Annotated in this window: 53 protein-coding genes and 1 tRNA gene; 29 read left to right on the top strand and 25 right to left on the bottom strand. The window is 54.8% G+C overall.

Annotated elements, in window-relative coordinates; translation table 11 throughout:
* Window positions 1-206 precede the first annotated feature (206 nt).
* The 8 genes from AC6T8Q_RS18990 to AC6T8Q_RS18955 all read left to right on the top strand — a co-directional run bounded on the left by AC6T8Q_RS18990 (window position 207) and on the right by AC6T8Q_RS18955 (window position 9201).
* Window positions 207-1769: a serine hydrolase gene (locus AC6T8Q_RS18990; protein ID WP_500680576.1), complete on the top strand. Its 1563-nt coding sequence runs from the start codon at window positions 207-209 to the stop codon at window positions 1767-1769.
* 214 nt (window positions 1770-1983) lie between these two features.
* On the top strand, window positions 1984-2505 hold the full coding sequence (locus tag AC6T8Q_RS18985; RefSeq protein ID WP_500680575.1) for a hypothetical protein: 522 nt from the start codon (window positions 1984-1986) through the stop codon (window positions 2503-2505).
* 30 nt (window positions 2506-2535) lie between these two features.
* The gene (locus AC6T8Q_RS18980) at window positions 2536-2982 is read left to right on the top strand and encodes an SRPBCC family protein (protein WP_500680574.1); all 447 of its coding nucleotides are present in this window, start codon (window positions 2536-2538) and stop codon (window positions 2980-2982) included.
* A 214-nt stretch (window positions 2983-3196) separates the two neighbouring features.
* The gene (locus AC6T8Q_RS18975) at window positions 3197-4399 is read left to right on the top strand and encodes a DNA polymerase Y family protein (RefSeq protein ID WP_500680573.1); all 1203 of its coding nucleotides are present in this window, start codon (window positions 3197-3199) and stop codon (window positions 4397-4399) included.
* Between the two features lie 79 nt (window positions 4400-4478).
* Window positions 4479-4718 (top strand): hypothetical protein, encoded by a 240-nt coding sequence (locus AC6T8Q_RS18970; protein WP_500680572.1) that lies wholly within the window; start codon window positions 4479-4481, stop codon window positions 4716-4718.
* Window positions 4715-6508, top strand: coding sequence for a hypothetical protein (locus AC6T8Q_RS18965; protein WP_500680571.1), 1794 nt, complete (start codon window positions 4715-4717; stop codon window positions 6506-6508). Before AC6T8Q_RS18970 ends, AC6T8Q_RS18965 begins: the two co-directional genes overlap by 4 nt.
* A gap of 126 nt (window positions 6509-6634) precedes the next feature.
* A complete protein-coding gene (gene corA, locus AC6T8Q_RS18960; RefSeq protein ID WP_500680570.1) occupies window positions 6635-7795 on the top strand; it encodes a magnesium/cobalt transporter CorA in 1161 nt (386 codons plus the stop codon).
* A 77-nt stretch (window positions 7796-7872) separates the two neighbouring features.
* Complete coding sequence (locus tag AC6T8Q_RS18955; RefSeq protein WP_500680569.1) at window positions 7873-9201, top strand: dihydroorotase; 1329 nt, start codon at window positions 7873-7875, stop codon at window positions 9199-9201.
* A gap of 3 nt (window positions 9202-9204) precedes the next feature.
* On the opposite strand, the gene AC6T8Q_RS18950 is transcribed toward AC6T8Q_RS18955, so the two are convergent.
* Entirely contained in the window at window positions 9205-10695 is a 1491-nt protein-coding gene (locus AC6T8Q_RS18950; RefSeq protein WP_500680568.1) for a hypothetical protein, read from the bottom strand.
* A 6-nt stretch (window positions 10696-10701) separates the two neighbouring features.
* Between AC6T8Q_RS18950 and AC6T8Q_RS18945 the strand changes: the two genes are divergently transcribed.
* The 4 genes from AC6T8Q_RS18945 to AC6T8Q_RS18930 all read left to right on the top strand — a co-directional run bounded on the left by AC6T8Q_RS18945 (window position 10702) and on the right by AC6T8Q_RS18930 (window position 13876).
* The gene (locus AC6T8Q_RS18945; RefSeq protein WP_500680567.1) at window positions 10702-11535 is read left to right on the top strand and encodes an SDR family NAD(P)-dependent oxidoreductase; all 834 of its coding nucleotides are present in this window, start codon (window positions 10702-10704) and stop codon (window positions 11533-11535) included.
* A 59-nt stretch (window positions 11536-11594) separates the two neighbouring features.
* Window positions 11595-12170, top strand: a complete 576-nt coding sequence (locus AC6T8Q_RS18940; protein WP_500680566.1) for a MiaE family protein — start codon at window positions 11595-11597, stop codon at window positions 12168-12170.
* Between the two features lie 97 nt (window positions 12171-12267).
* Window positions 12268-13335: a 3-isopropylmalate dehydrogenase gene (locus tag AC6T8Q_RS18935; protein WP_500680565.1), complete on the top strand. Its 1068-nt coding sequence runs from the start codon at window positions 12268-12270 to the stop codon at window positions 13333-13335.
* Between the two features lie 166 nt (window positions 13336-13501).
* On the top strand, window positions 13502-13876 hold the full coding sequence (locus tag AC6T8Q_RS18930) for a hypothetical protein (RefSeq protein WP_496919297.1): 375 nt from the start codon (window positions 13502-13504) through the stop codon (window positions 13874-13876).
* A 1-nt stretch (window position 13877) separates the two neighbouring features.
* Here the strand turns inward: AC6T8Q_RS18930 and AC6T8Q_RS18925 are convergent, their stop codons facing one another.
* Entirely contained in the window at window positions 13878-14660 is a 783-nt protein-coding gene (locus tag AC6T8Q_RS18925) for an SGNH/GDSL hydrolase family protein (RefSeq protein WP_500680564.1), read from the bottom strand.
* A gap of 145 nt (window positions 14661-14805) precedes the next feature.
* Between AC6T8Q_RS18925 and AC6T8Q_RS18920 the strand changes: the two genes are divergently transcribed.
* Entirely contained in the window at window positions 14806-15372 is a 567-nt protein-coding gene (locus AC6T8Q_RS18920) for a GNAT family N-acetyltransferase (protein WP_500680563.1), read from the top strand.
* 12 nt (window positions 15373-15384) lie between these two features.
* Here the strand turns inward: AC6T8Q_RS18920 and AC6T8Q_RS18915 are convergent, their stop codons facing one another.
* Window positions 15385-15945, bottom strand: a complete 561-nt coding sequence (locus AC6T8Q_RS18915) for an RNA polymerase sigma factor (protein WP_500680562.1) — start codon at window positions 15943-15945, stop codon at window positions 15385-15387.
* A gap of 490 nt (window positions 15946-16435) precedes the next feature.
* Between AC6T8Q_RS18915 and AC6T8Q_RS18910 the strand changes: the two genes are divergently transcribed.
* Complete coding sequence (locus AC6T8Q_RS18910) at window positions 16436-16714, top strand: ferredoxin family protein (RefSeq protein ID WP_496919293.1); 279 nt, start codon at window positions 16436-16438, stop codon at window positions 16712-16714.
* A 191-nt stretch (window positions 16715-16905) separates the two neighbouring features.
* Window positions 16906-17148, top strand: coding sequence for a GlsB/YeaQ/YmgE family stress response membrane protein (locus tag AC6T8Q_RS18905; protein WP_500680561.1), 243 nt, complete (start codon window positions 16906-16908; stop codon window positions 17146-17148).
* A 161-nt stretch (window positions 17149-17309) separates the two neighbouring features.
* On the opposite strand, the gene AC6T8Q_RS18900 is transcribed toward AC6T8Q_RS18905, so the two are convergent.
* The gene (locus tag AC6T8Q_RS18900) at window positions 17310-17942 is read right to left on the bottom strand and encodes an HNH endonuclease (RefSeq protein WP_496919290.1); all 633 of its coding nucleotides are present in this window, start codon (window positions 17940-17942) and stop codon (window positions 17310-17312) included.
* Window positions 17943-18582: 640 nt separating this feature from the next.
* On the opposite strand from AC6T8Q_RS18900, the gene AC6T8Q_RS18895 reads away from it, so the two are divergent.
* Both AC6T8Q_RS18895 and AC6T8Q_RS18890 read left to right on the top strand, forming a co-directional pair.
* On the top strand, window positions 18583-18888 hold the full coding sequence (locus tag AC6T8Q_RS18895; RefSeq protein WP_500680560.1) for a hypothetical protein: 306 nt from the start codon (window positions 18583-18585) through the stop codon (window positions 18886-18888).
* 46 nt (window positions 18889-18934) lie between these two features.
* Window positions 18935-19474, top strand: coding sequence for a thermonuclease family protein (locus AC6T8Q_RS18890; RefSeq protein ID WP_500680559.1), 540 nt, complete (start codon window positions 18935-18937; stop codon window positions 19472-19474).
* A 49-nt stretch (window positions 19475-19523) separates the two neighbouring features.
* Here AC6T8Q_RS18890 and AC6T8Q_RS18885 read toward each other — a convergent pair whose 3' ends face one another.
* From AC6T8Q_RS18885 to AC6T8Q_RS18875, 3 genes are all read right to left on the bottom strand, one after another.
* On the bottom strand, window positions 19524-20675 hold the full coding sequence (locus tag AC6T8Q_RS18885) for a hypothetical protein (protein WP_500680558.1): 1152 nt from the start codon (window positions 20673-20675) through the stop codon (window positions 19524-19526).
* Window positions 20672-21205, bottom strand: coding sequence for a hypothetical protein (locus AC6T8Q_RS18880; RefSeq protein ID WP_500680557.1), 534 nt, complete (start codon window positions 21203-21205; stop codon window positions 20672-20674). Before AC6T8Q_RS18880 ends, AC6T8Q_RS18885 begins: the two co-directional genes overlap by 4 nt.
* Window positions 21206-21296: 91 nt before the next feature.
* On the bottom strand, window positions 21297-21533 hold the full coding sequence (locus tag AC6T8Q_RS18875; RefSeq protein WP_500680556.1) for a hypothetical protein: 237 nt from the start codon (window positions 21531-21533) through the stop codon (window positions 21297-21299).
* A gap of 326 nt (window positions 21534-21859) precedes the next feature.
* On the opposite strand from AC6T8Q_RS18875, the gene AC6T8Q_RS18870 reads away from it, so the two are divergent.
* Window positions 21860-23413: a 2-isopropylmalate synthase gene (locus AC6T8Q_RS18870; RefSeq protein ID WP_500680555.1), complete on the top strand. Its 1554-nt coding sequence runs from the start codon at window positions 21860-21862 to the stop codon at window positions 23411-23413.
* A gap of 77 nt (window positions 23414-23490) precedes the next feature.
* Here the strand turns inward: AC6T8Q_RS18870 and AC6T8Q_RS18865 are convergent, their stop codons facing one another.
* The gene (locus AC6T8Q_RS18865) at window positions 23491-23997 is read right to left on the bottom strand and encodes a DUF420 domain-containing protein (RefSeq protein WP_500680554.1); all 507 of its coding nucleotides are present in this window, start codon (window positions 23995-23997) and stop codon (window positions 23491-23493) included.
* Window positions 23998-24141: 144 nt separating this feature from the next.
* Between AC6T8Q_RS18865 and AC6T8Q_RS18860 the strand changes: the two genes are divergently transcribed.
* Window positions 24142-24226: transfer RNA gene (locus AC6T8Q_RS18860), tRNA-Leu, on the top strand.
* On the opposite strand, the gene AC6T8Q_RS18855 is transcribed toward AC6T8Q_RS18860, so the two are convergent.
* The 3 genes from AC6T8Q_RS18855 to AC6T8Q_RS18845 all read right to left on the bottom strand — a co-directional run bounded on the left by AC6T8Q_RS18855 (window position 24224) and on the right by AC6T8Q_RS18845 (window position 25465).
* Window positions 24224-24394 (bottom strand): hypothetical protein, encoded by a 171-nt coding sequence (locus AC6T8Q_RS18855; RefSeq protein WP_500680553.1) that lies wholly within the window; start codon window positions 24392-24394, stop codon window positions 24224-24226. The genes AC6T8Q_RS18860 and AC6T8Q_RS18855 overlap by 3 nt on opposite strands.
* An 18-nt stretch (window positions 24395-24412) precedes the next feature.
* A complete protein-coding gene (locus AC6T8Q_RS18850; protein WP_500680552.1) occupies window positions 24413-24550 on the bottom strand; it encodes a hypothetical protein in 138 nt (45 codons plus the stop codon).
* 93 nt (window positions 24551-24643) lie between these two features.
* Entirely contained in the window at window positions 24644-25465 is an 822-nt protein-coding gene (locus AC6T8Q_RS18845; RefSeq protein ID WP_500680551.1) for a hypothetical protein, read from the bottom strand.
* A 437-nt stretch (window positions 25466-25902) separates the two neighbouring features.
* Here AC6T8Q_RS18845 and AC6T8Q_RS18840 point away from each other — a divergent pair, with 437 nt between their 5' ends.
* Window positions 25903-26460, top strand: a complete 558-nt coding sequence (locus AC6T8Q_RS18840) for a hypothetical protein (protein WP_500680550.1) — start codon at window positions 25903-25905, stop codon at window positions 26458-26460.
* A gap of 461 nt (window positions 26461-26921) precedes the next feature.
* Window positions 26922-27545, top strand: a complete 624-nt coding sequence (locus AC6T8Q_RS18835) for a PEP-CTERM sorting domain-containing protein (RefSeq protein ID WP_500680549.1) — start codon at window positions 26922-26924, stop codon at window positions 27543-27545.
* Window positions 27546-27850: 305 nt separating this feature from the next.
* On the opposite strand, the gene AC6T8Q_RS18830 is transcribed toward AC6T8Q_RS18835, so the two are convergent.
* From AC6T8Q_RS18830 to AC6T8Q_RS18820, 3 genes are all read right to left on the bottom strand, one after another.
* On the bottom strand, window positions 27851-28156 hold the full coding sequence (locus AC6T8Q_RS18830) for a hypothetical protein (protein WP_500680548.1): 306 nt from the start codon (window positions 28154-28156) through the stop codon (window positions 27851-27853).
* Window positions 28157-28325: 169 nt separating this feature from the next.
* The gene (locus AC6T8Q_RS18825; protein ID WP_500680547.1) at window positions 28326-29930 is read right to left on the bottom strand and encodes a sugar porter family MFS transporter; all 1605 of its coding nucleotides are present in this window, start codon (window positions 29928-29930) and stop codon (window positions 28326-28328) included.
* Between the two features lie 53 nt (window positions 29931-29983).
* A complete protein-coding gene (locus AC6T8Q_RS18820) occupies window positions 29984-31561 on the bottom strand; it encodes a glycoside hydrolase family 32 protein (protein ID WP_500680546.1) in 1578 nt (525 codons plus the stop codon).
* A gap of 451 nt (window positions 31562-32012) precedes the next feature.
* On the opposite strand from AC6T8Q_RS18820, the gene AC6T8Q_RS18815 reads away from it, so the two are divergent.
* The 3 genes from AC6T8Q_RS18815 (at window position 32013) to AC6T8Q_RS18805 (ending at window position 37415) form a co-directional block, all read left to right on the top strand.
* Window positions 32013-35087 (top strand): DUF1553 domain-containing protein, encoded by a 3075-nt coding sequence (locus tag AC6T8Q_RS18815; RefSeq protein ID WP_500680545.1) that lies wholly within the window; start codon window positions 32013-32015, stop codon window positions 35085-35087.
* A gap of 11 nt (window positions 35088-35098) precedes the next feature.
* The gene (locus AC6T8Q_RS18810) at window positions 35099-36535 is read left to right on the top strand and encodes a DUF1501 domain-containing protein (RefSeq protein ID WP_500680544.1); all 1437 of its coding nucleotides are present in this window, start codon (window positions 35099-35101) and stop codon (window positions 36533-36535) included.
* Window positions 36536-36671: 136 nt separating this feature from the next.
* The gene (locus AC6T8Q_RS18805) at window positions 36672-37415 is read left to right on the top strand and encodes a rhomboid family intramembrane serine protease (protein WP_500680543.1); all 744 of its coding nucleotides are present in this window, start codon (window positions 36672-36674) and stop codon (window positions 37413-37415) included.
* A gap of 29 nt (window positions 37416-37444) precedes the next feature.
* Here the strand turns inward: AC6T8Q_RS18805 and AC6T8Q_RS18800 are convergent, their stop codons facing one another.
* Complete coding sequence (locus tag AC6T8Q_RS18800) at window positions 37445-39358, bottom strand: acyl-CoA dehydrogenase family protein (protein WP_500680542.1); 1914 nt, start codon at window positions 39356-39358, stop codon at window positions 37445-37447.
* A 121-nt stretch (window positions 39359-39479) separates the two neighbouring features.
* Here AC6T8Q_RS18800 and AC6T8Q_RS18795 point away from each other — a divergent pair, with 121 nt between their 5' ends.
* Window positions 39480-40649, top strand: coding sequence for an aminopeptidase (locus tag AC6T8Q_RS18795; RefSeq protein ID WP_500680541.1), 1170 nt, complete (start codon window positions 39480-39482; stop codon window positions 40647-40649).
* Between the two features lie 116 nt (window positions 40650-40765).
* Entirely contained in the window at window positions 40766-40975 is a 210-nt protein-coding gene (locus AC6T8Q_RS18790) for a DUF2934 domain-containing protein (protein WP_500680540.1), read from the top strand.
* Between the two features lie 4 nt (window positions 40976-40979).
* On the opposite strand, the gene AC6T8Q_RS18785 is transcribed toward AC6T8Q_RS18790, so the two are convergent.
* From AC6T8Q_RS18785 to pheA, 8 genes are all read right to left on the bottom strand, one after another.
* The gene (locus AC6T8Q_RS18785; protein WP_500680539.1) at window positions 40980-41606 is read right to left on the bottom strand and encodes a phosphopantothenoylcysteine decarboxylase domain-containing protein; all 627 of its coding nucleotides are present in this window, start codon (window positions 41604-41606) and stop codon (window positions 40980-40982) included.
* Between the two features lie 51 nt (window positions 41607-41657).
* Window positions 41658-42203 (bottom strand): flavoprotein, encoded by a 546-nt coding sequence (locus AC6T8Q_RS18780; protein ID WP_500680538.1) that lies wholly within the window; start codon window positions 42201-42203, stop codon window positions 41658-41660.
* Between the two features lie 24 nt (window positions 42204-42227).
* Window positions 42228-42491 carry a DNA-directed RNA polymerase subunit omega gene (locus AC6T8Q_RS18775; protein ID WP_496919346.1) on the bottom strand — a complete coding sequence of 88 codons (264 nt, stop codon included), beginning with the start codon at window positions 42489-42491 and terminating at the stop codon, window positions 42228-42230.
* Window positions 42484-43071, bottom strand: coding sequence for a guanylate kinase (gene gmk / locus AC6T8Q_RS18770; protein WP_500680537.1), 588 nt, complete (start codon window positions 43069-43071; stop codon window positions 42484-42486). The genes AC6T8Q_RS18775 and gmk overlap by 8 nt, the downstream gene beginning before the upstream one ends.
* Complete coding sequence (locus tag AC6T8Q_RS18765; RefSeq protein ID WP_500680536.1) at window positions 43068-43955, bottom strand: YicC/YloC family endoribonuclease; 888 nt, start codon at window positions 43953-43955, stop codon at window positions 43068-43070. The genes gmk and AC6T8Q_RS18765 overlap by 4 nt, the downstream gene beginning before the upstream one ends.
* A gap of 29 nt (window positions 43956-43984) precedes the next feature.
* Entirely contained in the window at window positions 43985-44512 is a 528-nt protein-coding gene (gene secG / locus AC6T8Q_RS18760; RefSeq protein ID WP_500680535.1) for a preprotein translocase subunit SecG, read from the bottom strand.
* Between the two features lie 27 nt (window positions 44513-44539).
* A complete protein-coding gene (gene tpiA, locus AC6T8Q_RS18755) occupies window positions 44540-45310 on the bottom strand; it encodes a triose-phosphate isomerase (protein ID WP_500680534.1) in 771 nt (256 codons plus the stop codon).
* Between the two features lie 72 nt (window positions 45311-45382).
* On the bottom strand, window positions 45383-46495 hold the full coding sequence (gene pheA, locus AC6T8Q_RS18750; protein ID WP_500680533.1) for a prephenate dehydratase: 1113 nt from the start codon (window positions 46493-46495) through the stop codon (window positions 45383-45385).
* A 353-nt stretch (window positions 46496-46848) separates the two neighbouring features.
* Here pheA and dnaK point away from each other — a divergent pair, with 353 nt between their 5' ends.
* The 3 genes from dnaK (at window position 46849) to clpB (ending at window position 52210) form a co-directional block, all read left to right on the top strand.
* Window positions 46849-48756 carry a molecular chaperone DnaK gene (dnaK, locus tag AC6T8Q_RS18745; protein ID WP_496919352.1) on the top strand — a complete coding sequence of 636 codons (1908 nt, stop codon included), beginning with the start codon at window positions 46849-46851 and terminating at the stop codon, window positions 48754-48756.
* A 193-nt stretch (window positions 48757-48949) separates the two neighbouring features.
* Window positions 48950-49402: an IS200/IS605 family transposase gene (gene tnpA, locus AC6T8Q_RS18740; RefSeq protein ID WP_500680532.1), complete on the top strand. Its 453-nt coding sequence runs from the start codon at window positions 48950-48952 to the stop codon at window positions 49400-49402.
* A 132-nt stretch (window positions 49403-49534) separates the two neighbouring features.
* Window positions 49535-52210, top strand: a complete 2676-nt coding sequence (clpB, locus tag AC6T8Q_RS18735) for an ATP-dependent chaperone ClpB (RefSeq protein ID WP_500680531.1) — start codon at window positions 49535-49537, stop codon at window positions 52208-52210.
* A 150-nt stretch (window positions 52211-52360) separates the two neighbouring features.
* Here clpB and AC6T8Q_RS18730 read toward each other — a convergent pair whose 3' ends face one another.
* Together AC6T8Q_RS18730 and AC6T8Q_RS18725 are read right to left on the bottom strand one after the other, a co-directional pair.
* Window positions 52361-52552: a DUF6800 family protein gene (locus AC6T8Q_RS18730; RefSeq protein ID WP_496919356.1), complete on the bottom strand. Its 192-nt coding sequence runs from the start codon at window positions 52550-52552 to the stop codon at window positions 52361-52363.
* A 471-nt stretch (window positions 52553-53023) separates the two neighbouring features.
* The gene (locus tag AC6T8Q_RS18725) at window positions 53024-53203 is read right to left on the bottom strand and encodes a hypothetical protein (RefSeq protein ID WP_500680530.1); all 180 of its coding nucleotides are present in this window, start codon (window positions 53201-53203) and stop codon (window positions 53024-53026) included.
* Window positions 53204-53661: the final 458 nt, after the last annotated feature.

The following is a 53661-nucleotide window of genomic DNA, read 5'->3' as shown; positions in this document are numbered from 1 at the left end:
ACCAGACGCACCGCATCTCGCTTAAACTCATCGCTGTACGTCGGCCGCTGTTGCTTCGCTTGTATGTCCATCTATCGGACCTCCTTCGAGAACCATTATTCCGGCTCCCGCCACTGTCCGAAAGTCCTGGGCTATCGCACCCACTAAAAATTTTTCCCGCGAGTACCAAGTTCAAGACATGCGGCGACAAACTCTGGAACAGCAATATGAACTATTATTTTCGTCTCCTTGGCCGTGGCCCTGTCATAACCTTCCTGGCCACAATGTTCTTGTTACTCGCAGTTGGCGCAACATCGTCCCCGGCCGTTACTCGGGAAAAAGTGAAGGCCGCGCTGCCTGAGCTTGAAAAAGTTGTTGAACAAGTGCGCCAACAAACGGGCGTTCCGGGCATTGCCATCGCGGTGGTCCACGAGGACGAAGTCGTTTATCTCAAGGGCTTCGGCGTACGAAAGGTGGGCGAGTCGGACCCAATCGAAACAGATACGGTATTTCAGCTGGCCTCGGTCTCGAAGCCGATTGCCACGACGGTGATCGCCGCCTTGGTTGGCGAGGGAAAAATTGGTTGGGACGATGCCATAACCGACCACGATCCGGGTTTTCAGCTGTACGATCCTTGGGTCACGCGGGAACTCACCTTTCGCGACCTGCTGTGCCATCGCAGCGGCTTGCCGGACCACGCGGGCGATTTGCTGGAAGATTTGGGCTACGATCGGGCGGAAGTTCTTCATCGCTTGCGATATTTGAAATCTGGGGAATACTTCCGCTCACAATATGCGTACACGAATTTCGGCTTTACGGAGGCAGGCGTTGCCGCAGCGCGCACGGCCGACACGACCTGGGAAGAACTTTGTGAGGCCAAACTTTTCGGCCCGTTGGGCATGACTTCGACCAGTTCGCGCTATGCCGACTACGAATCCGCTCCCAACCGGGCGTTGCTGCACGTTCGCGTCGATGGGAAGTGGGCAGCAAAAAATGTTCGCGATCCCGACGCACAGTCGCCGGCCGGGGGCGTGAGTTCCACCATACACGACATGTCCCACTGGCTCCGTTTGCAACTTGCCGAGGGAAAGTTCGACGGCAAGCAAGTCATACCGTCCGCGGCACTCAACGAAACCCACCGACCCCAAATCGTCAGCCGTCCAGCAGCCAACCCGGCGACCGACCAGGCTGGCTTTTATGGTCTGGGTTGGAACGTCAGCTACAACGACAAGGGGCGAGTCTTCCTAGGGCATTCCGGGGGATTCGACTTGGGAGCGGCGACCGTCGTCAACATGTTCCCTGCTGAAGAGCTCGGCATCGTCGTTCTTACCAATGCCGCCCCGATGGGAGCAGCCGAAGCGATCGCGGCGAGCTATTTGGATTTGGCCATGGCGGGCAAAGTGCAAAGGGATTGGCTGAGCTTTTTCGGGGGACTGGTTGAAGAATCGGAAGAACCAACCACCCACGAAACGGCTCCTGCTGCCGATGATTCGCCCGCGCTGCCTACGGAGGCCTATGTCGGCAAGTACACCAATAGTTACTACGGTAATCTCGAAGTCGTTGAACAGGACAAGAAACTTGCACTGCTGATGGGACCGAAAAAAATGCGATTTCCCTTACAGCATGCAGACCGCGACGACTTTATCTATCAGCCGACCGGCGAAATGGCGACGGGTGAAAGCGCTGTGAGTTTCCAGATAGGACCAGATGGCCGGGCAAGTGCGGTGAATTTGGCATATCTCGATGCCAACGGCCAGGGAAGGTTTATCCGCGCAGCAACCGCGGAATGATTGGCGAGCCGTAAAAACGGCCAGCCGTATGCCTCAGCTTCCGTGAATCATTTTTGCCACGGAATTTCACGGATGAAACACGGAAAAACGTACTTCCGTATTTCATCCGTGGCTCAATTAGATTTCGTCCATCTTTATTTGTGGCAGTATTGACATACAATCCCAGGTTATTGGTTCTGTACGAGAGTGAATTGCTTTATTACTGGATTATGCCATGGGTGTCGAAGTTGTTATCCACGGCTTCATTAATTGTCCCTTCGATTTCGGACGACATGAAGAATCTCGTCGGGTGTTTGAACACAACATAGAAGTGATTCAATCACTCCCAAAAGAAGCACATAATGATGATGATGATTATCCATTTATCGTTCGCTCTATGTTTAACGTACATCCACCTAAAGGAATCGTTCCTTATTACGGTTCCAATCTGATTACTTTTGGTGGCGTTTACAAAAACATGTATCATTTTGAAAGCGATTGGATTTGCAGATTTGAACAGATTCTCACTCGACTCTGTTGGAAGGAATCATCGGTATTCAACGAATTCAGCTCGCTTCGCTGCGATTGGAAAGCAGAAAAAGCCTACGAACTCGCCTTTGCTGACCCACCTTCACCTCCATTGAAGTGGTCTTTGACTACCTTTCAACTTTCTAGTCGACTGATTCCATTCCAAGAGGCTGTCGACGCCATATATTCATCTCTAGCTCGGGATAGGCCTAAGCCTGTGGATAAATAGCCACCATCCTTTCCTTAAGGAATACTTCCCATGCCCAGCACCATCCACTTTCACCGTGTGCTCACCGCGCCACCGGAAAAAGTCTACAAAGCGTTTCTCGATCCCGATGCGATGGCCAAGTGGCTGCCGCCCAATGGGTTCACGGGGAAAGTCCACGAGATGAACGCGCAAGTGGCCGGCGGGTACCGGATGTCGTTCACCAACTTCACCACCGGCAAGAGCCATTCCTTTGGCGGGAGCTATCTGGAACTCAAACCTGGGGAGCTGCTCCGCTATGTCGATCGATTCGACGATCCCAACCTGCCCGGCGAAATGCAAGTCACCGTGACGTTCAAGCAAGTCTCGGTCGGCACGGAACTGAGCATCGAACAAGCGGGCATCCCCGACGTGATCCCACCCGAAGCCTGCTGCCTCGGCTGGCAAGAATCGCTGCTGGCACTGGCGAAGTTGGTCGAGCCGAACATACCGGATAAGTGAAAGAGCAAAACACGCTCTAAGTTAGTTAATGTTCCTCCTTCCAACGCAATCAACTTTTCATACTTTTCACAACCTCCGCCTGGGCACGGTGTTCATCTCTGCCGCGGATTTACGAGTCGGAGACTCGTGCCCCTCTGGAAAAATCTCTTGACTTGGCCTTTGCCTAATATTAGTGTACAGATGTATGCTAACTGTAAAATGGCTTTTTCTCGATATGAATTCATTTTTCGCTTCGGTCGAACAGCAAGTTCAGCCGACGCTGCGGGGAAAGCCTGTCGCTGTGGTGCCGGTGATGACCAACCGCACTTGCTGCATCGCCGCGAGTTATGAAGCTCGGGCGTATGGGATTCGCACGGGAACCAACGTCGGCGATGCGAAGAAAGCGTGCCCGCAGTTGCGTTTGGTGCTGGCCGATCACGAGCGGTATATCCGTGTGCATCACCAGATCATCGAGGCCGTGGAGACGGTGTTGCCGGTGGAAAAGGTTTGCTCGATCGACGAAATGGTGTGCCAGATTTCTCCACATCAGCGCGGGCTGGATGACGCGATCGCGCTCGCCGAGCGCGTGAAGGAAGCGATCTACAGTCAGGTCGGGCCGTTTTTGCGGTGCTCGGTGGGCTTGGCTCCGAATCGTTTTCTCGCGAAGGTAGCGAGCAACATGCAAAAGCCCGACGGGCTGGTATCGATCACGCACAATGAACTGCCTTACAAGCTGTATCGTTTGTCGCTCACGGATTTGCCCGGCATTGCGCGGGGGATGCTGGCGAGATTAAACAATCGGGGCGTTTATAATGTCCGCCAAATGTGCAGTTTGTCGCGCGAGAGCATGGCCGACGTTTGGCAAAGCGTGTTGGGGGATCAATGGTGGTGCTGGCTGCGTGGGCTCGATTATGAGGACGTGCCGACGCAGCGCCGCACGGTGGGCCATTCGCACGTGTTGGCCCCCGAGTTTCGCACGGACCTGGGAGCGCGGGGCGTGTTGGTGCGGCTGATTCATAAAGCCGCCAGCCGCATGCGGCGTTTGGGTTATTGGGCGCGGCGGATGAAATTGAGCCTGTCGTATCAATATGGTTGGCCGAAGTGGCAGGGGGTGGCCTATTTGAGCCGCTGCCAGGATACGCCCACGATGCTACGGGCGTTTGAAGAACTGTGGGCCGAGCGGCCGCCGGGGGGGATTCCGCTGAAGGTCGGTATCGTGCTGTGGGACTTCGCCAGCGATTTGAATACTCCGCTCCCCTTGTTTGCCGAAGAACGCCGAAATCTGCGGGCGACGCAGGCGATGGATGCGATCAACGAACAAGTGGGGCCCAATTCCGTGTACTTCGCGTCGATGCATGAAGCCCGCGATCAAGCCCCGATGCGGATCGCGTTCACGCACATTCCCGACATCACGGCCGAAAGCGAGGGACATCGCTGATCGATCAGCCTCGTTAATTCGGGTCGGCGCTAATTCCGGGTGACTGCCACGATTGGCGGCGTTCGGCTAAAATGCGGCGATGGAAATGCTCCCGCGAGGTTTTGAAGTGGTCGACGACGCGATGGCGGAAGTCTTACGCGCGAAGAGCCCGGCAGAACGCCTGGCTATTGCCCACGGCATGTGGTCCCACGCGAGCCAACTCTTGCAACGCGTTATCAAAGCCGAGCATCCTGACTGGACGCCCGAGCAAGTTCAAGCTCAAGTTGCGCAGAGGCTCTTAAATGGAGATGTTGACCTGACAACGGAATCTAACTTATGAAGAGACTTAGCGCAGGAATTCTGACGTACCTACTCCTGTGTAACTTTCCAGCAGCACTTGCCACGACTTGGCCAGGATTCGTTAGTAGCAACTACAACAACGAGCAGGTGCGCGAGATTCGCTTTTCCGAGCAGGCACGGGCTATTGTTGTCGCACCGGGAACCGGCGACTTTGATCCGAGCAAGCCGACGTTGTTGGTCATCTATGCCACCCCCAACGGCAATACGGCTGAGCAAACTTTGGGTTGCCAATTGGCCGAGGAGATGGATTGGCACTTTGATATTCAGCATGCGGCTGCGCAATGGCGGAAATTTCGCGGGCTGGAAACGGATCGAAATGTCGTTTTGGCCTGCGTGCAAGCGAACAATTTAAGCTGGCCGACTTGGAAAGGCCAACGCACGCAGGGGCCACAATTGATCCGGCAAATCGTCGATTCGCTGGCCACGAATTTGCCCAGCGAGGACGTTCGCGTGGTTCTCACAGGACACAGCGGCGGGGGGAGTTTTCTGTTTGGCTATCTCGACGCGGTTGAGGAGATCCCGCCGCTTGTGGAACGTATCACGTTTCTGGATGCGAATTATGGTTACGACAATGCCCAGCACCATGGAGAGAAGATTCTCGCGTGGCTCGATGCGAATCCATCGCATCACTTTGTTGTTCTGGCCTATGACGATCGCAATATTGAACTCAACGGCAAGAAAGTGGTCGGCCCCACCGGCGGAACTTGGCGGGCCACGCATCGCATGCTCGACTTCGTGAAAGAAAAGACAAAAGTCGCGGAGGACAAACAAGGAGATTTCGCAAGATACACGGCGAAGGATGGGCGGTTGACCGCGCTCATTCATCCCAATCCCGACAATATCATTTTGCATACGCGGTTGGTGGGTGAGATGAACGGGCTGCTGGAAACGCTAACAATTGGCACGCCGCACCACGAAAAGTGGGGGAAGCTGGCCACGCCGCGGGCTTACGACGATTCGGTTCAGCCAGAACCCTATGCGACTGACAAATGGGTGGCGGCGGCCCCTGCCCTGCAACAACGGCGTACCGATGCTTGTGGGGGCACGGCGGTGATCAAGGATTTACTAGCAGCTGAGCCTGCTGTTCGTGAAGCCGAGATTACGAAAGAAATCCTGCAAGGGAACGTCCCCAACTTCTGGCGGCAATTTAAGAATGTTGAAGCGGAATTGGAAACCGCGGATGGTAAGACGCACAAGATTGTTTATCGCGTGTCGCCCGACTATGTGATAGTGGGGAGCGACGACGATTTTGTCCGGGTGCCGCTCACGCCGTACACGGCTCAGTTTCTGACCGACATGCTGGGCTGCGTGCTTCCCACGCGCAAGATGGTTGAAGATATTTACGAAGTCGCGGAGACAAAGCTTGCGCCTCAACCGCTGACCGAAGAGCGGGAATCGCTGGCCACGTTTTTAAAGCATCATCGACTGATTCAGGAGCAATGGCCAAATCGCCGCCCCACGGACTTGGTGATGGGAATCAAGAAGGATGTGGTGATCACGAATGAGATTTTGAAGCGGCCTGATCACGTGGCGATCTACGGTTGGCACCAACTCGACGGCAAACCGATTCAGCCGCTGACCACCGTACATATTCATTGGTATGTCGATTACAGCCACGGAATTCGTTTGGTCGACCAGTGGTGCACGGTCGATGGACAGCCGATGCGCGTTCAAGACGTGCTGCACGACAAGGAATTGTGCGGCCTTATGAGCGACGAAGGTCCGCTTGAATATCTGAGTTATCAGCAACCCCTTAAAACCGCAAAATGATTGAAAATCCAGTGCAATTCACGCGGAAATCTTCGCCGTGGTAAGTTGGTGTTTGTCGTGGGATTGCGGCAAGTTATCTTGCTTGTCTGGCAATTTCACCGGCAAATCTTAACCAACATAACGACCATGAGCGACACGTCCGACGATCACAGCACTAGCATGTTCATCAAGAGTTATGAGCACACCCTTTCGCCAGGGGCCCGGCCTGGCTCGATCAATATTCCGCCAGGGGCGTTGCCACCGACAATTCGCGTGACCTGCTATGGGCCGGCCAAACTGGAAGATCATCCCAATTGTAGTCTGGAATTGGCTCGCGAATTGCGCGGCAAGTATCCGGTGATGTGGGTTGATATCGTTGGTATGGGAGATGCGAGCCTGTTCGAGCAGGTCGGGCAATTGTTTGGCATCCACCGGTTGGCGCTGGAAGACGTAGTGGCCATTCCGCAGCGCTCGAAGGTTGAAAACTACTACGATCATCTCTTCGTGGTAGCTCAAGCACCCCGCCGTGGAAAAAAGCACACCTTCGAACAGGTGAGTTTCTTTCTCGGAAATGACTTTATCGTCAGCTGGCGGGAATGTCCGAGCGAATGTTTTGAAACGATTCGGCATCGGATGCAATTCACCGGCAGGGCGATGCGTGAATTGGGTCCCGATTATCTGTTGTATTCGCTGTTGGACGGGATGATCGATTCCTATTTTCCCACGCTTGAACGAATTGGCGAAGTTGTTGATCGCCTGGACGGAGAACTCGAGCAAGGACCGACGCGCCACATGATCGCCAGGTTGCACGGCATTCGACACGACGTGCGGCTGCTGCGGCGGATTGTCTGGCCGTTGCGCGAAGCGGTCGATGATTTGGCGACGCGGCACGAATGGCTAATCGGTAAGGAAACCACAGTGTATCTGCGTGACTGCCACGATCACACGATTCAAATTCTCGACACGCTGGATAATCATCGCGATGCGTGTAGCGATCTGCGCGATTTTTTCTCGTCGGAAATCAACAACCGCATGAACGAGATCATGAAGGTGCTGACGATCATCTCGACGATCTTCATTCCGCTCAGTTTTATCGCGGGGGTGTACGGCATGAATTTTGACACAGAGATTTCCCCGTGGAACATGCCGGAATTGGAATGGCGGTACGGCTATCCAGCGGTGATGTTGTTTATGCTGACGATTGCTGTCGGCTTATTGCTGTTCTTCCACTGGAAGGGTTGGCTCAGTTCATTCACGGCTCGCCGACAGACCGGCCACCAAAATCATCATTCGACAAACGGTCGCTGACGGCTCGACTTTGCAACTGGCTTGGGCAAAAATGCAGGGCCTAGTTCCCGCCTACTGATTTGCCGAGAAAGTTTGTCGTGAAAACGCTGATCAAAAACGCTCAAGTTGTGCTCCCCACCGGCATTGCCGCGGTCAGCGTGTTGATCGACGGCACGAAGATCGTGGCGATTGATCCGGCAATGCAAACTCAGGTGGAGAAAGTGGTCGATGCCACGGGATTGCACCTCATTCCGGGCGTCATCGACGATCAGGTTCATTTCCGCGAGCCGGGGTTAACGCATAAAGAAGACCTAGCGAGCGCGTCGCGGGCATGTGCCGCGGGGGGCGTGACGACATTTCTCGAAATGCCGAACACCGTGCCAACGACCACCACGCGGGAACGACTGGCCGAGAAGAAGGCACTCGGGGCGGAGAAGTCGCTTGTTAACTATGGCTTTTATATCGGCGCGACCCCGGACAATCTGGCAGAACTAACATTGGCCGAGGGAACTCCCGGGATCAAGATTTTTATTGGATCGAGCACGGGCAATTTGCTCGTCGATGCGCAAGAAGACCTAGAAAGAATCTTCGCGGAAACGAAGCTGCCCATCACAGCGCATTGCGAAGACGAGGCCACGGTGCAAGCCAATGCCGCGCGATTGGCGGGGATCACCGACGTTGCCGTACATTCGCAAATTCGTGACCATCAAGCGGCGGTCATTGCCACGCGGCGGGCAATTGATCTCGCCAAGCGGCACAATCATCGATTTCACGTGCTGCATGTTTCGACGGCGGAAGAAACGAAACTCCTGGGCGATCACGGCGGTTTGATTACGGCCGAGGCTTGCCCTCATCATTTGTTGCTGAATATTGATGATTACGCACGGTTGGGAACACTCGCGCAGATGAATCCCTCGTTGAAAACGGCCGCCGATAGTGCCGCCTTATGGGAGGCAATTAACACTGGGCTGATTCAAGTGATCGCGACGGATCACGCACCGCATACTCTCGAAGAAAAACGCAAGCCATATCCCCAATCCCCTTCGGGCATGCCAAACGTTGAGAATAATCTGGCGTTGATGCTCAACGAAGTGAATCAGGGCCGCTGCAAGTTGGAAACGATCGTGCATGCAATGTGCGATGCCCCCGCTCGGGTGTGGGATATCGTCAATAAAGGCCGCATCGTTGAGGGTTATGATGCCGATTTGGTGCTCATCGACATGAACCTTCGGCAAGAAGTTCGCAATGAGAACCAACTCACCAAGTGCGGCTGGAGCGCCTGGCATGGGCAGACGCTCACGGGGTGGGCTGTGCGAACGTGGGTGATGGGGCACGAAGTGTTTCGCGATGGGAAGCTCGACACGTCTCGGCTAGGACAAGCAGCCGAGTTCGATCATGCACGGGGTGGATATTGGGCCACGGCTTGAACGCTACTTGTCTTCGAATTCCTGGGGGCTTTTGAGAAACTCTTCCAATTTGATGCGCGAAGCCATGCGATAGCGCAGCCCGTGATAGATGGTTTCGTACTCGGCGAGACCAGCGACTTCGCGTTTTTCTTCAATCCGCGTCACCGCGCAGTTACCACGATAAGCAAGATCGGCCTCTTCGTAGATGGCGGCCTGCTTGCGAAAAGTGGATTTCTCCTCGGCGTCGACGAGCAAATACAACCGGCCTTTGTATTGCACCGCATGGAAGATGCTGCCTGGAACGCGTTCGTAATCATTCATGTACGAGACGATGCTGTCGCCGCCGAGCACAGGCATGTATTCGCGCGGGTTTTCCTTGAAAGCGGCTTGTTCTTCGGTCCCCGCCATGAAATAGACTCGGCCGTCGTACGTCGACTTGTATTTCGACTTGCCGCGGAGCCAGATTCCTTGGGTGTGAATCGTGACGGGGCAATAGCCCGACATCGCGCGGAATTCGATGCTCTCTTCGATTTCTTCGTCGCCATTAAGTCTGATTTTCTTGTTCGACTTTCCTTTCATCCCGTGAATGGAATCGATCCGCGAACTCGCGAGCTGATCCTGGTTGCCATAATTGAACGGGCCCATGCCGTTGCCAAAATCGATGTTGGGAATCTCGATCTTGGTGTAGCTGCCTTTGCTGAATGACTTGCTCACTCCGAACTTGTGAGGGTTCAGCAAGAAGAGCTTGCGATAGTAAGCCGATCCAAACATGTAGCGCATTCCATCGACGATCGCCACGGTCTCAGGCAAACCTGCGACCAGCCGGTGATCGATCATTTTGCTCACCACGCAGTAGCCATCGTTAACCAAGTCGGCATTGGTATAAGCATCGGGGCGGGCCTCAAAGGCGGCTCGCTTTTCTTGACTTGCAAACAAAAAGATTCGCCGTTGATAGATCAGGCCGAACTCGACCTTTCCGGGAACACGCTTCTGGGACTGAGCATATGTGACGGGGCAATCCCCATCGAGCACGGGCAGGTAGCTCTCGGGGGCTGCCACGAAAATATCGCGGAGCCGGGGCGTGGCGAACAAGAAAGCTTTGCCGTCACGGAGGGCTTGGATGCGGTTTGAACCGAGCACCCATTGTTTCTGATCGCGAAGCGTGACGGGGCAATAACCGTTCAACGCCAAGTTCACGGTTTCGGTACGCACATCCATGGGCAGAAAGGGATCGCCACCGATTTCGATCACCTCTTCCTTGGTAGCTCTGACAATGCCCGTTTGCGCGTGGAGATAATTGCCAGCGCAGCAAATCGCCGCAGCTATGACAAAAAGTCTAGCAGTGCAGGACCAGGAGTGGTGTAGGTTTGGCATGCGTCCACCGTGACGGTCAGGCGAAAATAGGCGGGGATTGTAGCAAGCTGGCAAGCGGTCGGCGACGTTGATTCCATCGCGAAATCTGCGGGAAAAGCTCGGCAAAATTCTCCCCGCATGGCGTAAGGCAACCGCTATCATGAGGCCATGAGTATTGATTCCAAACAGCGTTTTGCCCTGGTGACCGGCGGGGCCAGTGGGTTGGGCCGCGCTTTTTGCCTGCACCTCGGCAGCTTGGGTTGGCATGTGGCGATTGCCGATGTCGATCATTCAGGAGCACAAACAACGCTCAAGAAGTTGTGTGATCAAGGTCGCTCGGGGCAAGTGGAAGTCCTCGATGTCCGTGATACCGCTGCATGGGATGCGCTCGTGTTGAAGCTGCGTTCTCAATGGCCGCGGCTTGATTTGCTGGTGAACAATGCTGGAATCTGTGGGGCGGGTCAGATTGGCGTATATCCGCTTGATGATTTTCGCAGAATCTTGGATGTGAATTTGGTGGGAGTCATCAACGGCTGCCACGCTTGCGTGCCCTGGTTGTTGGAGAAGCCGACGGGTGGGCATGTCGTAAACATCGCCTCGATTGCCGCGGCACTCAATGCGCCCGCAATGGGAGCCTATAGCACTTCGAAGGCTGGCGTGGTCGCATTTTCCGAAACGCTCTACGGGGAATTGATGTCTCGCGGCGTGGGTGTCACGGTCGTCATGCCGGGATTTTTTCGTTCGCATCTTTTGGAGGAGGGAACATTCACTGATGATGCTTTGCTACGCATTGCAGAAACCTACTCGCGGAAATCGAGCTTCACGGCAGAAGACGTGGTGCTACAAACTATGCGTGGTGTCGAACGCCGGCGGCTGTATGTCGTGCTGGGAAGAAAGGCACGCTGGGCCTGGCGGCTGAAGCGTTGGTTCCCTGCATTGTTTCAGAAGATCGTCGTCAAAATGTTTGATCGCGATCGTCAGAAGCTGGGGGGCGAAGGTTGAACGTCAACAGCAATTACGGCATATTGATTTCCAAGAGCCTTTCAACCCACTGAATCATCATGCTCCATCTTCAAGCACCTACCGACGCAAGCTGGCTGGCTCAAGTGGATGAGCATTTGGAAGAAGTGCTCATCGACCATGCCCATTGCGAGAAGAAAGCTGCTGGGACAGCTCTCAACTTGATTTTTCATTACGTGGAGGACATCGAGCTTTGCCGCGAGATGACGGAGATCGTCAACGAAGAGTTGGAACACTTTCACATGGTGATCGAGCTGCTGACAAAGCGCGGCATCGCGTTTCGTCGAATCAAACCCAGCCAATACGGAAGTCGGCTACATGCCTTGGTACGCAAGGGCGAGCCGGAGCGGGCGGTGGATCGGCTGCTCGTGGCGGGATTGATCGAAGCTCGTAGTTGCGAGCGATTTCAGGCTTTGGCGGCCCACGTCAAAGATGAGGAGCTTGCCACGTTTTATCGGAGCCTGTTCGAGAGCGAAGCGCGGCATCATTCGACCTATACTCGGCTGGCCAAGCATTTTGCGCCGGAAGACGTGGTCGAGGCCCGATTGGCGGAGTTGTATGCGGCCGAGGCAGAAATTATGTCGGTTCGCGAGCCGCACGCCCGGATGCATAGTTAGCTCGGCAAATCTCAGCCCCTAGCCGATCCTCGGCTTTCTGGGCTAAAATGAGCGGTTTCTAGCCGATCAAAACATCCAACAGGTAGCGGTGAAGTTCATGAAGATTGCGGTCATTGGTGGCGATGGTACTGGTCCGGAAGTGGCAGCTGAAGGCGTGAAGGTCCTCAAATCGGTGGCCAAGCTCGAAGGCTTTGCCGACAAGTTGGAACTGACGGACCTCGATTGGGGTGGGGATCGCTATCTCAAGACGGGCGAAGCGCTGCCCGCGGACGGCCTCGATCAGCTACGCAAGTTCGACGCCGTGCTGTTGGGGGCGGTTGGCCATCCTGACGTGGCCCCAGGCATCTTGGAGCGCAAGCTGTTGCTCGACGTTCGTTTCGGCCTCGACCAATACATCAACCTCCGGCCGGTGAAATTGTTCCCCGGCGTGGAAACGCCGCTCAAGGACAAAGGCCCCGAAGATATCGACTTCGTCGTCGTCCGCGAGAATACCGAAGACTTGTACTGCGGTGCCGGTGGCTTCATGCACAAGGGAACGCCCAACGAGGTCGCCACTCAAACGGCGATTTACACGCGCAAGGGCTGCGAGCGTGCGATTCGTTATGCGTTTGAGTTGACGCAGAAGCGCAACAATCCCAAGGGTAAGAAGCTCACCCTGGTGGCCAAGACCAACGTGCTAACCACGGGCCACGACCTGTGGTGGCGCACCTTCAAAGAAGTGGCCACGGAATATCCCGACGTTGAAACGGATTACAACCACGTTGATGCCTGCTGCATGTGGATTGTGAAGAACCCCGAGTTTTACGATGTGATCGTCACCACGAACATGTTTGGCGACATCATCACCGACCTCAGCGGAATTATCCAAGGGGGGATGGGTGTCGCGGCGGGAGGCAACATTAATCCCGAGCCGGGCGGTGTAAGCATGTTCGAACCCATGGGCGGCAGCGCCCCCAAGTATACTGGCACGGGCAAAATCAATCCAATTGCCGCCATCAATGCCGTGAGCATGATGCTCGATCAAATGGGCGAAGCGGCGGCAGCTGAGCGAGTGATGAGCGCGATCATGCACGTTACGGGCACGAAGATGAAGAGCCAGTCCGCCGGCAAAATGGGTTACACCACGAGCGAAATCGGCGATTTGGTGCTCGACGCACTCGCTTGAGGCTGGTTCAACAACGCGGGCCTTGCTGCGTAAACGCTATAACTCCGTGATATGGTTTTTCGTAATAACAGCGAGAAGCCATTTGCAGATCTCTGCGCACTGCTGTTATACTGTGCGGCGAACCACACGCAAGGGGGCGAGTGGGGCTCGTGGGGGGAAGGCGGATATGAAATTTGAGATCTCCCTAGCGGAGACTGGGAAATACGTGCGCTGCACGGTCTATGAGCCAGTGACCACCGAGTTTGCGTTGGAGTTCGGTAAGGCAGCCGCGGAAGCTTCTCAACAGCGTGGAATTTCCCGGCAGCTCTACGATGTCCGCGCTGTTCGTAATGTGAGTTCCGTCTATCACAATTACGACTTCGCCTATAAGGATATGGTGAATCTCGAACTTGAGTTCGATAACCGTGCTGCGATACTGGTCGATCCCGCCGACCGCTCGCATGATTTCATAGAAGTCGTCTCGCGGAATGCGGGCTACAACGTGCGGGTGTTCATCGACGAGCAGAAGGCGATTGAATGGCTCGAAGAAGAAGCGCGCTAAACTAAGAACACAGCCCTACGCCTTGCAGCCAAGCGTGCGACATTAAGGCCGCTCCGGTGGGCGAAGGATGCACACCATCCCCGGCCCAATGTTCGGGTGGGGCGAACTCGACCGCACGATCGAACATCGCCTGGAAGGGAATAAAAACCGCGCCAAACTGCTCGACGACACTCTTCGCTGCTTCACGATAGCCATCGAACTCGGGAAACCACTTGTCGTTGACCGCGCCGCACTTAAGGACAAACGGCTCGCAAATGACGAGCTTCACGTCGGGAAGAGCGTCTTTGGTGCGTTTCAGGAGAGCCACGTAATCATTCTTGTAAACATCGACAGTGCCCTTGTAGTCGCCTCCTAATGAATGCCAAATATCGTTCACACCGATCAAGATGCTTAGCACATTGGGTTTGATATCAAGGCATTCCGCCTGCCAGCGCTCGGCCAATTGATAGACCTTGTTGCCGCTGATACCACGATTGAAGAATTTCAGGTTCATCTCGGGCTGGCCGACCAGGAGCGCTGAGGCAGCCATCCAGGCGTAGCCATTGCCAAAGGCTTCTTGATTGTTGACGTTGTCGGCAAGCTCTCGCTTGCGCCCCGCGTCGGTAATCGAATCGCCCTGAAACAGAATCGTGTCGCCGGGCTTGATGATTGGGCCTGTCGCAGAACTTTCTGCAGCAATCGCTGAAGATGATAATGCCGCTAAACCGGCGGTCGTGGCCCCCACACCTGCGGCCAAAAAAGAGCGTCGATCCGAGCTATTGCCGAGCGAAGAATCTGAAAACATGGTCAACTCGCAGCGATTGAAGGGAAGAGACGATTCGTAGCAAAGATTATTGCTAGGCTGGCTGCCCGCTGCCTAGCCGAAATTGGATGTCGCCTTGGGAGATCGTGAAAAATCGCAGTATACTTGCGGGAAAAGGAAAGCTCGCATGTATCAAGTCGAAACGCACGATGCCCGAACTTTGTCGCAAGCCGACGTTCGCGAAATCGCGGAACTGATCGTCAAAGTTTGGCCCAATCCGGAGAAGCCGTTTGAATATCGAATGCAGCAAGTTGCTAACTTAGGTCGCGGCGCTGTTCCCAGCGATGCCCAAGCGCCACGCTCGGTAATCGTTCGCGCCGAAGGACGAGTGATCGCCCACGCAGCCATCACGCCGCGTGAAATAGGGACTTCGGCCGGCCCGATGACCGTCGCCGCCTTGGCCATGGTGTGCAGTGATCCCGCCTTTCGCGGTCACGGGCTGGGTGAACTTGTGGTGCGTGAAATCCTCGTGCCCGTCGATCAGAGCATTTTTCCGTTCGCGCTCTTTCAAACGAGCCCCCCCATTAAGCCTTTTTACGAAAAGCTGGGGGCTTGCGTTGCGAACAATAGGATAGTGAATTCGCTGGCTGAAGATCCGCAGGCCTACCCGTTCTGGAACGAAGTGGTGATGCGCTATCCGCAGGATCGCGAGTGGCCGGAAGGTGAAATCGACCTGCGTGGACCAGGCTATTAGGCGTGATGCCTACTATGCATGGTGTATGCCGCGGAGTTTGGTGCGGATGCGCGTAAGCATTGGCCCGACACTGTTGGTGGGCATCCCGGTGGCGCGGCTGATCTCTTGGTAGGTTTTTCCTTCGAGATGATACATCCGCACGACTTGGGCTTCGTGACCAGCCAAGGATTGCAACAACCTGTCGACCTCTTCGCGGTCGGAAAATCGCTGCTCAGCATCGCCATTATGATCGGCAGTCTCAACGGCCAACGATCCCAATGAGGTCGCTTGATGGCGGCTCATGAGTTGCTTGACCACGACCCGGCGGGCAATCACCGTCAGATAGGTGGCGAGGCTGCTCTTGCCGCGAAACTGGCGGAGAACCGCAAAATCGTTGTCGACGATGGTCATCATCACGTCGGCGACCAGATCGTCGCGATCAGTGCTGGAAAGCAAAACCGAACGGCAGTGTGCCGTATGATTGATCACATGGATCACTAAACCCATGAAACGGTCGACAAAGTCTTCCCAAGCCCGCGGTTTTTTGGCTAAACAGCGTTCGAGCAAATTGCGGTCAATCTCGGATAAAGCCACTGAAGCTTCCTCAGACAAGGGACTACAAAGTTCGTGTTCTCAGTCATTCAGAGAGCTATGACTAGCAAATTTCTTGCCAAGTGCGCTCTCTACGAGCCAGGGAAACGCGAAAGTTGTACCCCACAAGCTTTCCTAAGAGATGAAAGACGATACCAAGTCGCTGGACCGCGTACCCAGTTATTGTAAATAGCGGGATAAGCAGGAGCAAGATTGACGGGGGGCTTCGGGAAGGGTCACGGGGGAGAAACTCGGCGGATTTGTTAAACTATCCGCTTGACATCGAAAATACCGAGTGTGTAATTAACGGACAGAAGAGAAGCGGAAAGAATTGGCGAAAGTCGTTCACCGATCAATACTTGCCATTCTTCTGCCGATATTTGTATCATTCCGAGAGAGGGATATCCCGAACTCGGATAAATTGGGCCGTAGATGGGGCCTGCCAAAAAGCACCGAGCAGAGAGCTTGAGCGAAAAAAAGGAGAATTCTTGAGATGACGCATGTAGTTTGTGAACCTTGTTTCGCCTGCAAGTACACCGATTGTGTGGTGGTTTGCCCGGTGGAATGTTTTTATGAAGGCGAGCAGATTCTTTACATTCATCCTGATGAATGTATTGACTGCGAAGCCTGTGTCCCCGAATGCCCGGTCGAGGCGATCTTCCATGAAGATAACGTGCCGGCCGATTGGCAGCCGTTTATTGCCCTCAATGCCGAGATGGCTCCGCAATGCCCAGGCATCACGGAAAAGAAAGAGCCGTTGGCCGATTCTTGAGTTGAGATTGGCTTTAAGCAAACGTTTCCAGGCCAACCCGAATGTGGGTTGGCCTTTTTTTGTTTTGTTTTGTTTGATTTTATTTGTGGAGCGCTCAGCCGCGAGCGGCCAAGCAATCTTGCGGTCGAATCACGTGCGGTGATAGGATCACGCCAGTCGCAACCCCATCTCTTCCTTTCAGGAGTGTCGCCATGAACTTTGTTTGGTTTATTCTTATCGGTATCTGTGCGGGTTGGTTGGCAGGACAGATCATGAAGGGTGGCGGCTTTGGGCTCATCGGCGATCTGATCGTCGGTGTGATCGGTGCGCTCTTAGGAGGATGGATTTTCGGTCTCCTGGGGATCGCTGCTGGTGGTTTATTGGGCGCGTTGATTACGGCCACCGTGGGGGCCATTGTGTTGATCGCGCTGCTGCGTGTGATTAAGCGGGCGTAATGAAAGAGTTAAACGCAGAGTTCGCAGAGAACGAACCACGAATAGAAGAAAACCCTAGCCGGGTCGCCACGCGGCCCGGGAGGATCTGGTTATCGCGTGGCGCAATAAAAAACCGGCAGCGGGACGCTGCCGGCTAACCTTGGGGTTTGATTCCGTGTGGGTTACTTCAAATCGACCGACCAGTAGGCGCTGTCGACGAAGGTTTTCCAGCTTACGTATTTGGGATTTCCCAGCTTGATCGTGAGCATCGGGCTGCGCTTGGGCATGATCGGCTTGCGGATCAGCTTCATGCCCGCCTGTTTGGGCGTACGGCCTCCCTTGCGGACGTTGCACTTCACGCAGGCGCAGACCAGGTTTTCCCAGCTCGCTTCGCCCCCCATGCAGCTGGGCAGGATGTGGTCGAGGCTGAGCTCGGTGGTCGGAAAACGCTCGCCGCAATATTGGCAGATATTGGCATCGCGGGCGAAAATGTTCCGCCGGTTGAGCCGCACCCGCTGCTTAGGAAGGCGATCGTAGTGCAACAGGCGCAACACCCGGGGCACACAAACCTCGAAGTTCACGCTGCGAATCCAGTCGTCGTGGGGCTCTTTGAAATGAGCCTTGAGCTCGCTGATTTCGCGCCACGAATGAAAATCGTAGTTGGCGTATTGGCCATCTTCCAGGTGAATCACTTCGGCCAGTTGGTTGAGCAACAGGCTGAACGCCCGCCGCACGTTGACCACGTGGACCGCCATATACTGACGGTTCAAAACCAAAACACTGGCATTTAGTCCGCTCGGCGACGCAGTCGACATGGAAGCAAAATCTCCGAAGTGTTCACTGGGAAAGTTGGATATTACAAACGACGACCCTTACAAAATGTGCGAGAAAATTTCTGGTTGTTTACCCAAGGTGTAGAGATAGGCCTGTGGCATACCCAGGGATTTCCTCCAGCAGCGGTAGACACTGCACGCGAGGAGCATGTTCAGAGTGACTCAAATGCATTGAATCCGTCTGAAACGCAGGCCACTGAGCAGGTAGGAATTCCGACAACGCTTGAACGCCAGCAGACTGATCTCTTTTATAGGTTGGGTCTGCATTTGCGTCATTCGCGCCGCTCAGGCAGACAAAGGCAGACCTCCTGTTACCCTATTTTGATTGTACAAGTGGCGAAGTAGGAAAACTAGCTTCGCGCGCATCCTTTAACATGGATTTTAGTCGCAAGCAGCTTGCGGGGAGAAGTCCGACTCAGCCCCAAGGTGGGTAAGTTTTCAAAACTTCATCAAACGCCGTGGGCACGTAATTTGCGAGACGCAAGCCCTGTTATTCGCGAGAAAAACGACAAAACTTTTGCCTTGCTTGCCGCCAGAACTTGTCGTTAGGATGGAAAGAGAGCAGGGATGACTTGCGGTGATTTTTTGTTGCGGACGATTCATGCTGAGAGGAACCAAGCAGATGATCCACTACACGTGCGACTGTTGTAAACGCCCCCTCGATCCCCAAAACGACATGCGCTATGTCGTTCGGATGGAGGTTTATGCGGCACTCGATCCCGTGGAAGAAGACATCAACGACGACCGCGATCATTTGCAAGAAATCCAAGACATTCTGGAATCGCTCGAAGATGAGGACGATTGCCAGATCAGCGACGAAGTCTATCATCACGTCCGTTTTGATTTGTGCAGCGAATGCCGACAACGATTCGTGAAGAATCCGCTCGGCCGCGCCGTCGCACAGCATCTCAATTTCAGCCCGAACTGAATTCTTACCGTCGGCTGCCGCCTGCGGCTACGACTTGATTGGCGTTATGGCCGCTCGTATTCGCCGTGATCCGCGCACACAGATTATCACCATCGTGATCGTGCTTGTGCTCATGCTGTTGAGCTGGTGGGCCGAGCCGTATCTTCCCCAGAACGAGCCAGCCACACGTTCTCCCGGCGCACTTAATAACGGCGAATACGAAGTGCTGCGCGTTGTGGATGGCGATACTTTGCTCCTGCGAAAGGATCGCTTGCGGGTGCGGCTGCAAGGAGTTGACACGCCTGAAACAGTGAAGGAGCATACGGCCGTTCAAAAATGGGGGCCGGAGGCGACGGCTTACACCGAGCGATTTATCGACAATGCCAACGAACGAATCTCGATCACCGTCGATGGCGAAGGGGTCGATCAATATGGACGGCACTTGGCGTTTGTGTGGCACGATGGCCGTTTGTTGAACGAAGAATTGATCGCCGCGGGGCTCGCGCGGGCAAAGCTCGGTTATGATTACAGCCAGAAGATGAAAGATCGTTTGCGCGTTGCGCAGAGCAAGGCCCGGCGTGAGAAGCGGGGGATTTGGAGCGAGTAGCCGCGATGCAACGCATCGCACGGCCCCCGGCGAACAAGTCTGTTCGCGGCTATTTTTTGAGTTCGACTGGTAAGCCACCGATAGGCAAGGATTGCGACTGCGGTGAAACTGGTTGAACCGCTGCGTTGGGAGTGACGAACGGAGTCGTGGCGGAGGTTTGCGTCACCGGCGGCATTACGTAGGACGCGACGGGGCGATTGTCGTAACCCGCCATCGATCCGGCGGGCGGTTCGATGCCGAGCCAGCCGGGAGCAGCACCCGTGTTCCAGTCGTTGCTGCCGGGTGCACCCATGGCGGAAATCGTGTTGGGTGCGGCCGTGCCGAGATTGATTTGCTGGTAGCCGCTCAAGACCGGCAATTGCCAGAGGGCCGGATTGTCGGCGAGTTGATTGAGCTGCACCGTGCCGACGTCGATGGCCAGTGCCATGTGCGCGAGCGGCAGATTGAGCTCGATTTCCTGCGGCATCGAAGCGCCGAGCGTGGGGTAATACTGATGCGACCGCGACACCGCACTGGCTAGCAGCGTTCCGCGGGCATCGTAGATGTGCTGCTCGAGCACCCATGCCCGTCGGGCATCGACCACCGCGTTGCGGGTGAGCGTGCCAATCCGCGATTGAATCACAGAACGAATTTCGACCGTGCCATTCGCACGCGGCACGGGGCCTTCGTGCAAATCTGTGGGTGAAAACTGCATGAAGCCCAAGGCATCGAGCAGCCAACGGGGCTCGACGGGGAGTAACTGCTGCGCGGCACTCCCCACGAATTGGTCATGGCGGGAAAAGTAAACATGCGGCGGGTCGTTCCGTTTGACCCAGAACCAAAAGAGCTCGTCGTTGCTACCCAAATCGACTTCAGGACCGGTGATAGCGGTGGAGGCCGTCAGCCGGAATTTGTTCGGCGGCATCGCCGCGATGTTGCCACGCAGTGCCGGCGTCATCGCATCGCCGGGGATGGTAATCGTGGCATTGTTGGTTTGGTAGCTTTGGACCTTCGCGGCATTTTGATTGACCGCCGCCATGATTTGATCGAGCGAGGCCCCCTGCATGAGGACTTCAGGCGCTGGCGGACCGGCGGGCGTAAACGGACTGCGGAACGAACGATTGCAGGTAGCGCCCGAGCAGCAGAAAACCACAAGCAGGAGCGTCACGGCCCAGAGTGATCGTTGACGTGACGCGAATTGTGCGAGTGAGCTTAGCATCATTCGGCACCCTCGCTGGTAACTTCGGCTGGGGTGGGCGGGGCATCGCCATTGCCGTAGAGCAAATCGAACATTTGCTGCTGGAGCTTGGCGGCCAAGTCGACGGCTGGGTGGGCGACGAGCAACTCGTAGTCCTTCTGTCGCTTTTGGCAATGCACGGTAATCACTTCGCGGCCTTGATCGTCTTTGTGACTGTCATCGTGGCGGACGATCTTACGGCGCAACAGCAGCAACCCCAGCAGATAGCGGAACTGAGCTTCTTGGGGGCGATCTTCTAATGCTTCGAACAAGTTGAGCATCACATCGGTCGGAGCCAGACGAGGCTGTTGGTCATCTTTGGTCGGGATGCGCGACCGCCACCAAGCGACACAGATTTCGGGCGGGCCCTGCCAGGCTTCGACCGCATAGTCGCGGCGGATGAAATCGTTGGCCGCTTCTTCCAACACAGAGAAATAAACTTCGCCCGGATTGAACGTGCGCGCAGTGGTTGCGCAACTGCGGCTGCAACCTTTGATCTCAATATCCATCATCATGGACGCGCACTTCCGGCGGGAGGAATTCGGGCGGGATAATAGGGAAATGGCGAAACGGTGGCAAGACGAGGGCACGCGCGACGCTAGCTGCCTACCCCGCCGAGAAAAACCTTGCATCGGTGCCGCCGGGGCCGATTTGGAAGTTCACGCGTTTGGCACAACGGGGGCAGTGACCGACATAGGCTGTGTGGTCGCGGTTGGGATAAACGCGCGAGTAAACATCGCAGCAGGTGAAATGCACACCGATAAAGGATTTGGCCTTGCCCTGGGTGCCGCCGGTCGACGGATCGTCCGAGCTGAGGTCGAGGTGTTTGCCTTTGTCGTCCATAAAGCAGTTTTCGCCCGATTTTCACGCCAATTTGGCCGCCCCGAGCGAACCTTGACTCTCCAGATATCGTCAGGTAGAGTTAAGCGGAATGAGGTTTGGGAAATATGGCAAATGTTTTCCAGTTCTCCAACCGAGAAATAGGTTTATGATCATTTCCTCTTTGTTATCCCTGCTGCTACTATCGCTCTTCAGGAGCAAGGCTTAGGGTTCGCAAAGAGAAAATCGAAAAAGCGTAACAACCCTGAAGCCTTCGCGGCTTCAGGGTTTTTTTTGTTTTATTACATTACTGTTTGCTTGAGTGAGCAACCAACCACGGACCTCCGATCATGTCCACAGACCACCGAAAAATCACGATTTTTGATACCACCTTGCGCGATGGCGAGCAGTCTCCCGGCTGCAGCATGAACCTGAGCGAAAAGCTCGAGGTTGCCCAGGCGCTGGTGGATCTGGGGGTCGATGTGATTGAAGCTGGGTTTCCGATCACTTCCGTCGGCGACTTCGAGGCGGTCACTCAGATCTCCAAAACGGTCCGAGGCGCGACGATCTGTGGTTTGGCCCGATGTCACGAACGCGACATCGACCGGGCTTGGGAAGCCTTGCAACACGCTGAGAAGCCCCGCATTCATGTGTTCCTCGCCACGAGTGCCATTCACCGCGAGTTCAAATTGCGGATGGATAAGGACGAGATTATTCGCCGGGCCGTCGAGGGCGTGAAACGAGCCAAAAACTGCTGCGAGGATATTGAGTTCTCCCCGGAAGACGCAGCCCGTACCGAGCCCGATTTCCTCTGCCAAGTGGTCGAAGCCGCCATCGCCGCGGGGGCGACAACGGTCAACATTCCCGACACGGTCGGTTACGCCACGCCGACGCATTTTGCCAATGTGATCAAAACCTTGATGAATCGCGTCCCCAATGTCGACAAGGCCGTGATCAGCGTGCATTGCCACAACGATTTGGGCTTGGCCGTGGCGAACAGCTTGGCCGCCGTCGAGCATGGGGCGGGGCAGATTGAATGCACGATCAATGGCCTGGGCGAACGGGCTGGCAACTGTTCGTTGGAAGAAGTGGTGATGGCTTTGCGGACACGCAGCGATTACTACAAGCTCGCCACGGGCATCAACACGCCGCGGTTGGTGCCAACGAGCCGCTTGGTTTCCAACATCACCGGCATGGTGGTGCAACGCAATAAGGCCATCGTGGGCCGCAACGCCTTTGCCCACGAGGCAGGCATCCACCAAGACGGCATGTTGAAGGAGCCCACGACTTACGAAATCATGCGGCCCGAGGACGTCGGCTTTAGCAAGACCGATCTTGTGCTCGGCAAACACAGTGGCCGGGCAGCGCTTGCCGACCGGGCCCGCGCGATGGGCTATCATCTCAACGACGCTCAAATCGACGAATTATTTACTGATTTCAAAAAACTCGCCGACAAGAAGAAGGAAATTTATGACGGCGATATCGGGGCGTTGATCGAACAGCAAAACACCGAAATCGGCGATCAGTGGCAATTGGATTCGTACGAAGTGCATGCCGCAAGTGGTACAACTCAGAGGGCGAAAGTCGTGCTCAGCCGCGGGGGCGAACAACATGCGTCGCCCGAAGTGGTGGCCGATGGGCCGCTTGATGCACTTTTTAACGCCGTCGAGCACGTCACTGGCAAGACCGTGGTCCTGAAAGATTACCGCGTGCAAAGTGCCAGCCGTGGCAAGGATGCGCAAGGCGAATCACTGGTGGAAGTCGAGCATAACGGCAGAATGTATCGTGGCCGTGGTGCTTCGACCGACACCGTCGAGGCAAGCACGCGGGCGTTTGTAAACGCGATCAATCGGATCGAGATCGGCGCTCACGAAATGGGAAGCCACGCGCGGCCCTCGGTTTGAGTGATGATTGAATCTGTGGCTGACACGCCGCGGCGAGTCGGTTAGCGCCGAGGTCACAGACCTCAGCCACAGGATTATTAGGATTGCACAAACGCCAGCACATAGAACACCCAGCCTGTGATCGTGGTGAGCAGCATGTCGATCGCAGCCAACCAACCGAGGCGGCGATGCAGCGGGCTGTGTTCGTTGGGAAGAGGAGGATTCGGAAAACGTCGTAACGCTAAAACAAGCACCGCGATCCACAACACGACCGTCGTGAGGGCAAAAAAGAGATGAATCCATAAGGCGTTGAACACGACCTGCGCGGGTTCGCCACCGATTTGACCCGCGGCGCGGTCTTGCCAACCGTTGAAGCGGATATCCAGCTCGAATGCGGTGAGCACGACGGCCAGCAAACCAGCGAGGGCCAGTTGAATCCGTTTGTGGAGCTCGAAATTGCGATGCACGCGGACTTGGCGGATGCTCCAGGCTAGCAGCAGCATGACCACGACCATGCCGACGCAGACCGCGTCGATCATGAACGAAGCCCGCGTGCCGAGAAAGCCGTCCCAACCGGGAAAATCCATGGTCTGAGCACCAATCACAACGAAATCGCTTGCGAGAGAATCTTGTCGCCGAGTTGGCGAACACTGACAAAAACAGTAATCTTAAGAAGCTGATTGCGAAAGGGGAGAAGTGCGAACCGCGAAGTTATTCCGCAAGCCGCACACCAAATTTCGTAATCCTTAGGCCGAGTGGCGGAATGGCAGACGCTCTGGACTTAAAATCCAGTGGGAGGTAACTCCCGTGCGGGTTCGACCCCCGCCTCGGCTACTGATTTTCAATGAAATTCTTTTCATCCTCTTTGGGGTGCTCCATATCGAGTTCCAAATTCCCCGGGGAGAAGCGGATTTTCATGCCGCGATGCTTCCAAATTGCAAAAACCACAATCAGCCCCAGTGTAAGTATGGTGATTGCGTCTTCGCTGAGTTCGATGTTCATGGATTTTCCTCTTTGGTCCTAGTTGCTCGGCGCAGAAATCAAGCCGGTTTGCGTGATGGTGTGCAGGTGGCGCTGCGAGATGCCAAGTTGCTTGGCGAATTCGGCACTTGTTAGCGCCAAGCGGTCTGAGTTAGAAGTTTGCGGTGCATTGCTCATGACCGCAATTTTAACGGGAGTACCTAGGCACTCGTAGACTTATGACTTCAAAGTCCACATTTGTCTATGGACGTAGGATTAAGTCCATAGCCCTTACTCATCCAATCTCTTAAGAGCCTTCGCCACAGCTGATGAGGTAACGCTAGTTCCGGTTGTGGCCTTATGTTTCTTTGCGATCTGAGCATAAGACAGTTTCTCTTCTTCATGTTGTCGCTTCCACAAATCGTGGATGTGTTGCTTTCGTCTCTGCTTTGGAGTTGCTGCAAATTGTTGTCTAAGCACCAAGTGGAGCCAATCCTCGGAGAGATTGTTTTCATGACGCATTACATGAAAAAACCTAGTACCCCACTCGCCGAGTATCTGAAGGGATCGGTAGTCATCCCATTGATTAACAGCACACCAAGCATCTAAGAGATTCGAACGAAATTCACTTACGATACTCTCGTCCGCGTTTTCTTTTAGCTGGCCCATTACCTTAACGAGATCGAGTGCTTCTGTAATGGTCTGCAATAGTTGACTAAGACTCTCAGAAGACTCCAAATCCTTGCTCATTACAGAAGCGATTGCGTTACATCTCGACTGCTCATCTGAAGAAAGATTCCTTACTCTCAAACTTCTAACTGATTCTTCTACTTTTAAAACATGATCCAAGCGAGAACTGATCACGCTTTTGATTTTCGAAAGAATCTCGGCGGATGAGTTTCTTCCGGTACAATAATCTTCAAACGTGGCATTTCTGATATTCTCGATGTGAACATTTGATGCGGATAGGTTGCCGGATGATAGGCAACCGAAGAACGAATACGATTCACTGAAGAAATCCGCAATTGCAGCGTAGAGTTCGCCGAAAAGGAATCCGAGTTTTATATACTGAACGACTTCTTTGTGTCGGTCGAATAACCCACTATCTCCCATTTCTTACTCTACCTTCCACGAGTCGGCCCATGCTGCGGGAAGGTGGAGAAGGTTTAGATTCCACCGCTCGCGCCCGGACCTAGTACGCCGATGATCAGTCGACACGTCCTCGAATCGGTAGATATTTTACTAGACATTGGGCCAAGCAGGGAGGACCTAGAAAACGCTATACCCCGCGGTGGCTACTGATCACTCAAGATTTGCCTAAATTGCTGATATCCCTAGTCAGCCAACTCTAGTAGCGCGATTTGGAACATCTTCAAAAAATCAACAAGTTCTTCTATTCAAGCAATATTTTGGGATTTATTGACGTGACTATTCAGTAACAATACACTATAGACGTGTTGGAAGTTTTCTTGCACGTCCCTTGAAGTAGAAACTTTAGTGTGAACGCTATGTGGAAACTATTGCCATCCGTTGTATTAGTTGTCGTTCTCATGGCGAACAATACAAATGCGATAACGCTCAATTTTGATGACATCACCACCGATCGCCATAACGAGGTTAGCGTACCCAATGGCTACGGAGGTCTCAATTGGGTGGACTTTGGCGTTCAGGGCTTAACAGAAGAATATGCCGACACAGGCTACGGTCATGGAATCGTATCCGGAGAATTTGTGGTTTACAATAACTTTGAACGAACTGCTTACGTTTCGAGTAACTCGCCATTTACTTTTAAGAACGTCTATCTCACGGGTGCGTGGTATGACAATTTGAACGTGCAAGTACAAGGTTACCGCCTCGGATCACTCGTATACAGTCAAACAGTTGTTGCCGATTTTTATGTTCACACTCTTTTCAATTTTAATTTCAAAAATATCGACTCGCTGAGATTCTCGACGTATGGGGGTAGTGCGATTCCCAATTTAACTGGTTCGGGACGCCAATTCAGCATGGATAACTTGACTCTCGAATTTATTCCTGAGCCATCCGCACTAATGCTCTTGGCTAGTTTTATCCTGGTTGGTGTTAATCACCGCAACACATCCCGATAGCCCCACCACGGCTATAGGTTCACTTTCCAGCACCATGTCGTGCAGGTGTTGTATCGCTCGACGATTGATCACCCGCTACATATTGGGCGCTCAGCACCGATTACGCGATGCCGCGCCTATATTTGGTCTAACGCGGCCGTTCACGCTCTGCTTCGAGCACCTCTTGCCTGAATGAGAACGAGAGAAATATTACCGATGGAAGATCGCTGCAAAGGGGTAAGGGCGAATTCAAAAATCGGCCTTCCCTCGGGCGTTAGTCGCAGGAGTGCTGCCGGCTGAAACGCACTGGGCGCTTGCCGGTGTGCCGAGACTCTATCGTTAGCTCGGAACGCGTGCCTGCCCCACTCCCGCTAACAGTAGTGTTTTGCGTTTCTCCCCAGCTCTGGCTATACTGCCCGACATCTGCAATTTTCAACCAGCGAAGTTACACGCCGAGGGTCTAGTTCATGCGAACTCTTGCCATGTTTGTGATCGCCACGTTTCTGTTTGCATTTCAGTCGCCAGTTGCGATGGCTGACCATTCCGCAATCAGCGATTTCGGTCTGAGCTATGTGACTTATAATGTCGGTTCAGTGAGTTATGGCTGGACTTTCGCACTCAGTCAACCAATATCGGTAAGCTCGCTGGGAGTGTGGGACTATAATGAAAACGGATTGGAAGATGAGCATGGCATTGGTTTGTGGGACGTCACTGGCACTCCGCTCGCTGTAGCGACAATCCCAGACGGGACAGCGGCACAACTGATCGATGGATTTCGCTATCAAGATTTAGTGAGCCCATTGCTGCTTATGCCGGGACAATACACTTTAGGCGCTCGCTACAACGGCATCGATCATTTCCACGCACAATACGCAAGTTCGACGCCCGCCTTTGCACAACCGATTACCTTTATCACTTCACGACACTACATTCATCCAGATTCGGGCACACCGGTAGCCTTCCCAGAGGTTTCTGATCCGAATGGACTTATCATCGGTGCAAACTTTCGTTTTTTAACAGTCCCTGAGCCAGCTACTCTTTGGTTGTGCTGCGTAGGAATGTTCGGCATCTTTCGCCGTCGGCGTGTCTGGGAACAGGCTAACTAATCTGACGGACATCAAAGAGCAAAGGGGTAGGGGCGATTTCAAAAATCCGCCGCTTCTACCGCAAATGCCGCGAATGTTGCGATTCGCGTCAGATTGGTCGATCTACCCAAGTTCAACCATCGTCGCCATTGTCGTGTGCAAAGATCACGTTGCGGACTCCCTCGGTGAGCATTTGCCAGCGTTCGATCAGACTCGCTAACTTGATATCCCAGGGCCACGATTCGAGGCTAACTGCACTGGATTCTGCAGCGATTCATAGACCGCAGGTGCCGAAGTTGTGCTGCGATTTAGAAAGCTTGCGTTTGTTAGCGCGTCGTCTGTTGCTGTGATCCTGTGAACCTTGCGATGCCGCCTTGGAGGACGCCTGGCGCAGCTTCATTGACCAACATTTGTTCGTTGTCGGCGCGAAGTGCGAGCACGAGATCCGGGTGTGCGCCCCATTCGGCAATGTCGAAGCTGCGCGTGTCGACGTAGGCACCGCCTAGCCGAGCGTGATTCTTCTGAACAAGATGAAAGCCGTCCTGAGCACGGACGATGTGATAGTTCATCGCCCCGAAGCACGACAATGCCCCAAGCGCGAAGACACCCACAAAACCATAGATCCGGCGCATTCTTCAGCTCCTATCCCTTTTGTGTCATTCAGGTCATTCGCCAATTCTTCGGCGTACCGCTGGCCTGCTCACTGAAATACTCGACAAGGGAAATGGCAACAAGGCCGTTCACAGACCACCATTCCATTGTATTCTCTTGCCAGCAGCTGATTATGCACCTGCGTGATCTTCACTCGGTTCCCAACTGCTTTTGCAACTCTTCAAGCGGCACTCCCTTGGTTTCGGGGACCATCGTTGCGACCCAAATGAGTTGCAGGACCATCATGAAGCAGAAGAACCCGAACACGTAGCCGGGGGAAAATTGGGTCACCAACAGAGGGAACACGAGCGTTAAAGCCGCAGCGAAGATCCAGTGTGTCGCGCTGCCGAGGGATTGGCCCGCGGCGCGGAACTCGTTGGGGAAGACTTCGGAAATCAACACCCAAATGACGGTCCCCTGCCCCACGGCATGAGCCGCGATGAAGAGAAAAATTCCGAACAGGACGAGCCGACCACTCGAACCCGCTTGTTCGGCGGCTTGGGCCATCAATTCCTCCGTCCGCACTTGAACTTGTTCGCTAGTGCTGTCGGTGGGGATCGCCGTTTTATCTCCTGGGAACTCGGCTTGAGTGAGAGTAGCGTTCAACGCTTCGAGCGCACCAGTGGCTTTCTGTTGAAGCGATTGTCTTTTCACATCCGGTACGCCGTCCACCGTGGCCGCGGATAATTGATCGAACGCTTCACGAACCGCGATTGCACTGGCGGAAACACGAAAGGCTCCATCGTTCTGAATAAACAGAAACGCGATTGTTCCAAGAGACACGATGTACCCGACCGATCCGATATAAAGCAAGGTCCGCCGCCCGAGTCGATCGATGAGCCAAAGCCCCATCATCGTGAACACCAAATTAATCAAATCAATGCCAATCGATTGAATGAACGCGGCGTCCGCCTGCAGACCCGTCATGCCCAAAATTCGCGGGGCAAAGTACAGTATCGCATTGATGCCGGAAAGCTGGTTGAACATTGCGACCAGAAAGGCCAGGAGAATCGGCTTGCGTAAACGAGCTGACCAAAACGAAGTTTGCTTGTGGTCGGTGCCTTCTTCCATGCGATGAGCGATAGAATCAGCAAGTATCTCTAGGCGAGTCGTGTCGACCGTGGGGTTGAGCTTTTGAAGAACCTGAAGACCGGAATCGCGGTCGCCACGGACATTGATCAGCCACCGTGGACTTTCAGGGATAATAAAACAGAGCAATGTGTAGATTATCGCGGGGAATGCTTCGACTCCCAGCATCCACCGCCAGTCGACGTCGCTCGTGCCGCGTAGCAGCCAATTCGACAGAAACGCGACGACAATTCCAAACACGATGTTGAATTGAAACATGCCGGTTAAGCGGCCGCGCAATTCTGCGGGGGCAATTTCCGTGATGTACATCGGTGCGGCGACGGTCGACATGCCCACACCCAATCCCCCCAGAAATCTGGCGATGAAGAACGAATAAAAGTCCGTTGCCAAACCTGAGCATATGGCAGAGACCAAGAACATCAGACCAATCACGAGTAGCGTCGGCTTGCGACCAAAACGATCCGTCGGCCACCCACCGAACAAAGCACCAAGCACAGTTCCCCACAACGCGGCACTCATGGCGAGGCCGTGCATGGTGTCGCTCAATTGCCACAGGGACTGGATTTTTTGTTCGGCCCCGGAAATCACGACCGTATCAAAGCCGAACAGAAAACCACCCATCGCGGCGATGGCCACGCTGGCGAGCAAAGTTTTTGACGCATTCATTCGTGACAAGGCCGATCAGATGAGGGGTGTGGTCCGTTGGCCAGACCGAAGTATTATTCCTTGGATTTCCAACTGGAATCGAGGGTGCGGATATTGGCTTGCTTGATGTGTGCCGTACCGCCGTTGGCGTGGATTGATTGCTTGCCGTCGCCAAATTGTGGGCCGTAGTAGTGAGCCGCAAAACGCTCGCCATCGAAGGCATAGGATTCCACCGATAAGCGATCTATCAGGAAACGAAGTTTGATTACGCAGTCGCGAGGCAAAAGATTGTCGAAAACGACGACATTCACAAGCTCGCCCCGATCGTTGATGCCCGTCTGCGTGACCGTTTTAGTGGCCATATCATAAGTTAAAGTGACGCTGGGAAAATCAAAAACAACTTGCTTGGCATCTCTGGGCTCGAACTCACACTCGAAGTCCACGAGATCGAGCGGTCCGATGTCTTGTAAGAGGTCGTCCTCTTCACCAAGGTCGACTTGCTCGCGAACAAACGATTCTTTCACGAGCGATTCGATTTCCTTGACGGGGAGCGCAAACAGGCGGGGTCCCTCGTCGGTAGATTTGAGCGTCAATTCACAAGGAAAAGACATCTGCTGGTTGAACGGCAGTCCATACGCCTCAGCCGAATTGGGACCACCGCGCATCCAACCGATTTGCACGACGCGACCAGCCGGACCATTGTTAAAAGTTTGGGCGGCGTAAAAGTCACCGGTTCCCGTTCGATAGGGTCCGGTTTCAGTATGGAATTCCTTGCCGTCGAAGGTGCCGATTTCATAATCAAAGCTCGCATCGTAGATCACAGCTTTAATTTTGGATTCGTCACCATCAACAGGCAGGAAAACCAAGTCCATACACTCAAAGGCCCAGTCGCGCAGCAAGTCGGAGGCGAATTCCCAATCTGTCAGATTCCTTGACGTGAAAAAACGAACCCGGCCCGGTTTCTCCTGCACCCATAACACCATAACCCATTGTTGCGATGGCTCATGCCAAAAGACCTTGGGATCGCGTTCCTCGAAATGAAAGCCTTGGTTCTCGACGACGGAACGCCCCTCGTTCCAATATTTCCATGTTTCACCGCCATCGGTGCTGTAGGCCAGCGCCTGATAAAACTTGGGCGGACTCGCATACGTGAAAAACGCACAGAGTGTTTTTTGATCGTCTTGCTGAACTCCGAGGCTGTTGTTGTGATCGACGACAACCGTTCCCGAATAAATCGTGCCGCTGCGATCCTCAATTCTATAAGGCCGCAGAGCATGTTCGTGTTGGGTCCAATGAATCATGTCAGGGCTGGTGGCATGCCCCCAGGTCATGTTTCCCCAGACGGGTGACAGTGGATTGTGCTGGAAAAATAGGTGGTACTTCTCCCCGTCGAAAACCATGCCGTTGGGATCGTTGAGCCAGTTTTTGCAAGCCGTGAAGTGGAATTGGGGTCGCAATGGCTCGTCGTACTTGGGATCCGCACACGATGCAGTCGGTATCTCTACGGCATAGGCAAACTCACTGATAGTTTGTGACAGTGCTTCAGATACTGCCGTCTCGGCAGATGCCGCACTGGTGCCTAGAAATATGGCCCACAGGAAATGAAGGCAGGTGCGAAATTTGAACACATATTGATTGGAATGATTGAACATCGCGCACATATTCCACTCAGAGCCGCCAGCCTGCATAACTTTCGATTCTGCTATCTTCTGGAATAAGCAGGTTGATTTGCAGTACCAGCTTGGATTGACCATATTGACGCAACTGAATGAAATGTCACTGAGATTTCGCGTCATATTCTGTGATTTTTTACATTTTATCAACTGATGAAATTTGAAAACCAGATTCCCTAACAGACCTCGAATGCTTGACCGCGTTGGCAATCAAAGGGAAAATCGAAAGGGTAACTTTTCCATGAGGCAACGATTTTGTTGCTTCGACTTTTCATCCCTACCGTGAGGCGCAAGGTTGGGGCGGATCATCCTTTTCTTTGGCTCGCAGCGCAGATGCGATACGCATTGCTGTTGGAAAATCCGCCTGGCTGGCTTTTCTCTCGCATTTTGTTCTCAGCTCATTTGCTCGCTGGGCCACGCTGAAGAACGATTGCAGTTCAATCGCGATATTCGCCCGATTCTGTTTGATGCCTGCATCTCGTGCCACGGTCCTGATAGCGCATCGCGTCAAGCGGATTTGCGGCTTGACCGCCGGGAAGCCGCGATCGATGCGGGGGCCATCGTTCCGAATGAGCCCGAGACGAGTGAATTGATTCGCCGCATTCTGTCGGAAGATGAAGCGGAGGTGATGCCTCCGCCGGAATCAAAGAAAGTGCTGACCGCTGAACAAAAAGAGTTGCTAACCTGGTGGGTGCAAGAGGGAGCCGAGTATCAGCCGCATTGGTCGTTGATTCCGCCGCGACGCCCTGCCCTGCCGACTGTGAAAGATGCCAACTGGCCACAGAATGCCATCGACCACTTTATTGCTGCTCGCTTAGAGGCCGAACAATTGACACCCGCCCCAGCGGCTGACCGGCGCACTCTCGCACGGCGGGTGAGTCTGGATCTGACGGGCTTGCCCCCCACGCCCGATGTTGTCGAAGCCTTTGTCAATGATCAATCGACTGATGCTTATGAAAAGTTGGTTGATAAGTTCTTGGATTCACCGCAATGGGGTGAGCATCGTGCGCGCTATTGGCTCGACGTGGCCCGCTACGCTGATACCCACGGCATACATTTCGATAACTATCGCGAAATGTGGTCGTATCGCGATTGGGTGATCAACGCGTTCAACAAAAACATGCCGTTTGATCGTTTCACGATTGAAAGCCTCGCGGGGGATTTGCTGCCGGAAGCCACGCTCGAACAACAAATTGGCTCGGGCTTCAATCGGTGCAATATCACGACCAATGAAGGAGGAGCAATCGACGAAGAGTATTTGGTGCTTTACGCACGCGATCGCACAGAAACCACGGCCATGGCTTGGTTGGGTTTGACCGTGGGGTGCGCGGTTTGTCACGACCATAAATTCGATCCGCTTTCTCAACGCGAGTTCTATGAGTTATCGGCGTTTTTCAACAACACAACCCAAGCGGCAATGGACGGCAACATTAAGGATACGCCACCCGTGGTCGTGGTCCCCGCGGAAGCTGATCGCAAGCGGTGGGATGAGCTCAAGGTTCTCAGATCTCACTGGGAACAGCAGCTTGCCGAGCGACGCCAACAAGCGCGGGGTGAATTCGACACCTGGCATGTGTCGGCGGACCGAAGTGATGTTGCGACGGAGGTTTCTGATGAAGGTTTACAACTGAGTGTGCCGTTCGATCAAGATGCCGAAACGATTGATTACGCCGTGACGGGCAAGCAACGCTCGATGCCTAAGCCCGCGACTTTGGAATGGCGTCCTGGCGTCAATGGCAAACAGGCCGCTTATCTCAGCCAAGGCGGAATATTAGAAGTCGCTGAAGTGGGCGATTTCGAGAACGATCAGAAATACAGTTTCGCCACCTGGATCAAGTTGCCCGCGAATGATTCGAGCGGATCGGTCATCGCTCGTATGGACGACAAGAACGGATTCCGGGGTTGGGATTTGTGGATCGAGAATTGCCGGATTGGGACTCACCTTATTAGCACTTGGCCCGGCAATGCGATCAAGGTTCTCACCAAGAATCAGGTCCCGGCAGATCAATGGATTCACGTGGCCGTCACGTACGATGGTAGCCGGCAAGGGACTGGCTTTAAGATTTTCATTAACGGCATCGCCCAAGAGTTGAACGTTGTTGCCAACACATTGAAAGAGACGACTCGCAACACCGTGCCGTTCAAGATCGGCCAACGACACGAAGGTTCGCCCGTTTCGGGAGTTACGATCGCCGACTTGCGAATCTACGACCGGCAACTGAGTGATTTGGAAGTTTCGTCGCTGGGGAATACGGCGCTATTCGCCACGCTGGCGAAACCTGCCGCGGAGCGTTCAGCCGATGAATTGACGGCACTCTATGAATGGTGGTTGCCGACGCGCGACGAGCGTTTTCAAGACATTCAAGCGCGGCTCGGTGAGATTGCCCAGGAAGATCAAGGGATCCGCTCGCGGGGAACGGTCGCTCACGTGATGCATGAAAAAAGTGAGCCCGCCAAGGCGTTTGTTCTCAATCGGGGCGAATACGATCAGCGGCTGGAGGAAGTGCAGGCGGGCACTCCTGAAATGCTGCCGCCGTTTCCTCAAGATTTGCCGCGGAACCGTTGGGGGCTCGCCGAATGGCTGCTGAGGCCCGAACAACCGTTGACAGCTCGTGTGGTGGTCAATCGTTTCTGGCAAGAAGTCTTCGGCACGGGTCTGGTCAGCACGGCGGGAGATTTTGGCGTGACGGGCCAACTCCCCTCGCATCCGGAACTGCTGGATTGGCTGGCCGTCGAGTTTCGCGACAGCGGCTGGGACGTGAAGCAGTTGTTCAAATTGATGGTAATGAGTGCGACGTATCAGCAAAGTGCAGTGGCAACCGTCGAAAAAATCGAACGTGACCCCGAAAATCGCTTGCTCGCCCGTGGCCCGCGCTACCGGATGGATGCCGAGATGGTGCGAGATTACGCGCTAGCCGCGTGTGGCATGTTGTCGCCGAAAATTGGTGGGCCGAGCGTCAAACCTTATCAACCGCCGGGAGTTTGGGAAGCGGTCGCCATGCGTGAGAGCAATACGCATGACTATGTGCAGGACAAGGACGAAGCGTTGTATCGGCGGAGCATGTACACCTTCTGGAAGCGGTCCGCTCCGCCAGCTTCGATGGATCTGTTCAATGCCCCCTCGCGCGAAACGTGTGTGATGGCCCGCGAACGAACCAACACACCTCTCCAGGCTTTAGTCACCTTAAATGATCCTCAGTATATCGAAGCGGCCCGGCATCTTGCTGAAAGTGTCGTTCAGCAAGAAAGCTCAGAGTTCGAAAAGCGGGTGCAGTGGTTGGCTGCGAAATTGTTGGCCCGCAATTTTAACGAAGCGGAATTGAAAATCGCACAATCAACCTTCGACCAATTGCTAACGCACTACCGAGCTCACGCCGATCAAGCGGAACAACTTGTTCGTGTCGGTGAAACTCCGCTGAACGATAAACTCCCCGTCGCGGAACTTGCTGCCTGGACGATGACAGTGAATCAATTGCTGAACCTGGACGAAACACTCAACAAATAGCACTATTCGCGATGAATGCTTTCGAAGAATATCGACGACTGGTGACGCGCCGCCATTTTCTGGCGAGCGGTGCGAATTTGCTGGGAACCGCCGCATTGGGTGCGCTCGCTGGTGAAACCTTTGCCTCGGGGCTGACTTCGCCGACGCATTTCGCTCCGAAAGCGAAGCGAATCATCTATCTGCACATGGTGGGCGGCCCGCCGCAGATGGATTTGTTTGATTACAAGCCGACGTTGGGCAAGTGGTTCGACAAAGACTTGCCCGAATCAGTCCGGATGGGTCAGCGGCTCACCACGATGACTTCGGGGCAAGCTCGTTTTCCTATCGCCCCTTCCAAGTACAAATTTGAAAAGTGCGGCCAGTCGGGGATGACGATCTGCGAATTGCTGCCCTGGCTCAAACAATCTGCCGACGAAATGGTGTTCGTCCGCAGCATGTACACCGAGGCGATCAACCACGAGCCGGCAATCACGCTCATGCAAACCGGCAATCAAGTGACGGGCCGGCCGTGTCTGGGTTCGTGGAGTTCGTATGGGTTGGGTTCGCTCAACGAGAACCTGCCGACGTTTGTGGTGATGGTGGCTCGCCCCACGAACACGGAGCAAATGCAGGCAATTTCGGCCCGCTTATGGTCCTCGGGCTTTTTGCCAGGGCATCACGCCGGGGTGAGCTTACGCACCGCGGGCGATCCGATCCTCTACATCAATGATCCACCGGGCGTCCCCCGAGAAGTGCGGCGGACAACGCTCGACGGGATCAAAGCTTTGAACGAATTAAATTACGCGGAGCTTAACGATCCGCAAACGGCCACGCGCATCGAGCAGTATGAACTTGCCTATCGCATGCAAGCGAGCGTGCCGGAATTGACGGATCTCGCCAGTGAACCGGAATCGATTTATCGGCTTTATGGCGACGCGGCCAAGCAACCCGGTACGTTTGCCAACACGGCCTTACTCGCACGGCGAATGGTCGAGCGTGGCGTGCGATTTGTGCAGATTTATCACAACAACTGGGACACGCACGCCAATGTAGCGGGTCGCCTGCCCGATCAATGCCGCGATATCGATCAACCTTGCTTCGCACTGATTCAAGATTTGAAACAGCGCGGAATGCTCGACGACACGCTCGTGATTTGGGGCGGCGAATTTGGGCGAACGATTTACTCCCAAGGGGGCCTCACCAACGACAATTACGGTCGAGATCATCATCCCCGGTGCTTCACAATGTGGATGGCCGGGGGCGGCTTCAAGCCGGGCACGTTCCACGGCGAAACGGACGATTTCTCCTACAACATCGTCAAAGATCCCGTGCATATTCGCGACTTGCACGCCACGGTGTTGCATCAGCTTGGCTTCGATCACGAGCGATTCTCGTTCAAGCATCAAGGGCTCGACCAGAAGCTCACGGGCGTGGTTCCCGCGCGGGTCGTGCATGAGTTACTGAGCTGACGCTAGGCATAAATTGATTCAGCCGGCCGATAATCTGCCAAGTTTGGAACCGTGGGGGATCATGTTGGGAAAATAGTATCAATGCAGGTAAGATGTTGTTGGAGATTCTGCTTGGCTCTTACTGCGATCTGCTTTTATGGTCTTTCCCATTGGTGACGACAATACCGGCTCAGACTCATTCCCGATCGTCAACATCGCATTGATCGTGGTTAACGTCTTGGTATTTGTCTTTCTGCAAGGTCTGGGAAGCAACGACCGTTTCACTTTCGCCTATTCAACGGTTCCTGCCGAGATAGTCAGCGGCAAAGACTTGGTCTCTGGGGATCAAGTCGTTCAGATGGAAACCGTGGGAGGCAGGCAAGAAGTTCGCATCCCTGGACTTAAAGAAACGCCAATACCGGTCTATCTCACGCTACTGACGGCAATTTTCATGCACGGAGGGTTCGCCCATTTGCTCGGAAACATGTGGTTTTTGTGGATCTTCGGCGACAATATCGAGCACGATTTGGGCAGAATCCGATATCTGTTCTTCTATCTTATCTGCGGCATACTGGCTTCACTCGCTCATGTGCTACTCAACACTTCTGGGCCATCATCTTTGATCCCAAGCTTGGGTGCCTCGGGTGCGATTTCCGGCGTGATGGGAGGATATCTGGTGCTGCATCCTCATCGCCGTGTGACGGTTCTGTTGTTTCAGTTCGTAACGGATGTCCCCGGAATTGTCGCGGTAGGTTTGTGGTTTGTGTTTCAGATTATCAGCGGCTTGGGAGTGCTCGGCGGCGATCAAGGGGGCGTGGCCTATGCCGCCCACATCGCCGGATTTATTGCCGGAGCGTTGCTTGTGAAGCCTTTTCAAAAACTAGGCTTAGCGAGTCGTTAGGACTTTCAGGGTGGTCCAAAGATAAAATACTAATTCTCGTACGGCATTAGGATTTCATCCGGCTTGAGTTCCGCGAGCCCTGGAAATTTTCCATCCGCGATCGCGGCACCGAGTTGCGTGACTTGCTTGAAATAAGCATTCGATGGCCGTTTGCCGGTCAGCTGCTGAATCAACTCCTGGCAAAAGACATCGGCGGACGCTCGCAAAATTTCGTCGCTTTGCCGTGAGCCATACAAGGCCGTGCAGAGAATGGTGATGAGATTCTGGCACCGCAGCGACAGCTCAGCCATCCGACATTGGCGATCCGCGAGCGATAACTGAAATTTCATCATCGTGTTAGAAATTTCGAGCGACATTTCTTGCAGCGCGTTACAGGCGAATTCCGCGTGCCGGGCAAGTTCACTTGGCATGTGGGGGAGTTGGCTCTTGGCGGTGGGCATAAGCCGCCGAGCCACGAGCCATTTCAAATAGGGCAGCGCCACTTTTCGGAGCGCCCAAGCATGCGCGGGATTGAGCGGGTTGGGCTTCTTAATGCCGTTGGCGGCTAAAGCTTTCCCCACTGGCTCGAAATAGGTTTTGCCGTGGTCCTTCACCAGCGATTTGAAGAAGGCCATGCCGAGCATTTCGCCTTCCCCTTCGTAAATGCAAGGGGCCAGATACTCGTGTACATTATCACCCAGCAAATGGCCATGTAAAAACGACCGGCCGCCATGGGTTTTCATGAACAACTCAATCGCCGCGCGCTTCTGGGCTTCGCTGCCGAAGATCTTGGCGATCACGCATTCCATCTCGCCGCGATAACCTTGATCGATGAGTCCCGCGCACCAAGCGACGAGCGCATCACAAGCCGTGATCAGTCCCGCAAGTTGGCCTAATCGTCGTTGCACAAGTTCGCGGCTGGCAATTGGCGCGCTGTAAGTCACGCGGAATTGGGCCCAGGGAATCATGCTGGCCATCATCAACCGCATGGTTCCCGCGGCGTTGGCACACAGGGCGATGCGCCCCAGATTCAAGCCGTGGTAGGCAATCGTGAGGCCATCTCCACGCACCGGAACAAGCAAGTTGTCGGCAGGAACACGAAAATCGCGAAAGATAATCCCTTGATTGTAAGTGTGCTTCAGAGCCCACAAGCCATATTTGCGAAGCTGGAAATTCTCGTTTTCCTCGGCGGGTAACTCGACAATTAACACCGCCGGTTTGTCGTCGATCAAACAAACAAGTCCAATCGTCCGGCCCGGGACGACGTTCGTGATGAAGAGCTTCTCACCATTCACGATAAAATCATCGCCGTCACGACGCGCTGTGGTGCGCAGTGCCGTGAGATCGCTCCCCGCGCAGGGTTCCGTGAGCGCAAAAGCACTTAAGCGTGAACCATCGGCCAGTCCCGGGAGGAATCGTTGTTTTTGTTCGGGCGTGCCGAATGTCCGCACGGGATCGACGGCCCCGATGCAGCCGTGAACCGAGGCCAAGCCGGCAATCGTCGGATCGGCCGTTGCCATTCGAGTCAGAAACGGTGCAAACGCGGCGAAGGGTGTTCCCAAACCGCCGTATTCCTTGTCGACTAACAATCCCCAATATCCAACGCTAGCCAAATCGCTCAGCACGTTATCGGTGATCTTGCCATTTTCATCCAGCAAGGTTTCCGCCGTGCGATGCCGACGCACAACATTAATTGACTCGTCCATCACGTGGGCGATTTCGGGCGAAGGCGTGACCGAGGTGCTCTGAAACAAATCGACCGGGACACCCCGTTCCCACACGGCACGATGCGCCGGACTATGCACCGTTTGGTATTGAGGAGCAAATAACGCCTCGACTTGATCATCGGCCTTGTCGATCGCTCCCGTGCGGCGGGCTTCGTCATCGCTCTTCCCGCCGAGCTTGAGTGCCGTTTCGGCAAAAGATGCTTCGTGCTCGGTGCTGGGGGGTAGGGTCGACGACATGGCCTCAAACTCGCGCGTGAAGAAAAGTTATGTTTCCGCTGAATTATACCCGCTTCCAGCTCGAACGTGCGTTGCCGATTTCCCGTAAGGACTTTATGATTTCCGCAAAGATTCCGATTAAATGCCCGGCGAACCGTCGGTTCGCGGCTATTCTTTGATTTTTTCCAAGCACATTGCCATGCACGACCCACGAATCGATAAGCTCGCCAATTTATTGCTCGATCACAGTTGCTCGCTCAAAAAGGACGAACACGTTCTGATTGAGGCGTTTGATTTGCCTGAGCCGCATCTCGTCACGGCACTCGTGGAAGGGGCCGCCGAGCGCGGGGCCGTGCCCTTGGTCAGCATGAAGAACAATGCCGTGCTGCGTTCCCTTTATCGCACGGCGACCGAAGCCAGTATGAAGGCCGCTGCGGAATTTGAAGCGGCCCGCATGAAATCCGTGCAGGCCTACATTGGCATTCGCGGAGCTTACAACAGCAGCCAGTTTGCCGACGTGCCGCACGATCGGATGGACTTGTTCCAACAGCATTGGTGGAAAAAAGTTCATGGCGCGATTCGCGTCCCCGACACCAAGTGGGTGGTGCTGCGTTACCCCACGGATTCATTCGCGCAAGCCGCGAGCATGAGCACGTCGGCTTTTGAAGATTTCTTCTTCGACGTCTGCACGGCTGACTACGCAGCAATGGGCCGCGCGCAAGAACCACTCAAAAAGCGCATGGAAGCGGCCGACCATGTCCGCATCACGGCCCCCGGCACGGAGTTGGAATTCTCGATCAAAGATATTCCCGTGATCCCCTGCAACGGCGAACGGAATATCCCCGACGGCGAAGTCTTCACGGCCCCGGTCCGCGACAGCATTAACGGCGTGATCAAGTTCAACACGCAATCGCGTTATCAAGGGACCGTATTCAGCGACATCGAGTTTGAATTCAAGGACGGCAAGATTATTCGCGCGGAGTCCAGCGACACCGAACGCATCAACGCGATTCTCGATTCCGACGAAGGAGCTCGCTACACGGGGGAATGGTCACTGGGCACGAACAATTTTGTGCGGCATCCCATGCTCGACACATTGTTCGATGAAAAAATCGGCGGGAGTTTTCACCTCACTCCCGGCCAAGCGTATGAAGAAGCCAACAACGGCAACAACAGCCGCATTCACTGGGACCTGGTACTGATTCAACGGGCCGATTATGGCGGCGGCGAAATCTGGTTCGACGGTGAATTGATCCGCAAAGACGGTTTCTTTATCCCCGAAGACCTCAAAGGCTTAAACGCGGGCCTCTAGCCACTTGCGGCTTAGCGATGAATAACGCTGCTAGCAATGCTGACATTGCCCTGCCCTCTCGAAACCCACTATAAAGGGACTTTTCCCACCCCGTAGGCGGAAGAGGTCTCATTGCTATGTCGCACGGCGCGAACCATCAATCGTCACAAATCACCGACCAAATGATTTCCCAACGGGCCTACCACATCTGGCAATCCCGCGGTTGTCCCCAAGGCGACGGCTCCAACGACTGGGAACACGCCCGCCAACAGCTCGAACGAGAAAACCGTGGAGCCCTCGGCTCGCTGCGAAGAATTATCGCGCGGCTGCGGACCAGAGCGGCATAGGCGCTCAGCGTATCAATCGCTCCGCGATCACCGCCAAGATTTCACGCGCCGCTTCCAGCTTCGTTCCGCTGACTTGCTTGATCACGCTGCCGGCGGGGTCGATGATTTCAACCTGATTGTTGAGTGAGTGCATCGCCTCGACACCGTTGGAAACCATCAAATCGCAATGTTTCCGTTCGAGCTTTGCGAGCGCTCGCAGTCGATGGTCTTCCGTCTCCAGAGCGAAGCCGACGACCCAGCGTGTCCCCTTCTCGGCTCCGAGCGTGGCGACGACGTCATCGGTTTCGATCAGATGCAATTGCAGCGGTTCGCCCGTCTTGGCGATCTTATGCGATTCGACGTGCACGGGGCGATAATCACTCGGTGCCGCGGCGCCGATCATGCCGTCGCAATCAGCAAACACCTTGCGGCAGGCTTCCATCATCTCTTCGGTCGAGATCACCGGCACGACTTCCGCCGCGACGGGATAGTGGACTTCAACGGGCCCTGTCACCAAGATAACTTCGTGGCCCAAATCCAAGGCCGCTTCCGCCAAGGCAGCCCCCATGCGACCGCTCGAGGCGTTGGTCAGATATCGAACCGGATCGAGATACTGCCGTGTCGGTCCAGAAGTGATGAGAATGCGCGCCATGTTGATGCTCAGTGCTTAATTCTTGCACTCACGGCATCGAGACGATGCCGGCTAACTCTTTTCTTTGAGTAAATCGTGAATCTTGGCCGCGATTTCGGTGGGCTCCGCCATGCGGCCTTTACCCGTGACGCGGCAACTCAACCAGCCTTCGTTGGGTCCCACGAAGTGAAAACCATCGTGCGTGAGTTGTTGCACGTTTCGTTGGACGGCTGACTTCTCCCACATCTCGTTATTCATCGCGGGGGCCAAAATGGTTGGCCCCGTGAATGAGAGAAGCAATGTGCTGAGCAAGTCTTCCGCTAAGCCGCAAGCGGCCTGCGCCAAGATATTGGCCGTGGCCGGGGCGATGCACAACAAGTCTGCTTGCCGAGCCAATTCAATGTGCGGACCCAAATGGTATTCGTGCTTATCAAAGCCTTGGGTCAGCACACGGCGACCAGTCAGAGCTTGGAAGGTTGCCGCGCCGATGAACTTTTGCGCGGCGCGGGTCATGACCACGGTCACACCCAGGCCGCTCTGCACGAGATCGCTCACCAAGTAGGCCGTCTTGTACGCAGCAATCCCTCCCGACACGCCGACTACGATTTCGTGTGCCATATTCTGCGACGTTCCTACCAAGAACTAGAGGCTGGAAAGATCCAACTCAGGCGGGCCACCGGAGCTGACCGATTCGCTGGTGATCTTGAGTTGGCTGGAGGAATCCAAATAAATTTTGTTTTGCAGAATCTCTTCGACGACGATTTCCATCTTGTTCTTCGTGTCCATGTCGACCAAGGGCCGCGCGCCGGCGTTGATCGCCGCGAGACGCTTCTGAATAAGCGTCGATAACTTAAAACGCCCGCCGACCTTGTTCACAATTTGTTCTTCTTTGAGAGCATCAATCATCAAGAATTCCTTGGGCTACTAAAATCTCCACGATTTCGTCCGCCGTTTCGGGGACCGTATCGTTCACGACTTGAAAGGTGTATTGATGGGCCAATTCGATCTCTCGCCGGGCTACTTCGAGCCGACGGTCGATGGCCTCTTCCGCCTCGGTGCCTCGGGATCGCAACCGCCGCTCCAATTCCTTGATGGACGAGGGTTGGATAAAGATCGTAATTGCATCAGCGAACCGGTCGAGGACCTTTTCGGCCCCCAACACGTCAATCTCTAAGAGTACCCATTTCCCTTCAGCTAATCTAGGGCTGACGGCACTCCACAGGGTCCCATACCAGTGTCCACGGCCGAAAACTTCGACCGTTTCGAGGAATTCCCCCGCCTCGCGGCGGCGAGTAAATTCCGCAGGATCCATGAAGTAGTAATCCACCCCCTCCTGCTCACCGGGTCGGGGTTTGCGAGTCGTCGCCGAAATGCTCCGCACGAGCCGCGGCGAGAGTCGCTCCATCACCATGGGCACAATGGTCGACTTCCCCACGCCGGAAGGGCCGGAAACCACCACGAGTTTTCCAGGCTTTTCTGCACTCATTGCACGTTCTGAATCTGCTCGCGAATCCGTTCTAGTGCCGTTTTGATCTCAACGATTTGCTGCGAGATCAGCGCATCATTCGCCTTGGAGCCGATGGTATTTGTTTCGCGGCCCATTTCCTGGCAGATAAACTCCATTTTGCGACCAGCACTTTCGTCGAGTTCGAGCGCCGCGGCGAACTGCTGGAGATGGCTGCGTAAGCGCACAATCTCTTCAGAAATATCAGCCCGATCGGCGTAGAGTGCCACTTCGCGGACCAAGTCCGCTGGCTCGATCGTCACGTTGAGCGATGATAGGGCCTCGTTCACGCGATCTTGAATCCGCTTGCGATAGCTTTCGCCAACCTGCGGGGCTTGTTTTTCGATGATGTCGAGGCAAAGAGCCACGGTCACACATTGATCGCGCAAATCCGCGGCGAGTGCTTCACCTTCCACGGATCGCATGGATGTGAGTTGTGCAATCGCTCCGTGCAAAGTTAGTTCGACAATGGGCCACAAACTCGCGGCGTCGAGAGCCTCAGCGGAAAGCTCTTCCACAACACCCGGCAAGCTCGTGAGCGGTTCCAAGCGGATGGCTTCGTCGAGATTCCGCTTTGCGGCGACCGACTGCAATTGGTCGACATACTGGTTGAGAATACGCGTGTTGAGGCGGTAATCCTCGGCACTGGCCAAATGGCGAATCCGCAAATTGCAGGTCACCGTGCCACGTTTGACCGTGTCGCGTAGGACCGCTTCGATGAGCGATTCCAAAACACCGTAACCCTCGGTCGTGCGGATATTCGACTTGAAATAGCGGCTGTTGACCGTGCGAATTTCGACAGCGATGGCGTACCCTTCGCGCTGCTCGACCACCTCACCGAAACCGGTCATGCTGAGCAGGGGCACGTGCAATCCTCAAAAAATTCGCGGCTAAGTTATTCGGTCTTCGCTTCGTCTGCAGCCGGGGTCGCCGCTTCAGCAGCCGGTGTCACCGATTCACTCGCAGGTTCAGTCGGAGAAGATTCAACCGGCGGAGCCGACTCCGTGGCAGCTTCCTCGGCAGGGTCTTCATCAGCTGGGGCCTCAACCGCTTTGTCGTCGGCAGGTTCGCCTTCGGTTGCCGCTTTCTCGGTGGCTTCCTTTTCGGCTTCAGTTAATGCGGGACCGGTGCTGACAGGAGCTTCGTTGCCCGTGTTCAAACGACTTCCAGCCGTGGCGGGTCCCAGCTTAGCAGCAGCGATGCAGAGGATGATCCACACCGCAGCGGCACCAATCGTGATCCGGGTGAAGATATCGCCCGCTTTGGCACCAAACGCGCTCGAGCCACCCATGCCGCCCAGCGCACCGGCCAAGCCGCCACCGCGACCGCGTTGCACGAGGACGAGCAAAATCAAAAAGATAGCGACTATCGAAAGCAGCACTTGAAACAGCAACTGCATCGCCGCAAACATCGGAATGACCACTAGAGTGCTCCGTCAAAAATTTCGTTGTTAAGCCTGGGCGACCGTGGCACCAGCCGCGGCAATCGCCAGGAAATCCGCCGCTTTGAGACTCGCCCCGCCAATCAGGGCGCCGTCAACATTGGGTTGCGACAACAATTGGGCCGCATTGTCTGGTTTGACGCTGCCCCCGTACAGGATTCGCACCTTGTCGGCAATCTGGGCATTGTAGCGTTCCACCAGTTGCCTGCGAAGATCGGCATGAACCTCTTCGGCCTGCTCGGTGGTGGCCACTTTACCGGTCCCGATCGCCCAAACCGGCTCGTAGGCGATTGTTACCGACAACATTTGCTCGTCGGTTACCCCGGCTAATGAGCCTTCAAACTGCTTTTTAATGACTTCGCCCGTCTTCCCGGCTTCGCGTTCTTCGAGCAGTTCGCCAACGCAAACAATCGGCCGTAAACCGGCCTTCAACGCGGCGTGTGTTTTTTTGTTGATGATTTCGTCGGTTTCGCCCAGGATATGCCGGCGTTCGCTGTGACCCAGGATCACATATTGCACCCCGAGGTCGGTGAGCATGGCGGTGCTGGTTTCGCCGGTAAATGCTCCGTTGGCTTCGAAATAGACATTCTGAGCCCCCAGTCCCACGGCGGCATCGCAAATCACATCACGCACGAGCGACAAATAGACGTTCGGAGGGCAAACCAATAGCTCGGCCCCTTCGCATTCACTCGCCTTTTCGGCCACGGCACTCGCCAACTGGCGGGCGCTCGCCCTATCAGTGTTCATTTTCCAATTGCCAGCGATCAATGGGGTTCGCATCGACGAAATCTCCTCGCACAAAAACCGAAGGTCACACAGCCCGCTTTACCCGGACCGGGATAGCCCCTCAGTTTAGCCGATGGGATCGGCCTGTGCATAGGAGCCCAGCACGGTGAGACGAGTAGCCCGTTTTTCTAGGGCCGAAAGGGCCCGGCGAGCCCGCAAATCCGCGGCATGGCCCTGAAATTCCACGAAAAAGACGTACCGTCCGCGTTGGCCAGGGAGCGGGAACGACTCGATCCAGGTCATATTGAGCCGCTGCTTTTTGAAAATTCCCATCGCGTCGGCGAGCGCCCCCGGCTGATGGTTGATCTCGAACACGATCGAGGTTTTGTCCTGACCCGTTTTGGGCCCGGTCTCTTGGCCAATGACGGCAAAGCGCGTGACGTTATCCGGATTGTCCTCAATCCCTTTGACTAACACGGCAACGCCGTTGTTGATTCCCGCCTGTTCGCTGGCGATCGCAGCGGTTCCCTTTTCTTCAGCCGCTTTGCGGGCGGCATCAGCGGAACTGGCCACTTCCACCAGTTGTACGTTGGGCAGGTGCTGACTCAACCAATTGCGGCATTGCGAGAAGGGTTGCCGCTTGCTGTAAATCTTCTTGATCTCGTTGCGGCTGCAATTGGCGAGCAAACAGTGACGAATCCGCAACGGCACTTCACCACAGATTTTCACAGGTGAGCGGGCCAAACACTCCAAGGCATCGGCCACTCGGCCATCGGTGGAATTCTCGATCGGCACGAGCCCAAAATCGGCCTGTTTGCGCTCGACTTCTTCAAACACCGCGGCAATCGTGGCGACGGGAATGAGCTGAGCACTTTGGCCAAATCGTTCAATTGCTGCTAGGTGGCTATAAGTGAATTCAGGGCCCAAGTAGGCCACCGTGGTCGCTAGCGCGGAAGCCTGTGTGCCGCTGATGATTTCGCGAAAGACGTTGTGAATCGCCGTAGCGTCGAGCGGCCCTTTGCTGGCGGCAGCAATCTCGTCGACGTGTTTTAGCGCGGCCTGTAAACCAGGAGCCTTCTCGCTGGTAGCACTTCGTTGAGCGGCAAGGCTAACTCGTTGATTGATGAGATCCAAAATTTCGCGATCGAGCTTATCGATTTGTCGCTCCGCAGGGGTTTTCGATCCCTCGGTGCTCGAAGCTTTGGACTCTTTTCCAGCAGATTTTTTCTTCTTGGCCATCGCCCCAGTATGTTTCTCAATCTCGGCATGTCCAAGCGACCTGCCAATGTGGCACTGCCTTTGAATAGCCTGCGAAAGTGTACCCCGCGGAAAGCTGCCATTTTGACAGAAACATTGCCATAACTGTCATTCTTGCCACCCAACAGGGCGTTCCATAAAGTATTTTGCAATAATACTTTACGTCATTATATCTCATGCCAGCAACACGGCACAACCTTTGCTAATTGACTTTCCACGGGCAATCTCTGCCCACAGAAAAGTACAAATTGACCAAGCACCTGCTGGAATTGTTTCCGACTTCGGGTCCAATCCAAGCAGCTCAGAAGGCTTAGGTATATCGAAGGAGAATTCTCATGGCAGGCGAAAAAATCATTGGTATCGATCTCGGCACGACGAACTCCGTCGTCGCCGTGATGGAAGGTAAAGAGGCGAAGGTCATCCCCAACGCCGAAGGCAACCGGCTCACGCCGAGCGTTGTTGCGTTTACCGACAAGGGTGAAGTCCTCGTCGGCGAGCCCGCACGGCGGCAAGCGGTCACCAACCCCACTAAGACCGTTTACTCGATCAAGCGGTTCATGGGTCGGCGGCATAATGAAGTCGCTTCGGAAGAAAAGATGGTTCCCTACGAAGTCGTCGGCGGTGCCGAAGACTATGTGAAGGTGAAGGTTGGCAATCAGGAAATGACCCCTCCGGAAATTTCCGCGAAGATTCTGCGCAAGCTCAAGGAATCCGCCGAAGCCTATCTTGGCCACACCGTCAACAAAGCGGTGATCACGGTCCCTGCGTACTTCAACGACGCGCAACGTCAGGCTACCAAAGATGCCGGGCAGATCGCTGGCTTGGAAGTGGCTCGTATCATCAACGAACCGACCGCGGCTTCGTTGGCTTACGGTCTCGACAAGAAAGCGCAGGAAAAGATCTGCGTGTTCGACCTCGGTGGCGGTACGTTCGACGTTTCGATTCTCGAAGTGGCCGATGGCGTGTTCCGCGTGATCTCGACCAACGGCGATACGCACTTGGGTGGTGACGACTTCGACCAAGCGTTGATCAACTACGTGGCCGATCAGTTCAAACGCGAGCAAGGCATTGATCTCCGCAAAGATCAAATGGCGTTGCAGCGATTGCAAGAAGCGTGCGAGAAGGCCAAGAAGGAACTCAGCTCGGCCCACTCGACCGATATCAATCTGCCGTTCATCACGGCCGATGCCAGCGGTCCGAAGCACTTGCAGATGAACATCAGCCGCGTGGATTTCGAGAAGTTGGTCGACGACCTCATCGAGCGCGTGCGTGGTCCCGTGTTGCAAGCCATGAAAGACGCCAAGCTTTCGCCGAGCGATATCGACGAAGTCGTGCTCGTGGGTGGTTCAACCCGTATTCCCAAGGTTCAAGCCGTGGTGAAGGAAATCTTCGGCAAGGATCCCCACAAGGGCGTGAACCCCGACGAAGTCGTGGCCATCGGTGCCGCGATTCAGGGTGGCGTGCTGAGCGGTGAAGTGCAAGACATTTTGCTGCTGGACGTAACTCCGCTTTCGTTGGGTATCGAAACCCTGGGTGGCGTGATGACCAAGCTCGTCGAGCGCAACACCACGATTCCCGCCGAGCGGAAGCAAGTTTTCAGTACGGCTGACGACAACCAGACCGCGGTCACAGTTCGCGTGTTCCAAGGGGAACGCGAAATGTGTGCCGACAACCGATTGTTAAGCCAGTTCAACCTGGAAGGCATTCCGCCCGCCCCGCGTGGCGTGCCGCAAATCGAAGTGAAGTTCGATCTTGATGCGAACGGCATTTTGAGCGTGGCCGCCAAGGATCTCGGCACGGGCAAGGAGCAAACGGTTCGTATCGAGCAATCGAGCGGACTCAGCGAAGACGAGATCAACAAGATGAAGCGCGACGCGACGGAGCATGCCGCCGAAGATAAGAAGAAGCGCGAACTTGTCGAAGCTCGCAACGAGGCGGAATCGCGTGCTTATCAGCTTGAAAAGTTGATCAAGGAGCAAGGCTCGAAACTCAAGGATGCCGACAAAACGGCTCTTGAGTCAGCGATCGCCAAGGTCCGTGAAAAGGCCAAGGGCGAAGATGCCGCCGCGATCAAAGCCGCGATCGGCGAACTGGAAGCCGCATCGCACGCGATGAGCGAAGCCTTGTATAAGTCGACCGCTGGTGGCGAGGCTGCCTCGGCGGATGCGGGTGGAGCTGAAACCGCGGCGAGTGATTCGGCCGACGATGATGCGATCGATGCTGAGTTTGAAGTGAAGAGTTAATAGTCTGAAAAGAACTATTAGCCGTTAGTGATTCGAAAATGGCTGGTGCCGTGCATTCTCAACAAGTTTGCCGGCACCAGCATTTCGTTTTGCCCCGGAGGGGCACGGTCGTGTAGCCAGGGACGCCAGTCCCTGGTGGATAGATTAAAACAAGGTTTTAGCTCCGGAGGAGCGGCATCTTGGAGTTCGCTTCATGCCTTCGACCTTTACCAATCTGTTGTATCACATCGTTTTCAGCACGAAGCACCGGGAACCTTTAATCAAGGAGGAACTTCAAGAAGAGCTTTATCGATACATCGGCGGAATTATTCGTGCCGAAGGAGGTATCTTGCTTGAAATTGGTGGCGTTGCGGACCACGTTCACCTGCTGAGCAAAATCAAGCCATCGGTCGCTGTCTCCGAGATGCTCAACAAGATTAAGGCGAATTCTTCCAAGTGGAACAACGAAAACAAAAAATCTAGGGATCGATTTAGTTGGCAAGAAGGATATGCAGCATTCACGGTGAGCGAATCTCAATCACCAATCGTTCGTGAATATATTCGCAACCAGGCAGAGCATCACAAGAAGATCTCGTTTCAGGACGAATTTATCGCACTCTTGGAAAAACATGGTGTGAGTTACGACCCTAAATACATTTGGGACTGATGCCGCCCCTCCGGGGCTAAGAGTAATTGCACTAAGTCTCCAGAGCTTAACAGACCTGGCTACACGACTCTGGCCCTCCGGGCCAATCAAACTTATCGAACCAAATCGACGAGAAGCAAAGTAGAGATAACCATGGCATTTCGTTTTGACAAATTAACGATCAAAGCTCAGGAGGCGGTGCAGCGGGCGCAGGAATTGGCGGCTGACGCGGGGAATCCCCAGCTTGAGCCGATTCATCTGCTCGCGGCGTTGCTCGAAGAGCAAGATGGCGTGGTGCGACCCCTCTTGGATCGTGTGGGCACGAACCAAGGCCAGTTGCAACAGATTGTTTCGGCGGAACTCAAGCATTTGCCCAAAGCGAGCGGTGGTTCGCCCCCGCATTTGAGCAGCGACGCCAACCGCATCCTCGAAGCTGCTCAATCGCAAGCCCAAGCGATGCAGGACGACTATGTGTCGACCGAGCATCTTTTGCTTGCGCTCGCCAAGGAAAAATCCAAAGCTCAGGACGTGCTTAAGCTCAACGCTGTTGATGAGAAAGATATTCTCACGGCGCTGCGTGAAGTGCGTGGCTCGGCTCGTGTGACGGACCAAAGTCCCGAAGCCAAATTCCAAGCCCTGGAAAAATATGGCATCGATCTGGTGACCCGCGCCGAGCAAGGCAAGCTCGACCCCGTGATCGGTCGCGACCAGGAAATCCGCCGTGTGATTCAGGTTCTTTCCCGGCGCACCAAAAACAATCCCGTGCTGATTGGTGAACCGGGCGTCGGCAAGACAGCCATCGCAGAGGGTTTGGCGCTGCGCATCGTGCAGAGCGACGTCCCGCAAAGTCTGAAAAACAAGCGGGTGATCGCGCTCGACATGGGTGCGCTGATTGCCGGCACAAAATTTCGCGGCGAATTTGAAGAGCGACTCAAAGCGGTCTTGCGCGAAGTGCAAGACTCCAACGGCAGCGTGATTCTGTTCATCGACGAGTTGCATACCGTCGTGGGAGCGGGTGCTGCCGAGGGTGGCAACGACGCCGCGAATCTGCTCAAGCCGGCTCTCGCGCGGGGGGAACTCCGCTGCATTGGTGCGACCACGCTCGATGAGTATCGCAAGTACATCGAGAAGGATGCCGCGCTCGAGAGGCGTTTCCAACCTGTGTTCGTGGGCGAACCCAACGTGGAAGACACGATCGCGATTCTGCGCGGTTTGAAGCCTCGCTATGAAGCGCATCATAAGGGCGTGCGGATCAAAGACTCGGCGCTTGTGGCTGCGGCGGAGCTTTCGCATCGCTACATTGCCGACCGGTTCCTGCCGGATAAGGCGATCGACCTGATGGACGAAGCCACGAGCCGGCTGGCGATGGAACTGCAAAGCGTGCCGACCGAGATCGATCAGTTGCAGCGCAAGCTGACGCAACTGGAAATCGCCGCGCGGCAACTCGCCGACGAAACCGAAGAGCATGCCAAGCAACGTCTCGCCGACGTCAACGAAGACATGGACGAGATTAAAAAGAAGCTGGCCGATCTGCGCGAGCAATGGGAAAGCGAAAAACTCGGCGTGGGCGACGTGCAGCAAGTTCGTGAGAAGTTGCTCGACGTCACGCACAAGGCCGAGCAACTCGCCGCGACGATCACAGACAAGCAATCGGCGGGCGAGTTGGTCCCCGAAGCGCTTTATCAATCGCTGTACGAACTGGACGTTCAGCGCAAGCAACTCACCAAGCAATTGGACGAAATCGAATCCCGCCAAGCGGCCGGCGAAAAAGCCGCGGCCAGCGGCACGCGCAAGCGCTTGCTGCGACAGGAAGTTGGCCCCGATGAAATCGCCGAAGTGGTCAGCGCGTGGACCGGGGTTCCCGTCTCACGCATGCTGGAAACCGAGCGGGCTAAGCTCCTGGTGCTCGAAGAACGCCTCCATCAGCGAGTTGTGGGCCAGGACGAAGCCGTCGAAGCCGTGGCGAACGCGGTTCGTCGTAGCCGCAGCGGCTTGCAGGATCCCAATCGTCCGATTGGTTCGTTCCTGTTCTGTGGCCCCACGGGCGTGGGCAAAACGGAGCTTTGCAAGGCTCTCGCCGAAACACTGTTCGACGACGAGAACGCCATGGTCCGCCTCGACATGAGCGAGTTCATGGAAAAGCACACGGTGAGCCGTTTAATAGGCGCGCCTCCGGGCTACGTCGGTTACGAAGAAGGGGGTAAGCTCACCGAAGCGGTCCGTCGTCGGCCTTATTCCGTGGTGCTGTTGGATGAAATCGAGAAGGCCCATCCCGATGTGTTTAATATCTTACTCCAGGTACTCGACGATGGTCGCCTCACCGACAACCACGGCCACACGGTCGACTTCACGAACACGATTGTCGTGATGACCTCGAACGTCGGCAGCCAGCTCATTCAGCAGATCACCAACGAAGGTGGCAGCGAGGAAGACATGCGCGAGGCGCTACAAGAAGCCTTGCGAGCGCGGTTCTTGCCGGAGTTCCTTAACCGCATCGACGAAACGATCGTGTTCCAGCCGCTTAATCGCAGCCAGGTCACGCGGATTGTCGATCTGCAACTCGAACGACTCGAAAAGCTGCTCGCCAAGAAGCATTTGAATCTGGTCGTGACCGAAGCGGCCCGCAACCACATTGCCGCGGAAGGTTACGATCCTGCCTTCGGCGCGCGGCCGGTAAAGCGGGTGATTCAACACTCGATTCAGAATCCGCTCGCCACGGAGCTCTTGCGGGAAGACTATCCCGAGGGGGCGACGATCGAGGTCGATTATCGCGACGAGGAATTCACGTTCCGCCGCGTGGATGCGGCTGAACCGGAGCTAGTGAGTTAAGAGTTCGTGAGTTAACGACTCTTGAAATAACGAATCGCTTCCGGATCAGTTTTGATCCGGAAGCCATTTTTTTTAGAGCATTTTTGGCTTTGTTCAGTGTGCCACGAGTCTCCGACTCGTAGGGCGACTCGGAGAGTCGCACCACACTGTTTAGCGGCCTGACTCGACCAGCTGCCATTCGTTGATCAGTCTTTCGGCACCGGGCGACATTTCGCGCAGCTTGCGAACGATTTCCAACTTTTCGGATTGCGTCGCCTTGGGAAGCTTGGTCTTCAATTGGGCCAACTTGGAATAGCGCTTGCGGCGACGGCGAAGCTCACGTTTGCGTTCACTAGCTCCCACGAAATATCTCCTTAGTCAGACGCACCTTGTGAAAAGGCGCACAATGTACTGGTATGAAGAGGTGGACGAGCCAGCCTCGAATCCCTTTTTGTAAGGGATTCGAGGGTTATCGTCAACGTGGGCGATTTCTCTCGCATTTCTTCGGTTAGGCGGCGGGGGTGGTCGCTTCTTGCGTCGTTTACGGCAGATTCAATCAGATTGTGAACCGTACCAGGCCATGCGAAAATCTGGGCATGGACACTCATCACGACCCAAGCTTCTGGCCCAAGCTACCCGAAGACCCAGCCGGTTGCGCTTGGTACTTCGTTGGGTTCTGTGTCTTTTTGATGATGATTTTGGGAGCATTGAAGTGGATACAATGAGCAAGGAACCAGTTGTTTAGACAAACATAGCAAGAACAGAGGCTGGCATGCCCAGTTTAGGCATGGAGCCGCCACCGGGATCAGCCAGCCATACTGCACTCTGATCGGGCTACCGATAGTACTTACGCAACTCAGGAACGAGTTGCTTCCATCGCTCCAACTCAGCGGCTTGGTTCTTAGCCGCAGCTTGCTCATCCAAGGCTCGTTCGAGCTTACTTACTCGAGACTTTAAGAGACGGCACTCCAAAGTGAGTGCTTTGACCTTACGGTCGACAGAATGAGAGTCCATTTTCGAATCCTTCTAAATGGGTCACTAGGGGGCCAAACTCATTTTTGGCCGTACGATCGGATTATAGAGTTTTCAGACGCAGAAGTCCAACAAATATTCGTGGGACAGTTGAAGACTTAAATAGCTATTCTTTGCGACAAGTCGAACCCCCACACATCGTCTTTCCTCTTAAAAAACGGTTACGATTTGCTTTGGGGTCAAGGACTTTAGATGCCAAAATACAAAACGTTTTTTATCCGGTAGCTTAGCACCTATACTGTCCCGGAAGCTAAATAAATAGCTTTCTGTAGGGACCTGTTCTGCATCTAACCTTAGTAGTGCGATAGCCCAGGACTTTCGGACAGTGGCGGGAGCCGGAATAATGGTTCTCGAAGGAGGTCCGATAGATGGACATACAAGCGAAGCAACAGCGGCCGACGTACAGCGATGAGTTTAAGCGAGATGCGGTGCGTCTGGTA

It is taken from the genome of Bythopirellula sp., from assembly GCF_041737835.1.
Lineage (GTDB): Bacteria > Planctomycetota > Planctomycetia > Pirellulales > Lacipirellulaceae > Bythopirellula.
Note: the sequence above shows the minus strand (reverse complement) of the source record. Positions and strands in the feature narration are given on the sequence as shown.

Bases quoted from the DNA above. Each gene is read 5' to 3' on its own strand.
- AC6T8Q_RS18990 (WP_500680576.1), top strand. From the start codon at position 207: ATGAACTATTATTTTCGTCTCCTTGGCCGTGGCCCTGTCATAACCTTC.
- AC6T8Q_RS18985 (WP_500680575.1), top strand. From the start codon at position 1,984: ATGGGTGTCGAAGTTGTTATCCACGGCTTCATTAATTGTCCCTTCGAT.
- AC6T8Q_RS18980 (WP_500680574.1), top strand. From the start codon at position 2,536: ATGCCCAGCACCATCCACTTTCACCGTGTGCTCACCGCGCCACCGGAA.
- AC6T8Q_RS18975 (WP_500680573.1), top strand. From the start codon at position 3,197: ATGAATTCATTTTTCGCTTCGGTCGAACAGCAAGTTCAGCCGACGCTG.
- AC6T8Q_RS18970 (WP_500680572.1), top strand. From the start codon at position 4,479: ATGGAAATGCTCCCGCGAGGTTTTGAAGTGGTCGACGACGCGATGGCG.
- AC6T8Q_RS18965 (WP_500680571.1), top strand. From the start codon at position 4,715: ATGAAGAGACTTAGCGCAGGAATTCTGACGTACCTACTCCTGTGTAAC.
- corA (WP_500680570.1), top strand. From the start codon at position 6,635: ATGAGCGACACGTCCGACGATCACAGCACTAGCATGTTCATCAAGAGT.
- AC6T8Q_RS18950 (WP_500680568.1), bottom strand. From the start codon at position 10,695: ATGATAGCGGTTGCCTTACGCCATGCGGGGAGAATTTTGCCGAGCTTT.
- AC6T8Q_RS18945 (WP_500680567.1), top strand. From the start codon at position 10,702: ATGAGTATTGATTCCAAACAGCGTTTTGCCCTGGTGACCGGCGGGGCC.
- AC6T8Q_RS18940 (WP_500680566.1), top strand. From the start codon at position 11,595: ATGCTCCATCTTCAAGCACCTACCGACGCAAGCTGGCTGGCTCAAGTG.
- AC6T8Q_RS18935 (WP_500680565.1), top strand. From the start codon at position 12,268: ATGAAGATTGCGGTCATTGGTGGCGATGGTACTGGTCCGGAAGTGGCA.
- AC6T8Q_RS18930 (WP_496919297.1), top strand. From the start codon at position 13,502: ATGAAATTTGAGATCTCCCTAGCGGAGACTGGGAAATACGTGCGCTGC.
- AC6T8Q_RS18925 (WP_500680564.1), bottom strand. From the start codon at position 14,660: ATGTTTTCAGATTCTTCGCTCGGCAATAGCTCGGATCGACGCTCTTTT.
- AC6T8Q_RS18920 (WP_500680563.1), top strand. From the start codon at position 14,806: ATGTATCAAGTCGAAACGCACGATGCCCGAACTTTGTCGCAAGCCGAC.
- AC6T8Q_RS18910 (WP_496919293.1), top strand. From the start codon at position 16,436: ATGACGCATGTAGTTTGTGAACCTTGTTTCGCCTGCAAGTACACCGAT.
- AC6T8Q_RS18905 (WP_500680561.1), top strand. From the start codon at position 16,906: ATGAACTTTGTTTGGTTTATTCTTATCGGTATCTGTGCGGGTTGGTTG.
- AC6T8Q_RS18900 (WP_496919290.1), bottom strand. From the start codon at position 17,942: ATGTCGACTGCGTCGCCGAGCGGACTAAATGCCAGTGTTTTGGTTTTG.
- AC6T8Q_RS18895 (WP_500680560.1), top strand. From the start codon at position 18,583: ATGATCCACTACACGTGCGACTGTTGTAAACGCCCCCTCGATCCCCAA.
- AC6T8Q_RS18890 (WP_500680559.1), top strand. From the start codon at position 18,935: ATGGCCGCTCGTATTCGCCGTGATCCGCGCACACAGATTATCACCATC.
- AC6T8Q_RS18885 (WP_500680558.1), bottom strand. From the start codon at position 20,675: ATGATGCTAAGCTCACTCGCACAATTCGCGTCACGTCAACGATCACTC.
- AC6T8Q_RS18880 (WP_500680557.1), bottom strand. From the start codon at position 21,205: ATGATGATGGATATTGAGATCAAAGGTTGCAGCCGCAGTTGCGCAACC.
- AC6T8Q_RS18875 (WP_500680556.1), bottom strand. From the start codon at position 21,533: ATGGACGACAAAGGCAAACACCTCGACCTCAGCTCGGACGATCCGTCG.
- AC6T8Q_RS18870 (WP_500680555.1), top strand. From the start codon at position 21,860: ATGTCCACAGACCACCGAAAAATCACGATTTTTGATACCACCTTGCGC.
- AC6T8Q_RS18855 (WP_500680553.1), bottom strand. From the start codon at position 24,394: ATGAACATCGAACTCAGCGAAGACGCAATCACCATACTTACACTGGGG.
- AC6T8Q_RS18850 (WP_500680552.1), bottom strand. From the start codon at position 24,550: ATGAGCAATGCACCGCAAACTTCTAACTCAGACCGCTTGGCGCTAACA.
- AC6T8Q_RS18845 (WP_500680551.1), bottom strand. From the start codon at position 25,465: ATGGGAGATAGTGGGTTATTCGACCGACACAAAGAAGTCGTTCAGTAT.
- AC6T8Q_RS18840 (WP_500680550.1), top strand. From the start codon at position 25,903: ATGGCGAACAATACAAATGCGATAACGCTCAATTTTGATGACATCACC.
- AC6T8Q_RS18835 (WP_500680549.1), top strand. From the start codon at position 26,922: ATGTTTGTGATCGCCACGTTTCTGTTTGCATTTCAGTCGCCAGTTGCG.
- AC6T8Q_RS18830 (WP_500680548.1), bottom strand. From the start codon at position 28,156: ATGCGCCGGATCTATGGTTTTGTGGGTGTCTTCGCGCTTGGGGCATTG.
- AC6T8Q_RS18825 (WP_500680547.1), bottom strand. From the start codon at position 29,930: ATGAATGCGTCAAAAACTTTGCTCGCCAGCGTGGCCATCGCCGCGATG.
- AC6T8Q_RS18820 (WP_500680546.1), bottom strand. From the start codon at position 31,561: ATGTTCAATCATTCCAATCAATATGTGTTCAAATTTCGCACCTGCCTT.
- AC6T8Q_RS18810 (WP_500680544.1), top strand. From the start codon at position 35,099: ATGAATGCTTTCGAAGAATATCGACGACTGGTGACGCGCCGCCATTTT.
- AC6T8Q_RS18805 (WP_500680543.1), top strand. From the start codon at position 36,672: ATGGTCTTTCCCATTGGTGACGACAATACCGGCTCAGACTCATTCCCG.
- AC6T8Q_RS18800 (WP_500680542.1), bottom strand. From the start codon at position 39,358: ATGTCGTCGACCCTACCCCCCAGCACCGAGCACGAAGCATCTTTTGCC.
- AC6T8Q_RS18795 (WP_500680541.1), top strand. From the start codon at position 39,480: ATGCCCGGCGAACCGTCGGTTCGCGGCTATTCTTTGATTTTTTCCAAG.
- AC6T8Q_RS18790 (WP_500680540.1), top strand. From the start codon at position 40,766: ATGTCGCACGGCGCGAACCATCAATCGTCACAAATCACCGACCAAATG.
- AC6T8Q_RS18785 (WP_500680539.1), bottom strand. From the start codon at position 41,606: ATGGCGCGCATTCTCATCACTTCTGGACCGACACGGCAGTATCTCGAT.
- AC6T8Q_RS18780 (WP_500680538.1), bottom strand. From the start codon at position 42,203: ATGGCACACGAAATCGTAGTCGGCGTGTCGGGAGGGATTGCTGCGTAC.
- AC6T8Q_RS18775 (WP_496919346.1), bottom strand. From the start codon at position 42,491: ATGATTGATGCTCTCAAAGAAGAACAAATTGTGAACAAGGTCGGCGGG.
- gmk (WP_500680537.1), bottom strand. From the start codon at position 43,071: ATGAGTGCAGAAAAGCCTGGAAAACTCGTGGTGGTTTCCGGCCCTTCC.
- tpiA (WP_500680534.1), bottom strand. From the start codon at position 45,310: ATGCGAACCCCATTGATCGCTGGCAATTGGAAAATGAACACTGATAGG.
- pheA (WP_500680533.1), bottom strand. From the start codon at position 46,495: ATGGCCAAGAAGAAAAAATCTGCTGGAAAAGAGTCCAAAGCTTCGAGC.
- dnaK (WP_496919352.1), top strand. From the start codon at position 46,849: ATGGCAGGCGAAAAAATCATTGGTATCGATCTCGGCACGACGAACTCC.
- tnpA (WP_500680532.1), top strand. From the start codon at position 48,950: ATGCCTTCGACCTTTACCAATCTGTTGTATCACATCGTTTTCAGCACG.
- clpB (WP_500680531.1), top strand. From the start codon at position 49,535: ATGGCATTTCGTTTTGACAAATTAACGATCAAAGCTCAGGAGGCGGTG.
- AC6T8Q_RS18725 (WP_500680530.1), bottom strand. From the start codon at position 53,203: ATGGACTCTCATTCTGTCGACCGTAAGGTCAAAGCACTCACTTTGGAG.